Source organism: Cobetia sp. MC34 (assembly GCF_018340035.1).
Classification (GTDB): Bacteria; Pseudomonadota; Gammaproteobacteria; order Pseudomonadales; family Halomonadaceae; genus Cobetia; species Cobetia amphilecti.
Window position 1 is genome coordinate 1 of record NZ_JADPPY010000020.1, and the last position, 57,671, is coordinate 57,671.

General features: G+C 63.5%; 47 protein-coding genes and 1 tRNA gene (1 of these 48 running past the window's edge). 25 read left to right on the plus strand and 23 right to left on the minus strand.

Annotated elements, in window-relative coordinates; genetic code table 11:
- Positions 1–161 precede the first annotated feature (161 nt).
- The 3 genes from IZU87_RS11530 to IZU87_RS11540 all read right to left on the minus strand — a co-directional run bounded on the left by IZU87_RS11530 (position 162) and on the right by IZU87_RS11540 (position 2,435).
- Positions 162–590 (minus strand): organic hydroperoxide resistance protein, encoded by a 429-nt coding sequence (locus tag IZU87_RS11530; RefSeq protein WP_054556341.1) that lies wholly within the window; start codon positions 588–590, stop codon positions 162–164.
- Positions 591–689: 99 nt separating this feature from the next.
- Positions 690–1,547, minus strand: coding sequence for a protein NO VEIN domain-containing protein (locus IZU87_RS11535; protein ID WP_213114596.1), 858 nt, complete (start codon positions 1,545–1,547; stop codon positions 690–692).
- 24 nt (positions 1,548–1,571) lie between these two features.
- Positions 1,572–2,435 carry a YicC/YloC family endoribonuclease gene (locus tag IZU87_RS11540; RefSeq protein WP_107335803.1) on the minus strand — a complete coding sequence of 288 codons (864 nt, stop codon included), beginning with the start codon at positions 2,433–2,435 and terminating at the stop codon, positions 1,572–1,574.
- Between the two features lie 195 nt (positions 2,436–2,630).
- Here IZU87_RS11540 and rph point away from each other — a divergent pair, with 195 nt between their 5' ends.
- Positions 2,631–3,377: a ribonuclease PH gene (rph, locus tag IZU87_RS11545; protein WP_043331764.1), complete on the plus strand. Its 747-nt coding sequence runs from the start codon at positions 2,631–2,633 to the stop codon at positions 3,375–3,377.
- Positions 3,378–3,590: 213 nt separating this feature from the next.
- Here rph and IZU87_RS11550 read toward each other — a convergent pair whose 3' ends face one another.
- Positions 3,591–4,358, minus strand: a complete 768-nt coding sequence (locus tag IZU87_RS11550) for an exodeoxyribonuclease III (protein WP_043331765.1) — start codon at positions 4,356–4,358, stop codon at positions 3,591–3,593.
- A gap of 86 nt (positions 4,359–4,444) precedes the next feature.
- Between IZU87_RS11550 and pyrE the strand changes: the two genes are divergently transcribed.
- From pyrE to rep, 4 genes are all read left to right on the plus strand, one after another.
- Complete coding sequence (gene pyrE / locus IZU87_RS11555; protein ID WP_107335804.1) at positions 4,445–5,119, plus strand: orotate phosphoribosyltransferase; 675 nt, start codon at positions 4,445–4,447, stop codon at positions 5,117–5,119.
- A gap of 55 nt (positions 5,120–5,174) precedes the next feature.
- Positions 5,175–5,735, plus strand: coding sequence for a YfaZ family outer membrane protein (locus tag IZU87_RS11560; RefSeq protein ID WP_213114597.1), 561 nt, complete (start codon positions 5,175–5,177; stop codon positions 5,733–5,735).
- A gap of 144 nt (positions 5,736–5,879) precedes the next feature.
- Entirely contained in the window at positions 5,880–6,353 is a 474-nt protein-coding gene (trmL, locus tag IZU87_RS11565) for a tRNA (uridine(34)/cytosine(34)/5-carboxymethylaminomethyluridine(34)-2'-O)-methyltransferase TrmL (protein ID WP_107335805.1), read from the plus strand.
- Between the two features lie 99 nt (positions 6,354–6,452).
- Positions 6,453–8,534, plus strand: coding sequence for a DNA helicase Rep (rep, locus tag IZU87_RS11570; protein ID WP_043331771.1), 2,082 nt, complete (start codon positions 6,453–6,455; stop codon positions 8,532–8,534).
- 30 nt (positions 8,535–8,564) lie between these two features.
- Here rep and IZU87_RS11575 read toward each other — a convergent pair whose 3' ends face one another.
- On the minus strand, positions 8,565–9,059 hold the full coding sequence (locus IZU87_RS11575; protein ID WP_213114598.1) for a c-type cytochrome: 495 nt from the start codon (positions 9,057–9,059) through the stop codon (positions 8,565–8,567).
- 144 nt (positions 9,060–9,203) lie between these two features.
- Between IZU87_RS11575 and IZU87_RS11580 the strand changes: the two genes are divergently transcribed.
- Positions 9,204–9,280: transfer RNA gene (locus tag IZU87_RS11580), tRNA-Arg, on the plus strand.
- Between the two features lie 364 nt (positions 9,281–9,644).
- Positions 9,645–11,150 carry a coniferyl aldehyde dehydrogenase gene (locus IZU87_RS11585; RefSeq protein ID WP_107335807.1) on the plus strand — a complete coding sequence of 502 codons (1,506 nt, stop codon included), beginning with the start codon at positions 9,645–9,647 and terminating at the stop codon, positions 11,148–11,150.
- Positions 11,151–11,156: 6 nt separating this feature from the next.
- On the opposite strand, the gene rnk is transcribed toward IZU87_RS11585, so the two are convergent.
- The 3 genes from rnk to typA form a co-directional block, all read right to left on the minus strand.
- The gene (gene rnk / locus IZU87_RS11590; protein ID WP_107335808.1) at positions 11,157–11,570 is read right to left on the minus strand and encodes a nucleoside diphosphate kinase regulator; all 414 of its coding nucleotides are present in this window, start codon (positions 11,568–11,570) and stop codon (positions 11,157–11,159) included.
- 187 nt (positions 11,571–11,757) lie between these two features.
- On the minus strand, positions 11,758–12,648 hold the full coding sequence (locus IZU87_RS11595; RefSeq protein WP_131431044.1) for a WYL domain-containing protein: 891 nt from the start codon (positions 12,646–12,648) through the stop codon (positions 11,758–11,760).
- Between the two features lie 649 nt (positions 12,649–13,297).
- A complete protein-coding gene (gene typA, locus IZU87_RS11600) occupies positions 13,298–15,106 on the minus strand; it encodes a translational GTPase TypA (RefSeq protein ID WP_131431043.1) in 1,809 nt (602 codons plus the stop codon).
- Positions 15,107–15,748: 642 nt separating this feature from the next.
- On the opposite strand from typA, the gene glnA reads away from it, so the two are divergent.
- From glnA to IZU87_RS11630, 6 genes are all read left to right on the plus strand, one after another.
- A complete protein-coding gene (glnA, locus tag IZU87_RS11605) occupies positions 15,749–17,155 on the plus strand; it encodes a glutamate--ammonia ligase (RefSeq protein ID WP_131431042.1) in 1,407 nt (468 codons plus the stop codon).
- Between the two features lie 467 nt (positions 17,156–17,622).
- The gene (locus IZU87_RS11610) at positions 17,623–18,315 is read left to right on the plus strand and encodes a DUF4124 domain-containing protein (RefSeq protein ID WP_249330559.1); all 693 of its coding nucleotides are present in this window, start codon (positions 17,623–17,625) and stop codon (positions 18,313–18,315) included.
- A gap of 262 nt (positions 18,316–18,577) precedes the next feature.
- Entirely contained in the window at positions 18,578–19,672 is a 1,095-nt protein-coding gene (gene glnL / locus IZU87_RS11615) for a nitrogen regulation protein NR(II) (RefSeq protein ID WP_283248902.1), read from the plus strand.
- On the plus strand, positions 19,669–21,078 hold the full coding sequence (ntrC, locus tag IZU87_RS11620; RefSeq protein ID WP_043335756.1) for a nitrogen regulation protein NR(I): 1,410 nt from the start codon (positions 19,669–19,671) through the stop codon (positions 21,076–21,078). The genes glnL and ntrC overlap by 4 nt, the downstream gene beginning before the upstream one ends.
- Positions 21,079–21,249: 171 nt before the next feature.
- A complete protein-coding gene (locus IZU87_RS11625; protein ID WP_213114599.1) occupies positions 21,250–22,587 on the plus strand; it encodes a deoxyguanosinetriphosphate triphosphohydrolase in 1,338 nt (445 codons plus the stop codon).
- Positions 22,588–23,015: 428 nt separating this feature from the next.
- Positions 23,016–24,767 (plus strand): BCCT family transporter, encoded by a 1,752-nt coding sequence (locus tag IZU87_RS11630; RefSeq protein WP_054556332.1) that lies wholly within the window; start codon positions 23,016–23,018, stop codon positions 24,765–24,767.
- Positions 24,768–24,886: 119 nt separating this feature from the next.
- Here IZU87_RS11630 and IZU87_RS11635 read toward each other — a convergent pair whose 3' ends face one another.
- The 8 genes from IZU87_RS11635 to tkt form a co-directional block, all read right to left on the minus strand.
- The gene (locus IZU87_RS11635) at positions 24,887–25,723 is read right to left on the minus strand and encodes an ATP-grasp domain-containing protein (RefSeq protein WP_131431041.1); all 837 of its coding nucleotides are present in this window, start codon (positions 25,721–25,723) and stop codon (positions 24,887–24,889) included.
- 149 nt (positions 25,724–25,872) lie between these two features.
- The gene (locus tag IZU87_RS11640) at positions 25,873–26,793 is read right to left on the minus strand and encodes a nuclease-related domain-containing protein (RefSeq protein ID WP_054556330.1); all 921 of its coding nucleotides are present in this window, start codon (positions 26,791–26,793) and stop codon (positions 25,873–25,875) included.
- Between the two features lie 110 nt (positions 26,794–26,903).
- Positions 26,904–27,356, minus strand: coding sequence for a YbaY family lipoprotein (locus IZU87_RS11645; protein ID WP_054556329.1), 453 nt, complete (start codon positions 27,354–27,356; stop codon positions 26,904–26,906).
- Positions 27,357–27,407: 51 nt separating this feature from the next.
- Entirely contained in the window at positions 27,408–27,782 is a 375-nt protein-coding gene (locus IZU87_RS11650) for a translation initiation factor Sui1 (RefSeq protein ID WP_043335744.1), read from the minus strand.
- 189 nt (positions 27,783–27,971) lie between these two features.
- A complete protein-coding gene (gene fba / locus IZU87_RS11655; RefSeq protein WP_043335741.1) occupies positions 27,972–29,036 on the minus strand; it encodes a class II fructose-bisphosphate aldolase in 1,065 nt (354 codons plus the stop codon).
- A 119-nt stretch (positions 29,037–29,155) separates the two neighbouring features.
- Positions 29,156–30,319 carry a phosphoglycerate kinase gene (locus IZU87_RS11660; RefSeq protein ID WP_043335739.1) on the minus strand — a complete coding sequence of 388 codons (1,164 nt, stop codon included), beginning with the start codon at positions 30,317–30,319 and terminating at the stop codon, positions 29,156–29,158.
- Complete coding sequence (locus tag IZU87_RS11665) at positions 30,316–31,425, minus strand: type I glyceraldehyde-3-phosphate dehydrogenase (RefSeq protein ID WP_234368077.1); 1,110 nt, start codon at positions 31,423–31,425, stop codon at positions 30,316–30,318. The genes IZU87_RS11660 and IZU87_RS11665 overlap by 4 nt, the downstream gene beginning before the upstream one ends.
- 462 nt (positions 31,426–31,887) lie before the next feature.
- The gene (gene tkt, locus IZU87_RS11670) at positions 31,888–33,882 is read right to left on the minus strand and encodes a transketolase (RefSeq protein ID WP_213114600.1); all 1,995 of its coding nucleotides are present in this window, start codon (positions 33,880–33,882) and stop codon (positions 31,888–31,890) included.
- Between the two features lie 508 nt (positions 33,883–34,390).
- On the opposite strand from tkt, the gene metK reads away from it, so the two are divergent.
- From metK to IZU87_RS11685, 3 genes are all read left to right on the plus strand, one after another.
- Positions 34,391–35,611 (plus strand): methionine adenosyltransferase, encoded by a 1,221-nt coding sequence (gene metK, locus IZU87_RS11675; RefSeq protein WP_043335733.1) that lies wholly within the window; start codon positions 34,391–34,393, stop codon positions 35,609–35,611.
- Between the two features lie 133 nt (positions 35,612–35,744).
- Entirely contained in the window at positions 35,745–36,248 is a 504-nt protein-coding gene (locus IZU87_RS11680) for a M48 metallopeptidase family protein (protein WP_213114601.1), read from the plus strand.
- Between the two features lie 115 nt (positions 36,249–36,363).
- The gene (locus IZU87_RS11685) at positions 36,364–37,635 is read left to right on the plus strand and encodes a cation:proton antiporter (RefSeq protein ID WP_213114602.1); all 1,272 of its coding nucleotides are present in this window, start codon (positions 36,364–36,366) and stop codon (positions 37,633–37,635) included.
- A 99-nt stretch (positions 37,636–37,734) separates the two neighbouring features.
- On the opposite strand, the gene IZU87_RS11690 is transcribed toward IZU87_RS11685, so the two are convergent.
- Positions 37,735–38,490, minus strand: coding sequence for an aspartate/glutamate racemase family protein (locus IZU87_RS11690; protein ID WP_213114603.1), 756 nt, complete (start codon positions 38,488–38,490; stop codon positions 37,735–37,737).
- Positions 38,491–38,885: 395 nt separating this feature from the next.
- On the opposite strand from IZU87_RS11690, the gene IZU87_RS11695 reads away from it, so the two are divergent.
- From IZU87_RS11695 to IZU87_RS11705, 3 genes are all read left to right on the plus strand, one after another.
- Positions 38,886–40,361, plus strand: a complete 1,476-nt coding sequence (locus IZU87_RS11695) for an NCS1 family nucleobase:cation symporter-1 (RefSeq protein ID WP_213114604.1) — start codon at positions 38,886–38,888, stop codon at positions 40,359–40,361.
- 300 nt (positions 40,362–40,661) lie between these two features.
- Positions 40,662–41,834 (plus strand): GGDEF domain-containing protein, encoded by a 1,173-nt coding sequence (locus IZU87_RS11700; RefSeq protein ID WP_054556325.1) that lies wholly within the window; start codon positions 40,662–40,664, stop codon positions 41,832–41,834.
- 178 nt (positions 41,835–42,012) lie between these two features.
- Positions 42,013–42,888, plus strand: a complete 876-nt coding sequence (locus IZU87_RS11705) for a UDP-2,3-diacylglucosamine diphosphatase (protein ID WP_234368078.1) — start codon at positions 42,013–42,015, stop codon at positions 42,886–42,888.
- Between the two features lie 3 nt (positions 42,889–42,891).
- Here the strand turns inward: IZU87_RS11705 and IZU87_RS11710 are convergent, their stop codons facing one another.
- Positions 42,892–43,821, minus strand: a complete 930-nt coding sequence (locus tag IZU87_RS11710) for an AEC family transporter (protein ID WP_213114605.1) — start codon at positions 43,819–43,821, stop codon at positions 42,892–42,894.
- Positions 43,822–44,218: 397 nt separating this feature from the next.
- Here IZU87_RS11710 and metF point away from each other — a divergent pair, with 397 nt between their 5' ends.
- Positions 44,219–45,070: a methylenetetrahydrofolate reductase [NAD(P)H] gene (metF, locus tag IZU87_RS11715; RefSeq protein WP_153636696.1), complete on the plus strand. Its 852-nt coding sequence runs from the start codon at positions 44,219–44,221 to the stop codon at positions 45,068–45,070.
- A 159-nt stretch (positions 45,071–45,229) separates the two neighbouring features.
- On the plus strand, positions 45,230–45,799 hold the full coding sequence (gene sodC, locus IZU87_RS11720) for a superoxide dismutase family protein (RefSeq protein WP_107335816.1): 570 nt from the start codon (positions 45,230–45,232) through the stop codon (positions 45,797–45,799).
- A 90-nt stretch (positions 45,800–45,889) separates the two neighbouring features.
- Here the strand turns inward: sodC and IZU87_RS11725 are convergent, their stop codons facing one another.
- Positions 45,890–46,141 carry a YheV family putative zinc ribbon protein gene (locus IZU87_RS11725; protein ID WP_213114606.1) on the minus strand — a complete coding sequence of 84 codons (252 nt, stop codon included), beginning with the start codon at positions 46,139–46,141 and terminating at the stop codon, positions 45,890–45,892.
- A 147-nt stretch (positions 46,142–46,288) separates the two neighbouring features.
- Positions 46,289–48,337: an oligopeptidase A gene (gene prlC / locus IZU87_RS11730; RefSeq protein ID WP_213114607.1), complete on the minus strand. Its 2,049-nt coding sequence runs from the start codon at positions 48,335–48,337 to the stop codon at positions 46,289–46,291.
- Between the two features lie 271 nt (positions 48,338–48,608).
- Here prlC and IZU87_RS11735 point away from each other — a divergent pair, with 271 nt between their 5' ends.
- The 3 genes from IZU87_RS11735 to IZU87_RS11745 all read left to right on the plus strand — a co-directional run bounded on the left by IZU87_RS11735 (position 48,609) and on the right by IZU87_RS11745 (position 51,692).
- Positions 48,609–49,952: a sodium-dependent transporter gene (locus IZU87_RS11735; protein ID WP_054556322.1), complete on the plus strand. Its 1,344-nt coding sequence runs from the start codon at positions 48,609–48,611 to the stop codon at positions 49,950–49,952.
- Between the two features lie 197 nt (positions 49,953–50,149).
- Positions 50,150–50,692, plus strand: a complete 543-nt coding sequence (locus IZU87_RS11740) for a gamma carbonic anhydrase family protein (protein WP_213114608.1) — start codon at positions 50,150–50,152, stop codon at positions 50,690–50,692.
- Between the two features lie 292 nt (positions 50,693–50,984).
- Positions 50,985–51,692, plus strand: a complete 708-nt coding sequence (locus IZU87_RS11745) for a metal-dependent hydrolase (protein WP_052384803.1) — start codon at positions 50,985–50,987, stop codon at positions 51,690–51,692.
- 57 nt (positions 51,693–51,749) lie between these two features.
- On the opposite strand, the gene IZU87_RS11755 is transcribed toward IZU87_RS11745, so the two are convergent.
- The 3 genes from IZU87_RS11755 to IZU87_RS11765 form a co-directional block, all read right to left on the minus strand.
- A complete protein-coding gene (locus IZU87_RS11755; RefSeq protein ID WP_249330560.1) occupies positions 51,750–53,285 on the minus strand; it encodes a sigma-54-dependent transcriptional regulator in 1,536 nt (511 codons plus the stop codon).
- Positions 53,282–55,696, minus strand: a complete 2,415-nt coding sequence (locus IZU87_RS11760) for an ATP-binding protein (RefSeq protein ID WP_213114609.1) — start codon at positions 55,694–55,696, stop codon at positions 53,282–53,284. The genes IZU87_RS11755 and IZU87_RS11760 overlap by 4 nt, the downstream gene beginning before the upstream one ends.
- Before the next feature lie 83 nt (positions 55,697–55,779).
- The gene (locus tag IZU87_RS11765; protein ID WP_213114610.1) at positions 55,780–56,550 is read right to left on the minus strand and encodes an FCD domain-containing protein; all 771 of its coding nucleotides are present in this window, start codon (positions 56,548–56,550) and stop codon (positions 55,780–55,782) included.
- Between the two features lie 425 nt (positions 56,551–56,975).
- Here IZU87_RS11765 and IZU87_RS11770 point away from each other — a divergent pair, with 425 nt between their 5' ends.
- A protein-coding gene (locus tag IZU87_RS11770; RefSeq protein WP_107335820.1) for an L-lactate permease crosses the window boundary here: on the plus strand, positions 56,976–57,671 show its 5' portion. 1,011 nt of this gene lie beyond the right edge of the window; the window shows 696 of its 1,707 coding nt (coding positions 1–696); its start codon is at positions 56,976–56,978; its stop codon lies beyond the right edge, outside the window.

A 57,671-nucleotide genomic window follows, 5' to 3' on the forward strand; every position in this document is an offset into this window, starting at 1 on the left:
ACATGGCACCGTCGTTCGTTTTACCGGAACGACGCGAACGGTCTTATCCTCGATCGGTCAGGCGCCGGCCGCAGAAGTATCCGGCCAAGAAAAATGCCAGTCAGTGTTAACTGACTGGCATTACCCCGAGGGGCGGCGTTTTCGTGTCTGGCGATCAGTCATCAGACGCTGACGTTCAGCGTCACATCGATGTTGCCACGCGTCGCGTTGGAGTACGGGCACACCTGGTGCGCCTTCTCGACCAGCGCATCCGCCTCGGCCTTGTCCATGCCCGGCAGGCTGATATCCAGCGCCACCTCGATACCGAAACCGGCCGGAATCTGGCCGATGCCCACCTTGCCGGTGATCTCCAGGCCTTCCGGCAGCGTCACGCCGTCAGTGCTGGCCACGTGCTTCATGGCACCGATGAAGCACGCAGAATAACCCGCCGCGAACAGCTGCTCCGGGTTGGTACCTTCACCGCCACCACCGCCCAACTCCTTCGGCGTGCTCAGAGTGACATCCAGCGCCCCATCGGAAGAACGCGACTTGCCCTCACGACCCCCAGTGGTAGTGGCTTCTGCGCGGTACAGCACTTGTTCGATAGACATGCCTGACTCCTTGAGCGGAAAAGCCCTCAGTCGAGGGATGCAGACAAGATGGCGCTTGTCGGGCAGAGTTTCAATTGCAGAGGGGCGGGCTTCAGACATTCACAGCAGGTGCGCGCGATAGCTCTGCGGGTTGAGCGTCAATTGCGGGTAGAGGTCACCCCTCAAGCAGTACATGTTGGGTTGGGTTAAGAAGCTAAAGATACGGAAAAGATGGTAGTGCTCAGGATTGGCTTGCGAACACTTGAGTTCATTTGGCGTGATGAAAAAAGCGCACTCTTTGGCAAATGCCGTCGTCTTCACCTCGATCCAACGCTCTCGTCCATCCGCATCAAAGGACAGGACGTCATAGCCCAAGCCATCGCCCTGGGTTTCCGCCACATGTTCGACCTTCTCGGCCAGCGATGTGTGGCCTTCTTTTCTGAGGCGCATCTTCTCAAAGGCCACCACAAAGCGTTCGCCGGCACTCCCCAGTGCATGGTTGCGGGCTTCTCGCGCCAAGTAGTCGCGCTTAACCGGCGTGGGCGTCGCGTAACGCTGTTTGGCTTCCTGCACGCTGGACTGAGGCGTCTTGGATTCCGGTGGCGTGACAATGATGGAAGTATCTTTTGGGGCCGGTGCATCAATGACCGGCCGGTCTGCTGCATTGCGTGCTGCCTGATCGAATAGCTCAGTACGCAGTAGGTGGCGCTCAACAACATCGACCAGCATGCCCTGATAGTTACTCATCGGCTTGTAGCCGTTGATATAGGGGCAGTCGGCATCGCGCAGCACGGCACTGATATTTTGGTGCTTAAATTCGATAGAAGCCTTTGAGCGATTATTTAATTTCTCTGCAAGCTCACGATTGTGGTCCGTTTTCACGTAATGCTGGCCGCAAAGTTCTGCAACCAGCATCTTCTTGTAGGTTTCGACAATCGCTGTGACTTCTTCACCACTCCATGGTTCGGGTCTGCTCATCCGGCTAACTCCTTTGGCGGGATATCACTCAATATTCTGAATCTGCTCGCGCATCTGTTCGATCAGCACCTTGAGTTCGACGGCGCAGCGGGTGGTGTCGGCGACGACGGACTTGGAGGAGAGGGTGTTGGCTTCGCGGTTGAGTTCCTGCATCAGGAAGTCGAGGCGGCGGCCGATGGGGCCTTTCTGGGTGAGCTGACGACGGACTTCGCCGACGTGGGTATCGAGGCGGTCGAGTTCTTCGTCGACGTCGGCCTTCTGGGCCATCAGGGTCAGTTCGGCTTCCAGGCGTTGCGGGTCGAGGGTGGCGCGGACTTCTTCGAGGCGGGCGAGCAGATTCTCGCGCTGACGGGCGAGGATGTCGGGCATCAGGCGGCGGACTTCGGCGACGTGGGTGTCGACGCCATCGAGGCGTGCGCTGATCAGCTCGGCGAGGCGTTCGCCTTCGCGGGCGCGGCCTTCGATGTGCTCGTCCAGCGCGCGCTTGAACAGGCTGAGGGCATCGGCCTTGATGCGCTCTTGATCGGCGCCTTCGCGCACCAGCACACCGGGGTAGTCGAGCAGGGCGAGGCGTGAGGGCTGCGGGGCGTCCGGGCAGTGCTGGCCGACTTCGGCGAGCACGCGGCTGAGTTCGCCCAGGCGTCTGGCATCGACGGCGAGGCTGTCGGCACCGGCTTCGGCGTCAAAGCGCAGCGAGAGTTCGACCTTGCCGCGGTTGAGGCGCTTGCGCAGGCCTTCGCGGAAGGCGCTTTCGAGTTCGCGCAGGCTGTCGGGCAGGCGGAAGTGCGGTTCGAGATAGCGCTGGTTCACCGAGCGCAGCTCCAGCGTCAGGGTGCCGTAGTCGGCTTCATGGGTCTGGCGGCTGAAGGCGGTCATGCTGTGGACCATGACGTGCTCCTTGTCGGTTGGCTGTCAGAGGAGGGGCGGCGCATGAGCGACCGCGCTGATAGCCTGAAGTGTACGCGTGCCGCTCTTGAGCGCCCAGTGATCAGGAGCAGGTCTGGCCCGCGCGGCGCGAAGGTCGTCGCCCGTGGCTGCGGCGTGTAGACTCTGGCCTCCCGAATACTGCAACAAGGAATCCCCATGAGCGAAGCCAACGTGACCCGTCCCAGTGGCCGTACCCCGGAGCAGCCGCGCGAGATCCGCCTGACCCGTGAGTTCACTCGTCACGCCGAGGGTTCGGTGCTGGTGGAGTTTGGGGAGACCCGTGTGCTGTGCACCGCCTCTGTCGTGGCGGGCGTGCCGCGCTGGCTGCGCGGTTCCGGCAAGGGCTGGCTGACCGCCGAGTACGGCATGCTGCCGCGTGCGACCCATACCCGTAATGATCGTGAAGCGGCGCGTGGCAAGCAGGGTGGCCGCACGGTGGAGATCCAGCGTCTGATCGGCCGTGCGCTGCGCGCCGCGGTAGATCTCAAGAAGCTGGGCGAATACACCATCACCATCGATTGCGATGTGCTGCAGGCCGATGGCGGCACGCGTACCGCGGCGATCACCGGTGGCTGTGTGGCACTGGTGGATGCGCTGCAGGGCCTGCAGCGTGAGCGCAAGATCAAGACCGACCCGCTGGTGAGTCTGGTCAGCGCCGTGTCGGTCGGCATCTACAAGGGTGTGCCGGTCACCGATCTCGACTACCCGGAAGACAGCAAGGCCGATACCGACATGAATGTCGTGATGGCCGAAGGCAAGGGGCTGATCGAGGTGCAGGGCACGGCCGAAGGCGCGGCCTTCGATCGCGCCGAGCTCAATGCCCTGCTGGATCTCGCCGAGCGTACCGGTGAGCAGCTGTTCGCCGCGCAGCGCGCCGCACTCGGCATGCCGGCCGACGCCTGAGCCCTGCGACACGGCCGCTGTGCCATGAGTGCCATGTCATGAGTGCTGTGTCGTGAGTGTCATGTCATGAGTTCTGCGACATGAGCGCTTGATGCCAGACAGAAAACGCCCCCACCGCTTGCGCGATGGGGGCGTTTTCGTCAGTGCCCGAAGGCACATCATGCGACTGGCAGGGTGGCCCGAGGCCGAACGCTCAAGGGGTGACAGCGTGCATCACAGCTCGAGGTCGTACTCGACGATGACCGGTGCGAACTCGCTGAAGGTGGCATCGGTGTCGATCCAGGCGTCCTTGATATGACGACGCAGGTTCGGGTCGATGACCTGATAGTCGAGGCGCCAGCCTTCCTGACGGGCGCGCGGCTGGTCACTGTCCAGCGCTGGCCACCAGGAGTACTGGTCGGCATCGCGATTGACTTCCCGGAAGGCGTCGATGAAGCCGATCGGGCCGAAGACCTGATCCATCCATGCGCGTTCTTCCGGCTTGAAGCCCGGCGTCATCTGGTTGTCGGACCAGTTGGCGAGGTCGACAGTCTTGTGGGCAACATGCCAGGTGCCGCAGATCATGTAATCACGACGCTTGCGGCGCAGCTTGCTGAGGTATTCCTGATACTGCTCCATGAAGGCACCCTTGGCAGCCGGATCACTTCCGTCAGGCATCAGGAAAGAGCAGATGCTGAAGCGGTCGTAATCGGCCTGCAGGTAGCGGCCTTCGTTATCGCACTGCTCGAAGCCCAGTCCATACATGATGGCCTTGGGAATCTGGCGGCAATAGAGGCCAACCCCTGAGAAGCCGTCTTTTTCGGCGTCCAGGAAGTAGCCTTCATACCCTTCCGGGTAGAGGATGCTGTCGTCGAGCTCGAAGCTCTTGGCCTTGAGGTTCTGGATGCAGACGACGTCGGCGTCCTGACTGGCAAGCCAGTCGAGGAAGCCGCGGCTGACCGCTTCTCGAATACCATTGACGTTAACTGTAGCGATTTTCATACGTGGTCCCTGGTTCGTCGCGCCTGTATGATACCCGAGCTTTAGACGATTTGGTAAATGGCTAACGAATTCAAAGGTGATATCGGATGCAGGACTACCAGCGGGAGTTCATTGAGTTTGCCATCGAGCAGGACGTGCTGCGGTTTGGCGAGTTTACGCTCAAGTCCGGGCGGGTGAGCCCCTACTTCTTCAATGCTGGTCTATTCCGCTCCGGACAGGCCCTGGCACGTCTGGGACGCTTCTATGCGCGTGCCATCGTCGAATCAGGCCTGGAGGCCGATGTGCTGTTCGGCCCGGCGTACAAGGGTATCCCGCTGGGTGCCGTGACGGCCGTGGCGCTGGCTGATCATCATGATCGTGACATGCCGTTCACCTTCAATCGCAAGGAAGCCAAGACCCACGGTGAAGGGGGCTCGTTGGTCGGCGCGCCCCTCGAAGGCCGCGTGATGATCATCGACGATGTCATCACCGCCGGCACCGCCATCGGCGAAGTGATGGAGATCATCCACGCCGAGAGTGCCAAGGCGGCGGGCGTCGTGATCGCACTGGACCGTCAGGAGCGCGCTCCCGATGGTCAGGGAGGCCTGAAGGCGAACAGCGCCATTCAGGAAGTGGAGGCACGTTTCTCCATGCCCGTGGTCAGTATCGTGACGCTCGACCAGGTGCTCGAATATCTGGAACAATACGCACAGCAGGAACTGTCTGGGCATGCGGTCGCGATTCGCGACTACCGTGCGCAATACGGTCTCCAGGGCGCCTGAGAGCGTTCATGACCCGCGCAGCATTACCTTCCCAGTCACGTACAGAGGTGCATACATGACAGCTCACTGTAACATTCTCGGCCTTTCGGCAGCCATCCTCGCTGCCAGTCTGTCCGCCCCGGCCATGGCCGGCAACGCTGACCTCAACCTGAATACTGAAGCCGTTCAGGGCGAAATCAATGGCGAGATCGGCAATGGCGTTCAGCTCGGCGGCGGTATCCTGTCCAGCGATGACCACGACGATGTCACGGCCGGTCACGTCCAGCTGCTGGGCACCGAGCGCACCAGCGAATACGACGTGGGCCTCGGCGCACGCTGGAGCCAGTACGACACCGACCACGGTGACGGCGGCGGTCTGGGCCTCGGCGGCTACGGCTACTACTACCTGCCGGGCGCACCGCGCGTCTCGCTGGGTGGCTACGGCTACGTGACCCCGGACGTGGCGACCAGCAACGACCTCGAGCACAGCTACGAATACGGCCTGCGCGCACGTTATCAGGTCATCGACAACGTCGAAGGCTATGTCGGCTACCGCAAGGTGAAGGCCGACTTCGAGAACCGTGACGAACGCACGCTGGATTCCGGCCCGCTGGTCGGCATGCGTCTGCAGTTCTGAGGGTGGTTCCCGGCAACGCGTGCTCCGCGTGAGTCACGCATTGCGGTAAGATGGCGGGCCCTTCGGGGCCCGCTTTGCGTTGTCATGGCCAGGTGAGCATCGCCGGCCAGCCCCCTGTTTTCGCCTTCTGCCGCGAGTCTGCTCATGCTCGATATCGTGCTCTATCAGCCCGAGATTCCGCCCAATACCGGCAACATCATCCGGCTGTGTGCCAACACCGGTTACCGCCTGCATCTGATCGAGCCGTTGGGGTTCGAGCTGGATGACAAGCGCCTGCGCCGCGCCGGTCTCGATTATCATGAGTGGGCACGTGTGCAGCGCCATGCCAGCCTCGATGACTTCGTGGCGAGCGTGAAACCTTCGCGGGTCTTCGCGCTCTCGACGCGTGGTCGCACCGCGCCGCATGAGGCCAGCTTCCAGGCCGGTGATGCGCTGGTGTTCGGCCCCGAGACCCGCGGCCTGCCACAGGCGATGCTCGACAGCCTGCCCCGCGAGCAGGTGTTGCGCCTGCCGATGCTGGCCGACAGCCGCAGCATGAACCTGTCGAATGCCGTCGCCGTGGTCGTCTATGAAAGCTGGCGTCAGCTCGATTTCGCCGGCGCCGCAATTCACGATTGATCGGCCAGCCCTCGACTGATCGGCCAGCCCTCGATTGACCGACCATCGCCCGCGTGAGATGCATTTCCGCTCCCTTTCTTCGCCCAGCAGGACACCGTGATGACCGAGATCCGTGATCGCCTCGCCAAGCTCAACCCCCGCCAGCAGGAAGCCGTGCGCGCCATCGATGGCCCCTGTCTGGTGCTGGCCGGTGCCGGATCAGGCAAGACCAGCGTGATCACGACCAAGATCGCCTATCTGGTGCAGGAATGCGGCATGAAGGCACGCAACATCGCCGCCGTGACCTTCACCAACAAGGCGGCGCGCGAGATGAAGGAGCGTGTCGGCAAGATGCTCAAGGGTCGCGAGGGCCACGGGCTGATCGTCTCGACCTTCCACACCCTCGGCCTGACCATCATCCGCGGTGAGCTGAAGACACTGGGCTACAAGCCGGGCTTCTCACTCTTCGACACCGATGACGCCAAGGTGTTGATCAAGGAGCTGATGCACAAGGAAGCCGACACCGACGCCGAGCAGATCAACGCGGTGCAGAGTCAGATCTCCACCTGGAAGAATGACCTGATCCTGCCCGGGGCGGCGCTGTCGCATGCCGAGGACGAAGACGCCCAGTACGCCGCGGTGATCTACGAGGCCTACAACCGGCACCTCAAGGCCTACAACGCGGTCGACTTCGATGACCTGATCCTGCTGCCGGTGGTGCTGTTCCGTGATCACCCCGAGGTGCTGGCGCGCTGGCAGCGGCGCATCCACTACATGCTGGTCGATGAGTATCAGGACACCAACATCAGCCAGTACCTGCTGGTGAAGATGCTGATGCAGGAGCGCCAGACCTTCACGGTGGTGGGCGACGATGACCAGTCGATCTACGCCTGGCGCGGCGCGCGCCCGGAGAACCTCGTCACCCTCGGTGAGGACTTCCCGCGCCTGAACCTGATCAAGCTGGAGCAGAACTATCGCTCCACCGGCATCATCCTGCGCGCGGCGAACACCCTGATCGCCAACAATCCCCACGTCTACGACAAGACGCTGTGGTCGCAGATGGGCGATGGCGACCCGATCCGTATCATCATGAATCGCAACGAAGAGGCCGAGGCCGAGCGTGTGGCGGGCGAGATCCTCACGCGGCGCATCAAGGAAGGCGCCGAATGGCGTGACTTCGCGGTGCTCTATCGTGGCAACTTCCAGGCGCGCCTGCTGGAGCTGAAGCTGCAGCACTACCAGATTCCCTACAAGCTCTCCGGCGGCACCTCCTTCTTCGGGCGCAACGAGATCAAGGACGCGATGGCCTACCTGCGTCTGCTGATCAATCCGGCGGACGACAACGCCTTCCTGCGTATCGTCAATGTGCCGCGGCGGGAAGTCGGGCCGGGCACGCTGGAGAAGCTGGCCAACTACGCCACCGGGCGTGGCGTGTCGCTCTACGCCGCCTGCAGCGAGATGGGCCTGCGCGAGCAGCTGAGCGAGCGTGCGCTGGACCGCCTCGGCCGCTTCACCCACACGCTGGACCGTGTGCGCCGCGAGATGGATGCCGGCCAGTCGATCAGCGCGATCCGCGAGCTGTTCCGCGAGGTGGATTACGAAGGCTGGCTGTATCAGAACGCCAGTGCGCCCAAGATCGCCGAGCGGCGCATGGCCAACGTCTGGATTCTGGTCGATCAGCTCGAGAAGTCGATCAGCGGCAATCCACAGGAAGAGGTGGAGGAGCTGGAGGGCAGCGAGGCGATGATCGGCGATACCGAGACCGGCGATGTCGCGGCGGCCATCTCACGTCTGGTACTGCGCGACATTCTCGAGCAGCAGGCCGAGGAAGATGACTCCGACCGCGTGCAGCTGTTGACGCTGCATGCCTCCAAGGGCCTGGAGTTTCCGCATGTCTACGTGCTGGGGCTGGAGGAAGACCTGCTGCCGCACCGCAACTCCATCGAGATGGAGACAGTGGAGGAGGAGCGCCGCCTCGCCTACGTGGGTATCACTCGTGCCCGCCGTACGTTGGTGCTGACGCTGGCGCGCCAGCGCAAGACCTACGGCGAGATGATGGACTGCGTGCCGAGCCGCTTCCTGGATGAGCTGCCGCCTGAAGACCTCGAGTGGGAAGGGCGGGCCGACAAGCCGCAGGATCAGGAGAAAAAAGTGGCCCGCGGGCGGGATGCCATCGCGGGCCTGCGTTCGCTGCTGGGCTGATGTTTATTGTCGGGTACTGTGCGCTGAGACTCAGCGCACGGAATCGAGCAGGTAATCCACCGCGGCCTTCACTTCCTCATCGGAAAGCGCCGGGTTGCCGCCCTTGGCCGGCATGGCATTGAAGCCTTCGATGGCGTGGGTGTAGAGCGTCTCGTCGCCCTTGGAGAGACGGCCTTCCCAGTCGCCGGCCTCGCCCAGGCGCGGGGCACCGGCGGCGCCAGTGGTGTGACAGGCCATGCAGATGCCACCGTAGACCTTCTCGCCGTCTATCGCGCTGGCGGCACTGGCTTGCCCGACAGCGCCGCTGTCCGCCGGCGGCGAGCTCGCTGCCGAGCCATCACCGGCGCAGGCATCGCCCTTCACGCATAGCTCGCCCACCGGCTTGAGTCGCTCGGCAATCGCCTCGCGGGAGTTGTCTGCGGCCTGTGTGGACGCGCTGACAAGCACGCTGAACAGCATCGCGCTCAATGAGAGTGACAGGAAAGAGCGCTTGAGGGGAAAAGCAGCTGGCCGGCGAGCTTGCATGGCGTACACCTTTTGGGGCTGTGTATCGAGCCAGTATAGCGCTCGCCGGAGGCGCAGCAACCGCGTGGCTGGCGGGATATCTCGACATCGTAGAATCAAGACGTTACCATAAGCGCGCCTCGGTTCACTGCAACCTTGGCATGCGCGCCCATAGCTCAGCTGGATAGAGTACTGCCCTCCGAAGGCAGGGGTCGCAGGTTCAAATCCTGCTGGGCGCGCCAACGAATTCCCGTCACCGGCGCCATTGCCGGTCGACACCCGAAAAGCCCTCGTACCTCACGGTGCGGGGGCTTTTTGCATTGCGGCGTGCGGCAGCGGCGCAGGCGACTTTCTTTGACGTCATCAAACGAGTGTTCTAAAACGGGATGAGCCACGCCGGCGCTTCTCCGTGCGCCGGTCGCTGTCGCCTGGTACGCCATACTCGTGGCTGTCTGCCTTCGCTGCCGGCCTCGCCGGCCCTCACTGGATGTTCTCATGACGACTGCCGCCCCTGTTGATCCTGCTTCGCCTGAGTCTGCTACCTCAGCTGAATCTGCTACCTCGTCTAATGAGAGCAGCGAGACTGCCACTCGGGAAATCACGCGCATGCAGGCGCTGCTGGAAGACCAGCGCGCCGCCTACGGCCTGTCGCCGATGCCCAGTGCCGACGAGCGCCAGGCCTGGCTGACCTCGCTGCGTGATGCGCTCAAGTCACACGAGGAGGCCTTGATCGCGGCGATCAGCGCCGATTTCGGCCACCGCAGCGCCCATGAGACGCGTCTGGCCGAACTGGTGCCGAGCTACGAAGGCATTCGTCATGCACGCCGTCACCTGAAGGGCTGGATGAAGCCCTCCAAGCGTCATGTCAGCGCTGCCTTCCAGCCGGCCTCTGCGCGTGTCGTCTATCAGCCGCTGGGCGTGGTCGGCATCATCGTGCCCTGGAACTATCCCCTCTATCTGGCGATCGGCCCCTTGATCAGCGCCCTGAGTGCCGGCAATCGGGTGATGATCAAGATGAGCGAGTTCACCCCCGAGACCGCCGAGGCGCTGCGCGTGATGCTGCTCGATGCCTTCGATGAGGTGCAGGTGGCCGTGGTGATCGGTGAGGCCGATGTGGCGGCGGCCTTCTCGGCCTTGCCCTTCGACCATCTGCTGTTCACCGGCAGCACGGCGGTCGGCAAGCATGTGATGCGCGCCGCGGCGGACAACCTGACCCCCGTGACGCTGGAGCTGGGCGGCAAGTCGCCGGTGATCATGTCGCGTGAGCTGATGGCGGATGAGGCGCAGTGTCGTGAAGCGGCGGGGCGGCTGGCCTTCGGCAAGGGCATGAACGCCGGCCAGACCTGCGTCGCGCCGGACTACGTGCTGTGCAGTGAGGACCAGGTCCCGCTGCTGGTCACGGCGCTGGGCGAGGCCTTCCAGCGCTTCTATCCTCGCTTCTGCGAGACGCAGGACTATTCGCGCATCATCAATCAGCGTCAGTACCAGCGCTTGCGAGAGGTGCTCGAGGATGCCCTGGCGAAGGGCGCGACACTCAGGCCTCTGGTCGATAGCCCCGACTGGAATGACCCCGAGCTGGTCGAGAAGCGTCTGATGCCGCCGCTGGCGTTGCTCGATGTGACGGATGAGATGCGCGTGATGCAGGAAGAAATCTTCGGCCCGCTGCTGCCGATCGTCGGCCTGGCGGACCCGGGGGCAGCGGATGAGGCGGAGGGCGAGACGAGTGTGAAGGGCAAGTTGCTGGAGGCACCGGCGGACACGCTGTCCGTCGCGATGGCCTATGTGAACGCTCGGCCCCGGCCGCTGGCGCTGTATTACTTCGGCCACGACAAGCACCAACAGCAGCGGGTCACCGAAGGCACGCATGCGGGCGGAATGTGTCTGAACGACACCCTGCTGCATGTGGCGCAGGATGACATGCCGTTCGGCGGTATCGGGCCATCCGGGATGGGCCATTACCATGGCAAGGAAGGCTTCCAGACGCTCAGCAAGGCCAAGGGAATCTTCGCCAAGGGGCGCATGAATGGCGCGCGACTGATGTATCCGCCCTATGCCGATGGGCCGACTGCGCGCGCCATCCATGGTCTTATCCGCCGCCTGCTGATGCGCTAGGCGCTGTCAGCGGTGCAGGTCGCCGGCACTTTCCGGCTGGTAATGCAGCGCCTCGATACGCACCTCATGCAGGCTGCCATCCGGCAGCTGCCACTCGATGAGGCTGCCGACCTTGAGGCCGAGCAGGGCAGCCCCCAGTGGCGCCAGCACCGACAGGCCATCCTGCTGGCCGGGCAGCGCATGCGGATAGACCAGCGTGCGCACCAGAGTCTGCTGGCGGGTCAGGTCCGTGAACTCCACGCGGCTGTTCATGCTGACGATATCGGCGGGCACCTCGTGAGGCTCGACGACCTCGCCGCGCTCCAGCTCGTCCTCAAGCTGTTCTGCCACCTGACGGTCGGCGGCGGAAACGTGATCAATCAGGCGCTCGAGGCGTTCGGCGTCCAGACGATTGATGATGATCGAGGGAAGTGTGGCCATGAGACCTCCTGTCAGTCGTGGTGTCAGCCCCTTGCGAGCAAGGCCTTGCTGGACACCAAAAAAACAGCCCTCCGCCGGGAAGGGCGAAGGACTGTGTGCAGAAGTCATCATATAAACTTCGCTCGGCGATGGATAGCCCATTCAGGCAACTGAGGTCAGCGCGAGGGCAGACCCGCTCACTCCCGCGTCAGGCGCTGGAGCTGACGAACAGCCAGTCAGTGATCTCGTCGCGATTGAGCACGACCAGCTGCTGGGCGCGCGGAGACTCTTCCAGATGGTCCGGATTGATGCCTAGCTCGCGCAGGACGTACTGCACCAGAGCGCCGCGTGTCGGCAGGTGCAGCTCGCCATCCACCATGCCGTGGTCCTGTTCTATCAGGCCGCGCTCGGCGGGTTTCAGGCGCGGGTCGGCGCCCAGCTTCAAGGTGACGCGCGTCTCCCAGCCTTCATCACACTCGCGCTGGCTGCCCTCGAGGGCTTCACCGAACAGCTCCGGCACCGCGCGGAATCGAGACAGCACGAAGTCACGAAAAGCCCGGTTCTTCTCGCAGAAGGCGCGCACATGCCAGCGGCCAGCGGCGTAGACCAGCGTATGCGGACACAGGATGCGCTCCTCCCCCTGGGGTGAGTTGAGAGAGGCATAGGTCACCTCGAGGCGTGCGCCCTGACTGGCGGCTTCGATCAAGGCCCTGACCACCGGCGGACTGGCGCTGCGTGACGGCAGGCGCAGGGCCTCGGTGTTTGCCTGGCCTAGCCCCAACCCGGTGAAATGCGGATTCAGATTGTCGTGATTGCCCAGCAATTGCAGGTATTCATCGACCTCACCCCGCGTCAGCATGGGGCAGAAATTCGCCGACGGACGGTAGCCCTTGATGACGGGGTCATATTCGAGATTGTTCTCGGCGACCGTCTCGCGGTAGGTCTTCATGACGCGCGAGGCTTGCTGTCTGGCGATACCGAAGGCGTTGCCCAGATGACGCGAAGTGACTCGCCCCTCCCACAAGGCGATGATCTCGATCAGGCGGTAACGCGCCAGCGTGTCCCATGGCAGGACTTCGAGGCGTTGCTTGATGCTCATTGCTGAATCCTTTCATACGGGTCTTCTGGAGCGTATTCGTGACGCATTGCACACACCGGGCTTGGCAATGGCGACACATGGCGAGTGCTCACGAGGATCGGTAAGAGGACCCTGCTCCGGGTGGCGTGTGGCGAACAAGTCTTCGTTAACTGCAGGATATGCATAAAGAAAGCTCCGGCAGAAGATACCTGCTCCGTTGCGTTGACCCTAGTGACTGCGCATCGACGTCTCGTTCTTGCGTCGTTCAAACGCGACGCATCATTAGAATTCGACGATTTATCCTCGCTCGGTGACGTGTGATTGCGCGCTATCAACAGATCAAGACATTACGTTGCGCAGGGGCGTGGCCGCGTGTGGCATGCTCTGAATGAAGACGCTATATGCGCAACACGAATATGCCTCATATAACCCTCATTTAAGTGTTAGAGATGCCTCAGGCCAAGGTATCGCGCAAAGTTCCCTTATTCTGCGAGCCCTAATAGCGACGCACTTCCTGCAATGACATTCATAAGTACTAGAGAGATGGTCATGCTGTCCTTTGCGGCAACAGCGAAAAGTGCTCAAACGCAAAAGACCCGCCGAGTTGGCGGGTCTTTTGCGTTTGAGCACGATGCCCCCTGCCATCAGGCAGGGGGCAGGCTGGGCCAGCTTACTTGCTGGCGCGCTTGCGCTCGTTCTCTTTAAGGTGCTTCTTGCGGATACGGATGTGCAGCGGAGTGACTTCCACCAGCTCATCGGCATCCAGGAACTCGATCGCCTGTTCCAGGGTGAAACGAATCGGCGGCGTCAGCACGATGTTTTCATCGTTGCCGGTAGAACGCATGTTATCGAGCTTCTTGGCCTTGGTCGGGTTCACGACCAGGTCATTGGCACGGTTGTGGATACCGACCAGCATGCCTTCATAGACTTCGGTACCGTGACCGATGATCAGCTTGCCACGTTCCTGCAGGGTGTACAGGGCGTAGGACAGTGCCTTGCCCGGCACCATGGAGATCATGACGCCGTTGCGACGCTCGACGCCTGCGCCTTCCTTCAGATCACCGTAGTGATCGAAGCGGCTGGTCAGGATGCCGGTACCGGACGTCATGGTCAGGAACTGGCCACGGAAGCCGATCAGACCGCGAGACGGGATGATGAAGTCCAGACGCACACGACCCTTGCCATCCGGGTTCATGTTGGTCAGCTCGCCCTTGCGGTAGCCCAGTTCTTCCATGATGGAGCCCTGGTGCTGCTCTTCACAGTCGATGATGACTTCTTCGTACGGTTCCTGCTTCTGACCGTCGATGACCTTGATGATCACTTCCGGACGGCCCACGGCCAGCTCGAAGCCTTCACGACGCATGGATTCGATCAGAACGGAGAGGTGAAGCTCACCACGACCGGAGACGACGAATTTCTCCGGAGTCTCGCCTGGCTCGACGCGCAACGCGACGTTGTGGATCAGTTCCTGTTCCAGACGCTCACGGATGTTGCGGCTGGTGACGAACTTGCCGTCCTGACCGGCGAACGGAGAGTCATTGACCTGGAAGGTCATGGAGACGGTCGGCTCATCGACGGTCAGCGGCGGCAGCGCCTCGACAGTGGCGGTGTCACAGATGGTGTCGGAGATCGCGAGGTTCTCGATACCGGTGATGCAGACGATGTCGCCGGCAGTCGCCTTGTCGGTCTGCACGCGGTCCAGACCCATGTGAGTCATGACCTGGCCGATCTTGCCCTTACGGACAGCGCCTTCCTTGGTGATGATGGAAACCTGCTGACCCGGGCTGACGGCGCCGCGCTTGATGCGACCCAGACCGATGACGCCGACGTAGCTGTTGTAGTCCAGTGCGGAGATCTGCATCTGGAACGGACCGTCCAGCTCGACCTTCGGCGGCTCGACGATGTCGACGATGGACTGGAACATCGGGTCCATGGTGTCTTTCAGGTCTTCCGGATCCATACCGGCAATGCCGTTGAGGGCAGAGCAGTAGATGATCGGGAAGTCGAGCTGCTCGTCAGTCGCGCCCAGGTTGTCGAACAGATCGAAGATCTGGTCAACGACCCAGTCAGGACGAGAGCCCGGACGGTCGATCTTGTTGACGACGACGATCGGCTTCAGGCCCTGGGCGAATGCCTTCTGGGTAACGAAGCGAGTCTGCGGCATCGGGCCATCGACGGCATCGACCAGCAGCAGCACGGAATCGACCATGGACATCACGCGCTCGACTTCGCCACCGAAGTCAGCGTGCCCAGGGGTATCCACGATGTTGATGTGGTAGTCGTTCCACTGGATCGCGGTGTTCTTCGCGAGAATGGTGATGCCGCGCTCTTTTTCCTGGTCGTTGGAATCCATGATGCGTTCCTGACCCTCGGCCTTGCGGTCCAGGGTGCCAGACTGACTCAGGAGCTTGTCGACCAGGGTAGTTTTACCGTGGTCAACGTGGGCGATGATGGCTATGTTGCGAAGTTTCTCGATCACGACGGGAACCTGTGCGGAAAATGGGCGCTCGCGTACCGGGCGCTTGTGATTTGGGGCGCATTATAGGGGGCATGGCATGCCTCCTGCCAGCATCGTACATTCACGAGGCGAGTCAGCGAGTGCCTTCAATTGGCCTGAAGTGCCCAAATGGTTGTCTCTCAAGTCTTTTCTGCGCCCTTGTCGCGGATGAAAAAAACTTGCGAGTCGAGGCAAACATGAGGATGAAAGAAAGAAATGACCGCAATGTGATGCTGACGTGATCATCGGGTGTGAGCGGAGAAATCCCCGGGATTCAGCGTTTTGCACCAATGTGGAGCAATGGCGTTTTTTGGTGCACTCAAATGATGAATCTGCACTGCGCGGCAAGAATTTTTGCACCTTGTCGGCCCATCTTTGGTCGGGTTTTCGTGCTGCATGCATGAAGATGGTGATGTTTTTTTTCAGCATATTCATGAGCTTACTGAAATGAGCGCTGCGGCGTGCGCCATTCTGGCACGCTCGCTGCATTGTTAAAGCATCCTGTCTGATGGCTGGCATAACGACGCCGACCATGAGAGAAAAGGCTTACAAAATAGAGCAATAACCCCAGACAACGCTGACACCAACTGTAACCAGAGCCGCCGGCTCCATCGGAGAATTACCATGGCTGAGAAGACACTTGCCCTGATTGAAGAACACGAAGTCAAGTGGGTTGATCTGCGCTTCACCGACACCAAGGGCAAGGAGCAGCACGTCTCCATCCCGGCGCGTACAGTGGATGAGGAATTCTTCGAGAACGGCCAGATGTTCGATGGTTCCTCCATCGAAGGTTGGAAGGGCATCAACGAATCCGACATGATCCTGATGCCGGACGACGGCACTGCCTTCCTCGACCCGTTCACCGAAGACACCACCCTGGTGCTGCGCTGTGACGTCATCGAGCCGGCCACCATGCAGGGCTATGAGCGTGACCCGCGTTCCGTCGCCAAGCGCGCCGAGGAATTCCTGAAGTCCACCGGTCTGGGCGACACCGCCTTCTTCGGTCCGGAGCCGGAATTCTTCATCTTCGACGAAGTGCACTGGAAGAACGAGATGAACGGTTCCATGTTCAAGATCTCTTCCGAAGAAGGTGCCTGGGCGACCGATTCCACGCCGGAAGGCGGCAACCTGGGTCACCGTCCGCGTCTGAAGGGCGGCTACTTCCCGGTCCCGCCGATCGACAGCTTCCACGATATCCGTGCTGCCATGTGCAACACCCTGGAAGCCATCGGTCAGGAAGTCGAAGTTCACCACCACGAAGTGGCGAACGCCGGCCAGAACGAGATCGGCGTCAAGTTCAACACCCTGGTCAAGAAGGCCGATGAGGTTCAGGAACTCAAGTACGTGATCCACAACGTGGCTCACGCCTACGGCAAGTCCGCGACCTTCATGCCCAAGCCGCTGGTCGGTGACAACGGTTCCGGCATGCACGTTCACCAGTCCTTCTGGAAGGATGGCGACAACCAGTTCGCCGGTGACGAGTACGCGGGTCTGTCCGAAATGGCCCTCTACTACATTGGCGGCATCATCAAGCACGCTCGTGCCCTGAACGCCTTCACCAATGCGTCCACCAACTCCTACAAGCGTCTGGTGCCGGGCTTCGAAGCGCCGGTCATGCTGGCCTACTCTGCCCGCAACCGTTCCGCTTCCATCCGTATCCCGTACACCGCCAGCCCGAAAGGCAAGCGTGTCGAGGCGCGTTTCCCGGATCCGACGGCCAACCCGTACCTGGCGTTCTCCGCGATGCTGATGGCCGGTATCGACGGTATCAAGAACAAGATCCACCCGGGCGACGCGATGGACAAGAACCTCTACGACCTGCCGGCCGAAGAAGCCAAGTCCATCCCGACCGTGGCCGAGAGCCTCGAACAGGCCCTGACCGCGCTGGACGGCGATCGTGAGTTCCTGACCCAGGGCGGCGTCTTCACCGACGACATGATCGATGCCTACCTCGAGCTGAAGGGCGAAGACATCCAGCGCCTGCGCATGGCGACTCACCCGCTCGAATTCGACATGTACTACAGCGTCTAAGTACTGCAACGCCTAAGTACAGCAGCGTCCAAGCGCTGCAGAGGTTGAGGCAGCCATTCGCTAGCCACGCCATCTGACGGAGTGCCTTCCCGGTGAAGGCAAGCCCCGGACGATGACGACAGCAGGGCCATACCGACAGGTGTGGCCCTGTTTTTCGTTGTGGCCCTGTTTTTCATCATGGCCCTGTTTCGTTCTATCTCTTTGCTCTGATCCTTTGCTCTGCCCCTGATCCTTTTCCCTGAGAACGGCCATGCTGCTGACAGATATGCAGGGCGCGGTGGTAGCCTTGCGTGACAGTCAATGCACACAGGCGTCTTGTCGAAGGCCCCAAATGCTGGCATCAACGCGGTAAGCTTTGTAACTTGTTAGCCTTGTCATCAGGCAGCAGGATCGCCTGTCGATAGACCCAACCCGCTGGAGCTGCCTGCGGCTTCTGGCCTCCCATGACTCTCTTCAGGAATCTTCGGATGTGGCCCTTCGTATCCTCCCTGCGCGTCGCGAACCCCGCGACTGACTCGCGTGCACTGCCTGCAGCGCGCCCCGAGCCACTGCAGTGCCTGCTGCTGGCAGCGACGCTGATGCTGTCGAGCCTGTCGTTCGATCTTCAGGCGGCCCAGGTCTATCGTCACGTCGATGCCAACGGCAACGTGGTCTTCAGTGATCAGCCTGCGGGCGGCAGCAAGGTGCAGCTGACGCCGCTCAGCGTGGTGCCGTCGACGGAATCCCTGCCGCCGCGGCGCAGCACGCCGTCGCACGTGAGTTCTTCCTCATCCAGCGAGAGCACCCGCACCCGGGCGCCTGCGGTGGATGTGGCCTTCCGTGGCTATACCACCTTCACCATCCAGAGCCCGTCCAACGAGGAGACGCTGCAGACCGGGCAGGCGGGCAATCTGGCGGTGCGCCTGGGGATCGAGCCCAAGCTGCGCCCGGAAGACAAGGTGCGCGTGACCGTGGACGGTGCGCCGTCTCAATCCGCCATGCACAGCACCGTCTTCATGGTGCCGGCGCTGGAGCGTGGCAAGCATGTCATCCAGGCGGAGTTGCTGGATTCCACCGGCCGCGTGCGCCAGACCAGCGAGCCGAAGGTGGTCTATGTGCAGCGCGCCAGCGTCAATCTGCCTCGCAACCCCAACAACCCTGCCAATGCTGGCGGTGGCTAGCAGCGTCTGGGCGGCCTTTTTCTTCGCGCGTTTCTCCTTCGCTGACAGGCCGCCTTCGGGCGGCTTTTTCGTGTCTGGGACAGTCGATGTCGGGCCGCCTGGCGGTGAAGCGAGGCAACGCGAGTTCGAGCGCGATTTTTCGTCTGCACCATTTTGGTGCCAATATGAGGGGCCAGAAATGGTTGCACAGCATCGGACGCCGTGTTCTCGGTGCCTGCACCAGACTGGCGCGGTTATTGCAGAACAGGGAGACGTACTGCAGATGGCGAACAAACCCATGCATCAACGACTGCTCGAACACCTGAACACTGCCGTGGTGGTGCTGGACTCACAGCTGCAGATGGTCTGGATGAATCCCGCCGCGGAGACGCTGCTGGCGGTGAGTCTGGTGCGCGTGAAGGGCAGTACGCCCGACAACATGACCGGGCTGGATGACACCCTGATCAATGTGCTGCGCAAGGCGCTGGAGGAACAGCACCCCTACACCCAGCGTGAGGCCGAGATCATCAACGCGGCCAATGAAGCGCTGACGGTGGATTTCACCGCGACGCCCATCAGCGCCAATGAACTGCTGGTCGAGATAGAACCGCGTGACCGCCTGATGCAGATCTCGCGCGAAGAAGCGCTGATCGCCCGCCAGGAGGCGGTCAAGGTGCTGACGCGTGGTCTCGCGCATGAGGTCAAGAATCCGCTCGGCGGTATTCGTGGCGCCGCCCAGCTGCTCGAACGTGACCTGCCCGAACCGCAGATGGTGGAGTTCACGCGCATCATCATCGAGGAGGTGGACCGCCTGCGTGATCTGGTCGATCGCATGCTCGGGCCGAACCGGCCGCCGCTGCAGGCGCCGGTCAATGTGCATGCGGTGACCGAGCGGGTGCGAGCCTTGCTGCAGGCGGAAGGCAGCGCCATCACCTTGAGCGCCGACTACGACCCGAGCCTGCCGGAGGTGATCGGCGATGAAGGCCAGCTGATCCAGGCGGTGCTCAACATCGCGCGCAATGCCACCCAGGCCCTCAATGAGCAGCCACAGCCCGATTCACTGCAGCCTGACGCCGCCCCTTATGAGATCACGTTGCGGACCCGCGCTCGCCGGCAGTTCACGCTGGGCCATGAGCGCCACCGGCTGGTCTGCGAGCTGGCGATCATCGACAACGGCCCCGGCATTCCGGAGAGCCTGCGCGAGACGCTGTTCTACCCGATGGTCTCGGGGCGCGCCGAAGGCTCAGGGCTCGGGCTGTCGATCGCCCAGGGCATCCTGCACCAGCATCAGGGGCTGATCGAGTGTGACTCGCGCCCCGGCCATACCGAATTCCGTTTACTCATTCCGCTAGCCGGCACTTCTGGAGATCACACATGAGCGAGACTGCCCGCGTCTGTATCGTCGATGACGACCGTGCCATTCGCTGGGTGCTGGAGCGCGCTCTGGCACAACCCGACCTCGAGGTGGAAACCTTCGAGCGTGCCGATCAGGCCGAAGCCAGCATCATGCGTCAGTGCCCGGATGTCCTGATCACCGATATCCGCATGCCCGGAACCGATGGTCTCGACCTGATGGCGCGCGTGCGCGAGAAATACCCGGACCTGCCCGTCATCGTGATGACGGCGCATTCCGACCTCGACAGCGCCGTGGCCTCCTATCAGGGCGGCGCCTTCGAATACCTGCCCAAGCCGTTCGATGTCGATGAAGCGCTGGCGCTGGTACGGCGCGCCGTGGCGCATGCCCGTGAGTCCAAGGCGCCCGCCGCCGTGCCGGAAGGGCTGACCAAGGAAATCATCGGCGAAGCGCCGGCGATGCAGGAAGTCTTTCGCGCCATCGGCCGCCTGTCACAGTCGCATATCACCGTCTTGATCAACGGCGAGTCCGGCACCGGCAAGGAGCGCGTGGCCCAGGCGCTGCATCAGCACTCGCCGCGCGCCGCCAAGCCGTTCATCGCGCTCAACATGGCGGCGATTCCCAAGGACCTGATGGAATCGGAGCTGTTCGGCCACGAGAAGGGCGCCTTCACCGGCGCCACGGCGCTGCGCCGCGGGCGCTTCGAGCAGGCCGATGGTGGCACGCTGTTCCTCGATGAGATCGGTGACATGCCCGCCGAGACCCAGACCCGCCTGCTGCGCGTGCTGGCCGATGGCGAGTTCTATCGTGTCGGTGGCATCACGCCGGTCAAGGTCGACGTGCGCATCATCGCCGCGACGCACCAGCATCTGGAAAAGCTGGTCGAGGATGGGCGCTTCCGTGAGGATCTCTTCCACCGCCTCAACGTGATTCGCGTGCATCTGCCGCGCCTGTCGGAGCGTCGCGAAGACATTCCGCGCCTGATGAGCCACTTCCTGGGCGAGGCCGCGCGTGAGCTGTCGACCGAGCCCAAGGTACTGACGGAGGCCGCGGAAAAGCACCTGACGCGCTTCGACTGGCCGGGCAACGTGCGCCAGCTCGAGAACACCTGTCGCTGGCTGACGGTGATGGCCTCGGGGCGTGAAGTGATGATCGAGGACCTGCCGCCGGAGCTGCGCGATGCCAGCGGCACCGAGGCAGCCTCCGGCGATTGGCGTGGTGCCTTCCGCGAGTGGGCGGACCGCGCACTCGCCGCCGGCCACACCCATCTGCTGGAAGAGGCGGTGCCCGACTTCGAGCGCATCCTGATCGAGACGGCTCTCAAGCATACCGGTGGCCGCAAGGGCGAAGCCGCCGAGCTGCTGGGCTGGGGCCGCAACACCCTGACCCGCAAGCTCAAGGTGCTGCTGCCGGCGCTGGCCGAGGACTGAGGACAGCCTGAGCGGGTTTGGGGATAGCCTTGGCGAGCTGAGGATGGCCTGAGCGGGCTGGAGACAAGGAGAACAGGGTGCCACAATCCCTGTTCTCTTTTTTTATGCGCGTCATTCACCTGTTATCTGCTCGCCGGCGCCAGTACTCGGCGCCTGCCAAGGAGTTGCCTGATGTCATCGATGAGCTGGGAGCGACTGCTGGAACCGAGTCGCCTGCATGACGCACCGGGCACCGTATCGCGTGAGATGGGGCGGACTCCCTTCCACAAGGACCACGACCGCATCGTGTTCGCGGGCTCCTTCCGTCGCCTGGGGCGCAAGACCCAGGTCCACCCGCTGACCGACAACGACCACATCCACACGCGTCTGACCCACTCGCTGGAAGTCGGCTGTGTCGGTCGCTCGCTGGGCATGATGGTCGGCGAGAAGCTCAAGGAGCAGTTGCCCGACTGGATCACGCCGTCGGATCTCGGCGTCATCGTCCAGACCGGCTGCCTGGGGCATGACATCGGCAACCCGCCCTTCGGCCACGCCGGGGAGTACGCCATCCGCGACTGGTTCGCCGCCGAGGCCGCCAGTGATCACGGTCGGCTGGCCGGGCTGAGCGATGCCGAGCGCGAGGACCTGCTCACCTACGAAGGCAATGCCCAGGGCTTTCGCATCGTTACCCAGATCGAATACAACCAGTTCCATGGCGGCATGCGCCTGACGGCAGCGACGCTGGGCACGCTGCTCAAGTACCCGTGGACGGTGGAGCACGCCACGGCGGGCGGCAAGTTCGGCTGCTATCAGAGCGAGCGCGTGCTGCTGGATCAGGTCGCCGAGCGTTGCGGGTTGCTGGCGCGGGCCGATGGCCGCTGGTGCCGTCACCCGCTGGCGTGGCTGGTCGAGGCCGCCGATGACATCTGCTATGCGCTGCTGGACCTGGAAGATGGCCTCGAGATGGGCATCCTGCAGTTCGAGGAAGTGTTCGAGATTCTCACCGGCATCAGCGGTGGCGAGCCGCGCGAATATCAGGAGGTGGTCGCCCGCGGCACCTCCCAGCGGCGCAAGGTGGCGGCGTTGAGAGGCGCGGCGATGGAGCGTGCCGTCAATGATGTCGCCGAGGCTTTCGTGCAGCGCGAGACGGAACTGCTGGCCGGCACGCTCAGTGAAGACCTGCTCGACCTTTGCCACCCCGACCTCGGCTGGGGCGTGCGGGAAGCCAAGAATCTGGCGCGCCAGAAGATCTTCCGCAACGAGCGCAAGGCCAAGCTGGAGATCGGCGCCTACACCACGCTGGGTATCCTGCTCGAGGCCTTCATCGGCGCTGCGCATGAGCTGCATACCAAGGGGCGCTCCAGCTTCAAGCATCAACGTGTGCTGGCATTGATCGGCGAGAACACGCCGACCAAGGACTGGGATCTCTACCGCAGCTATCGGCGCATGCTCGACTTCATCGGCGGCATGACGGACCACTTCGCGGTGGATCTCGCCCAGGAGATGGGCGGGCGCCTGCGCGGCGACTGAGCCCGAGGCGCCATCAGCCCGATCATCTCCAGTCTGATTACTCCCACCAGGGAACGGCAGCCGTGCCGTTCCCTGGTGGATGCCTGCTTTCCGGCCTGACATCTGCCGCTTTTCCTGCGTCTGACCCCTATGGGCCTTCTCTCCTGCTGCTATCCACCTCTGCGCTGCCTGTTCTGGGTCGTGCTGACTGTGCCTTTCCCGCTGATTTGCCTGTCGCTGCCAGCCCTGTCGTCGTGCTTCCTGCTCTTCTCTTGGCCTGAACGCCACGGCCTGCCAAGCGCTAATAAATGACTTGCTTGCGTTAAATTAACTTTACGTAGGCGCTTGGATCGTTGTACTAGGATTGTACGCAGTGGGGATGCGTGTATCGCAATCACTCATGATAAGCTGTTATCATGCATAGTAATAACGATAAGTGAGGCTTATATATGAGCAAGGAAACCCGAAAGGTATCCGCCAGGGCGGCGGGGGATCGGCCGGAAAAGCCCTTCGACATGATCGACAAGCCGACCTTCTTCGGCTCGATCTTCCTGCTGTTGGCAGTGACGCTGCCCCTGGTCATCTTCCCCGAGCAGGGCGCGATGTGGGTATCGGCGGCCAAGAACTTCGTCACCAGCAAGCTCGGCGTGCTCTATCTGCTGCTCGGCGTGGGGGCCGGCGGCTTCATGATCTACATCATCTTCAGCGATATCGGTCAGATAAAGCTCGGTGATGCCGAGGAGAAGCCCGAATTCTCCATCGTCTCATGGGCGGCGATGCTGTTCTGTGCCGGTATCGGGGCCTCCATCCTGTACTGGTCGATGATCGAGTGGGTCTACTACTATCAGTCGCCCCCGTTCCATGTGGAAGGCCAGACACCGGAGGCAGCGGAATGGGCCGCGGCCTACGGCATCTTCCACTGGGGCCCGCTGGCATGGGCGATCTACCTTATTCCCGCCGTGCCGATCGCCTACTTCTACTACGTGCGTCACCACAGCGTGCTGAAGATTTCCGAGGCGCTGATGCCGGTGCTGGGTGAAAAGCTGGCGCATGGCTGGCTGGGCAAGCTGATCGATATCAGCTTCATCTTCGGCATGCTGGGCGGCGGTGCGACCACCCTGGGTCTGGCGGCACCGATGATCAACGAGGGGGTGCACGAGCTGTTCGGGGTGCCCAAGTCGCTGACCACGCAGATCGTGGTGCTGCTGGTGTGTACCGCCCTGTTCGGCTACAGCGCCTACGTGGGCCTCAAGAAGGGCATCAAGCTGCTGTCAGACATCAACTTCTGGCTGGCGGTCGGCCTGTTGCTGTTCATCTTCATCGCGGGGCCGACCCTGTTCATGGCCAATACCGGCTTGGATGCGCTGGGCCGCGTGATGAGCAATCTGATCCACATGGCCACCTGGCTTGAACCGTTCGCCGAGTTCAAGGGCTTCGAGGACACGCACTTCCCGCAGGACTGGACCATCTTCTACTGGGCCTGGTGGCTGGTGTTCGCGCCCAGCGTGGGGCTGTTCATCGCGCGTATCTCGCGGGGCCGCACCATCCGCGCCATGGTCGCCGGTTCGATGTTCTTCGGCACCATGGGCTGCTTCCTGTTCTTCATGGTGATGGGTAACTACGGCCTCTACCTGCAGCTGTCCGGTGAGCTGGACGTGGTCACCATCCTCAATGACCAGAGCCCGACCGCAGCCATCTTCGCGATGCTGCACACGCTGCCGCTGGACTACGTGGTGATCTTCGCCTTCACGCTGCTGGCGCTGATCTTCACCGCGACCACCTTCGACTCCATCTCCTACATTCTGGCCGCTGTGGTCCAGAAGGAAGTCGATGAAGAACCGATGCGCTGGAACCGCCTGTTCTGGGCCTTCGCCCTGTCGTTCATGCCCATCGTGCTGATGTTCATCGGCGGGCTGGAGACCCTGCAGACGGCCTCCATCATCGGGGGTGTGCCGCTATTGGCAGTGGCCTTGATGCTGTGCATCTCCATCGTGCGTGCCGCGCACTATGACCTGCGCTACCAGCCGGATTACACGGTCAAGGAAATCAACATCGAGGAATTCCCGGCAGATGACCCCTGGACGGAAGAGGGCTCATGGGATCTGCCGGAAGATGACATTCCCGCCGCCGGCAAGCCGGTGCAGGACCCGCCCAAGGATCATATCGAAGGCGACCCGCACAGCCGTCCCTCACGCCTGTGAGGAGATGAGCCGCCTGGCCGGTTGAACGGCCAGTACCAGACGACAAGACGCCGCCCATTGGGCGGCGTCTTGTCGTTCAGGGCAGGCAAGGGCGCAGCGCGTGGCACGCCCGCAAGATGTCAGCCGGTTTCCTCGAGTGTCGCGCGGCGCACCCGGCGCGGCGTCAGTAGCGGTGGTGTCGGGTCGTTGTCGCTGCTGTCGAGCGCCAGATGGCGGAGGATGGCGGCACCGATGCGCCGCGAGCTGTCCGGGATGCCCTGATTGCCGAACAGGCGGTTGAACTCGAACACGAGCGGATGGCCATCGACCATCGCGATATCGAAGCCGGCATGATCGACACTCAATGCCTCGGCCAGGTGCAGGGCCAGGGCGATGGCGGGCGCCGGAATATTGTCGTAGGCCGTCTCGCCGCCCTGACTGACATTGGAGCGATAGCCGCCCAGCGGCGTGACGCGCCAGTAGGCGGTGATGACTTCGCCACCCACCACCACGATGCGCAGGTCGCGGTCGATCTCCAGGCGCGGCTGGGCATACAGCACCGGATGCTCCGCCGCATGTGCTTCCAGTTCGCTACGCGACTGGATCAGCTTCACGCCGACGCCCATCGAGCTTTTGACTTCCTTGACGATCAGCGGGTAGCCGAAGCGCGCTTCGATATCGTCGATTGCCTGACGGCTGGCGCCGCGAATCTCGGTCGGTGGCACATTGTCCGGGCAGATGGCCTGAAAGACGCGTGTCTGCTCGACCTTGTCGTGGCCGATCGCGTAGCTGGGCAGGCTGGGGAAGATGCGTTTGCCGAGGCCGTAGACCAGGGTGGTGATCTGCCAGTATTCGGGAAACAGCAGGATATCGGCGGCGCGGATCTCGTCGAGGTGATCCAGCATGCGCTCCGGCTTGATATAACGAACACCGGGAATGCCGAGGGTACGAAAAGCGTCGAAGGTGATGAGTTTCATGCGGGATATGTCGCCAAGAGCGCCATCATTGCGATAGCGCGATAAGGTTGCCAAGGCTGGACCGGCGCGTATTTAACGCCGGGCGGGGCGCCTTGGCAAGCCTTTGTCTGGCGCGGCCATGCTCCGAGGGGCCGGAGCATGGCGGAGGATCAGTTGGTGGCGAGGCGCTCGGCCTGAACGCGGTCGAGAATCGCCTCGTTGATGCGCTGCTTGAGGGCGTCATCCAGGCTCGGGCACCCCTCTTCGGGGGCCATGCAATGGGTGCTCAGCCACTCGGCCAGGCCCTCGCCATTGACGACCTCGGGGTCATTCTCGCGCTGGGTTCCCTCGCGCACGATCTGCCAGCCCGGCAGTGCCAGCAGCCCCTGCACCGGCACGTCGACACCGCATTCACGTTTCAGCCAGGCGGCCGTCCAGTCGCGTGCGGTACGTGTCTCGCGCAGTGGTTTGCGCTCGCGATAGCCCGGGAAGTACAGGCGACCATCCTTGAGCTTGACCTCATCCTTGAGTGCGCCCAGCGCATCCAGCGGCCGCGAGCGCGCCTTGGTGCGAATGGCGTAGGCGCCGGCGGGGGTGACCACCAGATGATCGATATGGAAGCCATCGGCCGGCACGTCGTGATAGACCATGCTGGTCAGCTGTTCCGGGCGGATCAGCTGGTCGAGTTCCTGACCGATGGACAGCTCGCAGGCCAGCCCCAGCTTGAGCTTGCGGATGCGCTGGAAGTGACGCGTCAGGCGCAGCGCGAACACCAGCACCAGCAGCGCACAGGCCAGACCGTAGGCGGCCCACTCAAGCCAGTTCTGCTCTTCGCCGAACACCATGCGCCCCATGCCGTAGACCAGCGGACTCAAGGTGATGAGCGGCCCGAGCGCCCCGTCGAGAAACAGCGCCTGGAAGGCCTCGTCGAGACGATCGCGCAGGCTCTGGCCCGGTTCACGCAGCTGGCGGCGGGTCAGCGGCGACTGGATGCGCCGCTCATGCAGGCCGCGCATGCCCAGCACCACCAGTGCGATGGCACCCAGAGGGGTAAGGAAGAAGACAGGTAACAGGTATTCCAGCCAATCCATTGGGGTGTCCTATCGGTGAGAGACGGGCCTACAGGTCAAGTCGAGCGTACTGGTCAAGTCGAACGTACTGGTCAAGTCGAACGTACTGATCGGGCCGGGCGCACGCGCCATCAGTGGCCCAGCGCACGCGGCAGCGGCGTGAGCGGGATCTCGACCTCGCCCTGTGAGGTGCTGGTGTCACCCAGCACCGGCACCGCGCTGTCATTGATCCAATACAGGCGACCCTCGCTGCGCACATCGGCTTGCAGCGCATAGCGATGGCCCTCCTCGATGGCATTGCGGTCGTACTGCAGGCTGACCGGGAAAGGCCCTTCACGCAGGCCGCCATAGCGGGTACTGGCAATCAGCCCGGCCTCGGCGTCGGCGCGGGAGACATCCACCAGGCGCACTTCCAGCATCGCATCCGGTGGTGCGGTGAAGGTCTGCTGTGGCACCACGCGTGCCTCCAGCTGCGTGAAGTCCGGGCCGGTCATGCAGCCACCCAGCCCGAGCGTGGCCAGCAGCAGGCCAGAGAGCGAGAGCGTGCGAGCCGAAGGCCGGCGTGGCGTGATGAAGTTCAGCATGGAAATCCCTTGTGCAGCGAGATGGAAGGCAAAGGTGCGCGCAGCAGGCGTTCAGCCACCGGCCAGCTTGACGGTATAGCCCATCCGCGTGAGTTCAGCCTTGAGCGTCTCGCGGTGATCGCCCTGGATCTCCACGATGCCATCCTTGAGGCTGCCGCCAGTGCCGCACCGCTGCTTGAGAGTCTTGGCCAGGGCCTTGAGTTCCTTCTCGGCGAGCGGAATCCCGCTCACGGTGGTCACGCCCTTGCCCTTGCGACCGCTGGTCTCGCGACGGATACGCACCACGCCATCGAGGCTTGCCAGGCGCTCACGCTCGGCGAGGTCGGCACATTCGCACTCGGCTTCGGCACGCCGACACTCAGGGCAGGTTGCGCCATGTTCGGTGGAATAGACAAGCCCGGACAGTTGATCCTTGAGCGAGGCCATGATGTCTCCTGCGATACGGTGATGAATGATCAATGCCAAACGGAATCTCGAAAGGATACCTGCGTGCGCGAGAGGCTGGCACCCTGAGGCGTATAAAAAAGGCGACCCCGAAGGGTCGCCTTTCTCTTCTTTCCCAGCCTGCTTGCGTGCGGGCAGGCTGGCAGGGAGGCCTTGGCGGGTGCCGCCCGATCAGTTGATCTTCGGGTCCAGCTCGCCACGGTTGTAACGCTCGAACATCGCTTCGAGGTTGATCGGGTCGATCTTGCTGCCATGACCGGCGGCACCGAAGGCTTCGTAGCGGGCGATGCAGATGTCGCGCATCGCCTTCACGGATTCCTTCAGGTACTTGCGCGGGTCGAATTCAGACGGGTTCTGCGCCATGAAGCGACGGATGGAACCGGTAGAGGCCAGACGCAGATCGGTGTCGACGTTGATCTTGCGCACGCCGTGCTTGATGCCTTCGACGATCTCGTCGACCGGCACGCCGTAGGTTTCCGGAATCTTGCCGCCGTATTCGTTGATGATTTCCAGCCAGTCCTGCGGCACGGAGGAAGAGCCGTGCATCACCAGGTGAGTCTCGGGGATGCGGGCGTGGATTTCCTTGATGCGCTGGATGGACAGGGTGTCACCCGTCGGCGGCTTGGTGAACTTGTAGGCGCCGTGGGAGGTACCGATGGCGATGGCCAGGGCATCGACGTGGGTCTTCTTGACGAAGTCGGCGGCTTCTTCCGGGTCGGTCAGCATCTGGTCGTGGTCCAGCTTGCCTTCGGCACCGATGCCGTCTTCTTCACCGGCCATGCCGGTTTCCAACGAGCCGAGGCAACCCAGTTCGCCTTCGACGGACACGCCACAGGCGTGGGCCATCTCGACGGTGCGACGGGTCACATCGACATTGTATTCGTAGCTGGTCGGGGTCTTGCCGTCTTCGCCCAGCGAGCCGTCCATCATCACCGAGCTGAAGCCCAGCTGGATGGAGCGCTGGCAGACTGCCGGCGAGGTGCCGTGATCCTGGTGCATGACCACCGGGATATGCGGGAATTCTTCCACCGCAGCCAGGATGAGGTGGCGAAGGAACGGCGCGCCCGCGTATTTGCGTGCGCCGGCGGAGGCCTGGACGATCACCGGAGAATCGGTGTGATCGGCGGCTTCCATGATGGCGCGCATCTGCTCGAGGTTGTTGACGTTGAACGCCGGGATGCCGTATCCGTACTCGGCTGCGTGGTCCAACATCTGGCGCATGCTGATCAATGCCATGACATCACCTGTCTTTTTGAGGAATCGAGTGGAGAAGCGTCGGGTGCCCCCCGTCAGCTGACGGGGAGCGACCTTGTGGCCGTGACTCTAAGCCTGCGCCAATGAGGACACAGGCGGGTTCAGCTTGCTGCGGCTTCCAATGCCGCAACGGCCGGCAGTACCTTGCCTTCCACGTATTCGAGGAAGGCGCCGCCACCGGTAGAAATGTAGGAGACGCGCGACTCGACGTCGTACTTGTCGATGGCCGCCAGGGTGTCGCCACCGCCGGCGATGGAGAAGGCGTCGCTCTCGGCGATGGCCATCGCCAGCTGTTCGGTGCCGTTGGCGAACTGTTCGATCTCGAACACGCCGACCGGGCCGTTCCACAGAATGGTGCCGGCGTCCTTGAGCAGTGCACCGAAGCGCGAGGCGGTCTCCGGACCGATATCCAGGATCATCTCGTCGTCCTGGACGTCGGCGACGGCGCGCACGACGGCTTCGGCCTTGTCGGAGAACTCGGTGGCGACGACGACGTCGGTCGGCAGCGGGATCTCGACCTTGTCCATCAGTGCGCGAGCGGTATCGAGCAGGTCAGCCTCGTAGAGGGACTTGCCGACGTTGTAACCGGCCGCCGCGATGAAGGTGTTGGCGATGCCGCCACCGACGATCAGCTGATGGCACTTGTCGGACAGCGCCTTGAGCACGTCCAGCTTGGTGGAGACCTTGGAGCCACCGACGATGGCGACCATCGGCGCACGCGGTGCGGCGAGTGCCTTCTCGAGGGCTTCCAGCTCGGCGGCCAGCAGCGGGCCGGCGCAGGCGTCCGGGGCGAAGCGTGCCACGCCATGGGTCGAGGCCTGGGCACGGTGCGCGGTGCCGAAGGCATCCATCACGTAGACATCGCACAGCGCGGCGTAGGCGCGGGACAGGGATTCCTCGTCCTTCTTCTCGCCCTTGTTGAAGCGCACGTTCTCCAGCAGCACGACCTCGCCTTCGGCGACATCCGGTGCCGTGTCGAGGTAGTCGTTGATCAGGCGCACCGGGCTGCCCAGCAGCTCGCCCAGATGTGCCGCGACCGGTGCCAGCGAGAACTGGTCTTCCGGCTCACCCTCGGTGGGGCGGCCCAGATGACTCATCAGCATCACGCGTGCGCCGGCGTCGCGTGCCGCCTTGATGGTCGGCAGGCTGGCACGGATGCGCGCGTCGCTGGTCACCTGACCGTCGCGGATCGGCACGTTGAGATCTTCGCGGATCAGCACACGCTTTCCGGACAGGTCGAGGGCGGTCATCGTTTGCACGTTCATGACGGGTTCCTTGGTCGTGAATCGGTGGAGAGAGCTTCCCTCGCCAGAGGCGTTGTCATCTCGCAGGCGTGCCAATGGGTGGCGACGTCCAGCATGCGATTGGCAAAGCCCCATTCGTTGTCGAACCAGCACAGCATCTTGATCAGCCGGCCGCCGGCAACACGGGTCTGGGTCGCATCCACGATACCCGAGCGCGGATCGTGGTTGAAGTCGATGGAGGCCGTCGGCTCCTCGCTCAATCCCATCAGGCCCTGCAGTCGTTGGGCGCAGGCCTCGCGCAGCAGGTCATTGACCTCAGCGGCGCTCACGTCACGCTTCACCTCGATGGACATGTCCATGCAGGACACGTTGATGGTCGGCACGCGCAGGTGCAGACATTCGAAGCGTCCTTCCAGGTGCGGCATCAGGCGGTTGATGCCCTTGGCCAGGCCGGTGTCCACCGGCACGATCGAACTCATCGCCGAGCGCGTCAGGCGCAGGTCCGTCTGGTGGTAGGCGTCGATCACCGGCTGGTCGTTCATCGCCGAGTGCACCGTGGTGGTGACGCCGCGCTCCAGTCCGAAGGCCTCTTCCAGCACCGTCAGAATCGGAATCAGGCAATTGGTGGTGCACGACGCCGCCGAGACGATGCGCATGCCGCTGCCTGCCTGTCCCGCCTCGGCGGGGGCCAGCGCCGACTGGTTGATGCCGCACACGATGGTGGCATCGACATCGGCGTCGGTATCGCCGGGCTGGGAGAACAGCAGCCGTCCGGCGCCTGCCGCTAGATGACGCTCGGCGGTGGCGCGGTCCTTGAAGCTGCCGGAGCACTCCAGCACCAGGTCAATCCCCAATGCCCGCCAGGGCAGGCAATCTGGATTGGCCTCGGACAGGATGCTGATCGCATGGCCGTTGACGACCAGCTGGCCGTCGCGCTGTTCCACCGTGCCGGGGAAGCGGCCGTGGGTGGTGTCGTAGCGGGTCAGATAGGTGATGGTGTCCAGGTCTGACAGCTCGTTGATCGCGACCACTTCCAGCGGCAGTGCCTCACCGCGTGCTTCACGTTCTACCAGCGCTCTCAGCACACACTGACCGATGCGTCCGTAGCCATTGATGGCCACTCGCAAGGGAGCGTTTCCCTGGCGTCGGGACGCCTTGTCTCCCTGGGGAGCATCGGCGGTGGGCAGAGGCGGCTGGTGGTTCAAGGATGTCGTGTTCCGAGTGTTTTTCAGGGGGTCCATGGTAGCGCATCGCTTTGCTGGGCGGAGGGAGCGAAAGGCGCGCAAGCGCCTGATTTCTGGTTTTTTTCGTCTAAGGACACGTAGTCACACTACCCAACTGGAGGGGTTGTGTAGTCGCCGTCTGCGCTGTCTGTCGCGGGCATGATCGCCGGAGAATGACCGCTCATGCAGGATGAATCGTGTCATCAAGACGCGACTCGTGTGAGCCACGTCGACTACAGGCGACAGCCGGTGACGCTTGAGGGCTCCTCGAGTGTCGCACAGACGAAAACGCCGCCGCTCCCAGCGGGAGGCGGCGGCGTCGATCTGCATCCCACTCCGTCATCGACAGGGTGGGTCAGGCGGTGATCAGCCCAGCAGCTTGTTGGCGCGTTCGACCACGTTCTCGACCGTGAAACCGAAGTGCTTGAACAGGTCGCCAGCCGGCGCGGATTCCCCGAAGGTCTCCATGCCGATGATGTCGCCGTTCAGGCCGACATACTTGAACCAGTAGTCACGATGACCGGCTTCGATCGCCACGCGCGCGGTGACGGAAGACGGCAGCACGGATTCGCGGTATTCCGCGTCCTGCGCATCGAACAGGTCGGTGGCCGGCATGGACACGACACGCACGGCGCGACCGGCGGCTTCCAGCTCGGCAGCGGCATCCATCGCCAGGCCGACTTCGGAGCCGGTGGCGATCAGGATCACTTCCGGCTGGCCGTTGGCGGCGTCCTTCAGCACGTAACCGCCACGGCTGATGTTGGCCAGCTGGGCCTTGTCGCGGTTCTGGTGCGGCAGGTTCTGACGCGACAGGATCAGCGCGGTCGGGCCGGAGTGACGCTTGATGGCCGCATCCCACGCTGCCGCTGTCTCCACGGCATCCGCCGGACGCCAGGTGGACAGGTTCGGCGTGGTGCGCAGGCTGGTCAGCTGTTCGATCGGCTGGTGCGTCGGGCCATCTTCGCCCAGACCGATGGAGTCGTGGGTGAAGACGTAGACGGCCTGCTGACCCATCAGGGCGGCCATGCGAACGGCGTTGCGCATGTATTCCATGAAGATCAGGAAGGTCGCGCCGTACGGGATGAAGCCGCCGTGCAGACCGGCGCCGTTCATGATCGCGCCCATGCCGAACTCACGCACACCGTAGTGCAGGTAGTTGCCGCTGAAGTCTTCGCGGGTGATCGCCTGGGCGCCCTTCCAGAAGGTCAGGTTGGACGGGGCCAGGTCGGCACTGCCGCCGAGCAGTTCCGGCAGCTGCGGGCCGAGCTGGTTCAGGCACTCGAAGGAGGCCTTGCGCGAGGCCGGGCTGTCGCCGGCGGCCTGGGCATCCTCGATCATCTTCTCGCTGGTCAGGGCGTGCGGCAGCTTGCCTTCCAGGCGACGGGTGAACTCGGCGGCCAGTTCCGGGTGTGCTTCGGCGTAACGGGCGAAGCGTGCATCCCAGTCGCTCTCGAGCTTGGCGCCGCGCTCGCTGGCGTCCCAACCCTGATAGATGTCTTCCGGAACGTGGAAGGGCGCGTGGGTCCAGCCCAGCTTCTCGCGGGTGGCAGTGACTTCGTCACCACCCAGCGGCGCGCCGTGGCAGGACTCGGTGCCTTCCTTGTTCGGGGAGCCGAAGCCGATCACGGTCTTGCAGATGATCAGGCTCGGCTTGTCGTCGTGGCTCTTGGCCAGCGCGATGGCGGCGTTGATCTCTTCCGGCTTGTGGCCGTCGACGTTGGAGACGACGTGCCAGCCGTAGGACTCGAAACGCTTGGCGGTGTCATCGGTGAACCAGCCTTCGACTTCGCCATCGATGGAGATGCCGTTGTCGTCATACAGGGCGATCAGCTTGCCCAGACCCAGGGTGCCGGCCAGCGAGCCGACCTCGTGGGAGATGCCTTCCATCATGCAACCGTCACCCAGGAAGCACCAGGTGGTGTGGTCGACGACGGTGTGACCCGGACGGTTGAACTGCGCCGCCAGTGTCTTCTCGGCGATCGCCATGCCGACGGCATTGGCCAGACCCTGACCCAGCGGACCGGTGGTGGTCTCGATGCCCGGCGCGTAGCCGTATTCCGGGTGACCGGCGGTCTTGGCGTGCAGCTGGCGGAAGTTCTGCAGGTCTTCAAGGCTCAGCTGATAACCCGAGAGGTGCAACAGGGAGTAGAGCAGCATGGAGCCATGGCCGTTGGACAGCACGAAGCGGTCACGATCGGCCCAGTTCGGGTTGGCCGGGTTGTGCTTGAGGTGGTCGTTCCAGAGCACTTCAGCGATGTCGGCCATGCCCATGGGGGCGCCGGGGTGGCCAGACTTGGCCTTCTGAACGGCGTCCATGGAAAGTGCACGGATGGCGTTGGCCAGGTCAAAACGGGAAGGCATGCAGTAGCTCCTCGCCTGCGGGCGTCAAGAGTGGGGCAATGAATCACGGCGTGCTGCGCCGGACGCTCAGTGCATCCCGAGAGCCAGGGCATGCTGCTGCCTGGATCTCCTTCAGGACTGTGCGCCTGAAACAGTGCGCCGGAAAGGACAGTGCGTCGCGTGAACCTTGTACGCGCGGACTCGCGTCCGAGCGTGATCTCCGGGCGGGTATTGTCACCGAGATGACAGGGCGCGGCAAATCGCATCCGGGATGTGCGCTCGTCCAAAGGTGGCAACGGCTTATTACCCTGTGTGCAGCGCTTGTCGCAAAAAGGTCTCGATTGGACGGCCCCACGGGCCCCATTGCGCTAGGAACTCACATAAGTGGCGTGTAAACTCGCCCCCCCGAGGCTCAACCGCCCGTGTTGAGCTTCATCGTGCGCCGCAAGCGTGTTTCTACTCGGTCGTCAACGCAGTCTGCCGTCAGTGGCCGAATCATCCCCGCATCCGAAAAGAGGGTCGAGGACCAATGAGCGAATACTCACTCTTCACATCCGAGTCCGTGTCCGAAGGGCATCCGGACAAGATTGCCGACCAGATTTCCGACGCCGTGCTCGATGCCATCATCGCGCGCGACAAGCAGGCACGCGTGGCGTGCGAAACGCTCGTCAAGACAGGCGTTGCCATCGTGGCCGGTGAGATCTCCACCAGCGCGTGGGTGGATCTCGAGGAGCTGGTACGTCGTGTCATCACCGATATCGGCTATACCTCTTCCGACGTCGGCTTCGACGGCGAGACCTGTGGTGTCCTCAACCTGATCGGCAAGCAGAGCATCGATATCGCCCAGGGCGTCGATCGCACCAAGCCGGAAGATCAGGGCGCGGGCGACCAGGGCCTGATGTTCGGCTACGCCACCAACGAGACCGACTCCTTCATGCCGGCGCCGATCCACTACGCCCACCGTCTGGTGGAGCGTCAGGCGGAACTGCGCAAGAACGGCATGCTGCCGTGGCTGCGCCCGGATGCGAAGAGCCAGGTCACCTTCCGCTACGACGAAGCCGGCAAGCCGGTCGCCGTCGAAGCCGTCGTGCTGTCGACCCAGCATGACCCGGAAGTGTCCCAGGAAGACCTGCGCGCGATGGTCAAGCGCGAGATCATCGAGCAGGTGCTGCCGGCCGAGTGGCTGTCCGAGACCACCGAATACCACATCAACCCGACTGGCAACTTCGTCATCGGTGGCCCGGTGGGTGACTGTGGTCTGACGGGTCGCAAGATCATCGTCGACACCTACGGCGGCATGGCCCGTCACGGTGGTGGCGCCTTCTCCGGCAAGGACCCGTCCAAGGTCGACCGCAGCGCCGCCTATGCCGGTCGCTACGTGGCCAAGAACGTCGTCGCCAGCGGCCTGGCCGACAAGTGCGAGATCCAGGTCTCCTACGCCATCGGTGTCGCCGAGCCGACCTCCGTCTCGATCAACACCTTCGGCACCGGCAAGATCAGCGATGCCAAGATCGTCGAGCTGGTGCGCGAGCACTTCGACCTGCGTCCGTACGCCATCACCACCATGCTGGACCTGGCGCATCCGATGTATCAGCTGACCGCTGCCTACGGCCACTTCGGTCGTGAGCCGTTCGAGCACAGCTACAGCTGGACCGACGTGAGCGGCGAGCAGAAGACCGAAACCTTCACCGCCTTCCCGTGGGAAAAGACCGATCGTGCCGCTGGCCTCAAGGCTGCCGCTGGCCTGTAAATCCGCTAGCTCGACAGGCCTGGCAGGTGGCGGACGTCTCGCCCCTCGCTTTCGGCGCCATGACAAGAAAACCCGCCTCGGCGGGTTTTCTTGTCTCTGGCCCTCCTTCGGACAGCAACAGGAGAGATGCCCAGTGGCTGATCTACGCTATCTCAAGGGTTACGCCCCCGAGATCCAACAGCAGGCGAGTGAACTGCTGGCGTCGGGCAAGACGGCAGCCTTCTTTCTCGGCAGGTATCCCGAGCCTCATCAGCTGCAGGGTGCGCGGGCGCTGCATGACTACACCATGGCGCTGAAGAATCAGTATCTGCGCAGCTCGGCGCCGATCAGCAAGGTGATCTACGACGACCGGATTCACGTCATCGACAACGCCCTGGGGCTGCACACCTTCGTGTCGCGGGTGCAGGGCAACAAGCTCAAGGCCAAGAACGAGATCCGTATCTCGTCGCTGTTCCGGCGGCTGCCGGAGCCGCTGATCAACATGATCGTGGTGCATGAGCTGGCGCATCTGCGCGAGAAGGCCCACGACAAGGCGTTCTACCGGCTCTGCTGTCACATGCAGCCGGAGTATCATCAACGTGAGTTCGAGCTGCGTCTCTATCTCTGCCACCGTGAACGCCACGGCGATCTCTGGTAGCCATGAGCCACTCTGGGCAGCCACGCGGCCGCTCACGCGACAGAAGAACTGGAAAGAATGACAAGGACGTCATGCCATCAGGGGTATCGGCGCCACTGCAAAGGACCATTTTCGGATGCTCAATCTCGCTGCACTGTTCATCACCATCACTGCCGTGTGCATGTGGTTCAATCATCGCGTCCTGCGGCTGCCGCCTACCATCGGCGTGATGGCCATCGGCCTGGTGCTGTCGCTGGGCGTGATCGGGCTCGATCACTTCGCGGTGACCACCGTCGTGGCCGATACCGCGGAAGACTGGCTGGCACGTATCAATTTCAACAGCCTGCTGATGGACGGCATGCTGTCCTTCCTGCTGTTTGCCGGCGCGCTGCACGTGGACCTCTCGCGCCTCAAGGCCTACCGGCGCTCCATCGGCCTGCTGGCCACGCTGGGCGTGCTGATCTCGACGCTGGTGATCGGCTCCGCCGCCTGGTGGCTGTTCCAGTGGGCCGGTATCGAGGTGCCCTACCTGTATTGTCTGGTGTTCGGTGCGCTGATCTCGCCCACCGACCCGATCGCCGTGCTCGGCATCATGCGCAGTGCCGGCGCGCCTGCCGACATGGAGATCCGCATCGTCGGCGAATCGCTGTTCAATGATGGCGTGGCGGTGGTGCTGTTCACCGCGCTGCTGAGTGCGGCGTCGGCCGGCAGCGGTGAGGTCGAGCTCGGCCACATGGGGCTCTTGTTCCTCGAGGAAGCCGGCGGCGGCATCCTGCTCGGGCTGGCGCTGGGCGCGCTGGTCTACCAGCTGATGCGCAGCATCGACCAGTATCAGGTCGAGGTGATGCTGAGTCTGGCGCTGGTGCTGGGCGGCTATGCGCTGGCCTCGGCGCTGCATGTCTCCGGCCCCATCGCGATGGTGGTGGCGGGGCTGATCATCGGCAACATGGCGCGTGATGGCGCCATGTCCGACAACACCCGCCGCTATCTGGACGGCTTCTGGGAGCTGGTCGACGAGATTCTCAACGCGGTGCTGTTCGTGCTGATCGGCCTCGAATTGGTACTGATGCCGATCACGCTGACCTCGATCGGCATCGCGCTGGTGCTGGTGGCGGTGATCCTGCTCTCGCGCCTGGCGCTGATCGGCCTTCCGCTGAGCCTCTTGCGCCGCTGGTACACCTTCCGCCCCGGCACCACGCGCGTGCTCACCTGGGGTGGCCTGCGCGGCGGCATCTCGGTGGCGCTGGCACTGGCGATTCCTGAAGGCGACTTCCGCGAGCCGCTGGTGGTCACCACCTACATCATCGTGCTGTTCTCGATCCTCGTGCAGGGGTTGAGCATCGGCAAGCTGGTGACGGCGGTGGTCGGCGATCGCAGCCTCTCGGGAGAGTCGAACGACAAGCACTGAGTCAGAGTTGGCCAAAGCAAACGCCCCTTCACTGGCAGCAGTGAGGGGGCGTTTGCGTTTCGGTCGCGAGGCGCCAGCCAAGGGCAGTTTGCTGGCGGGTCAAAGGGCCACCAGGCCTTGGGCAAAGACACCGCTGAGAGGTTTCACCTCACCCGCTTGCATCGTGCGAGCGACAGCGGGCTGGCGCATCAGGGTCAGCAGCAGGTCGCGCCCCGCCAGCAGCGGGTCGACCACCGGCAGGCCGATCTCTGACGCGATGGCATCACGCAGCGGCCCCATCGCAGCGCAGCCCAGCACGATGCTGCCGGCACCGCTGGCTCTGGCGTGTTCACAGCTCTCCAGCAATGCCGCGGGGGGAGTGCGCGCCTCGGACAGCGCGAGTACCGGTACGTCACAGGCCAGCAGCGCCTTGCACAGAGGGCGCATCGCATAGCGCTCCAGCAGCTGCTCGGACATCGGCAGCGTGCTGGTCATGCTGGTGACGATGGCAAAGGAGGGAGCCGCCAGCGTGGCCATGTGCATGGCGGCCTGGGCGATGCCGATCACCGGCACGGGGCTCAGTTCACGGGCGGCCTCGAGGCCGGGGTCACCGAAGCAGGCCAGCAGATAGCCATCGGCGGGCGGGGTCTCCAGCAGGCCCTCACGATCACGGGCGATCAGCGCCAGCAGCGCGACCACCGCCATGGCTTCCTCCACGGCGGTCTCGATGCTGGGGGCGCCATGCTCGGCAGTCAGCACCTCGAGGTGGACGTCCCGGGCGAGCTGCCGTTGCAGCGAGTGCGCCATCTGCTGACTCATCGCCTGGCTGGTGTTGGGATTGATGACCTTGAGATGCAACATGGCGGGCTCTCTCATGATGGGGGCTCGTGATGGACTTTCGCGTGTCGGGCTTTTTCGTGATGGCGCGCGTCGGATGCAGGGCCGTACGAGCGGAGCACACAAAACACGAGCAGCATCCGTGCCAGTCGCGGCGACACCTGCTGGCGCAACGTTCGTTTCATTGGCGGTGCGCTGCTGTGGTGCATATGGCTAATACAGCGGAAGTTGATGGTGCCTGATGTCTAAGGGGTTGCCGCGCGCATGGCATTACTGGCAGGGGTGTTGCGCAGAGCGGGCCCTGGGGAAAACGCTTGGAGATTGAAAATCCGCAACAAGTGTTTCACTGGCACGCTTGTTGATAAGGGGAGGGTATGGCGAGGCATGACGCCTCGTGACTGGCCCATGGCCCACAAGCCCCTCTGGAGACAACAATGACACCCCAGACTCCCCCTGATCTGAGCAACGCGAGCAAGCGGCTCATCAATGAGGACCTCGCCCCCTGCGAGCAGAACTGGAACTGGTACAACATCTTCTCGTTCTGGATGTCCGATGTGCACAGCGTCGGTGGCTACGTCTTTGCCGCCAGTCTGTTCACCCTGGGGCTGGCCAGCTGGCAAATTCTGGTCTCGATGCTGGTCGGCATTCTGGTGGTGCAGGTGTTCGCCAATCTGATCTCGCGGCCCAGCCAGCAGACGGGGGTGCCCTTCCCGGTGGTCTGCCGTCAGTCCTTCGGCATATATGGTGCCAACATTCCGGCGATCATCCGCGGGCTGATCGCGGTGGTGTGGTACGGCATCCAGACATATCTGGCGGCGCATGCCTTGATGCTGGTGCTGCTGCGCTATGTGCCGTCGCTGGAGGGACTGACCGAGACCCAGCTGTTCGGGCTCTCGCAGCTGGGCTGGTACTGCTTCCTGTTCATGTGGGTGCTGCAGGCGCTGGTGTTCTGGTGGGGCATGAATGCGGTGCGCCGCTTCATCGACTTCGCCGGGCCAGCCGTCTATGTGGTGATGTTCGCGCTGGCGGGCTGGATCGTCTGGCAGGCCGGCTGGGACAACATCAGCTTCACGCTGGGCAGCAAGACGCTCTCTGGCAGCGACGCCCTGTGGCAGATGGTGATCGCCGCGGCACTGGTGGCGGGCTACTTCGCGGGGCCGACGCTCAACTTCGGGGACTTCTCGCGCTACTGCGCTACCCCCGGGGATGTGAAGCGCGGCAATTTCTGGGGCCTGCCGGTCAACTTCCTGCTGTTTGCCGTCATCACCGTGGTGGTGGTGTCCGGTACGCAGCCCATCTTCGGCGAGATGCTGCATGACCCGATGGAGACCGTCGCCCGCATCGACAATGGCGTCGCGGCAGCGCTGGGCATCCTGACCCTGGTGCTGGCGACCATCGGCATCAACATCGTGGCCAACTTCGTGTCCCCGGCGTTCGACTTCTCCAATGTGGCACCGTCCCGCATCAGCTGGCGCATGGGCGGCATGCTCGCCGCCGTCGGCTCCATCTTCATCACGCCGTGGAATCTGTTCAACAACCCGGAGATCATCCAGTACACCGTGGGCATCCTCGCCGCGGCCATCGGCCCGGTGTATGGCGTGATCCTGTTTGACCACTATCTGGTCAACAAGGGCGGCATCAACACCAAGGCGCTGTTCACCGACAGCGCGGAAGGCGAGTACTTCTTCGAGAAGGGCGTCAACGTCGCGGCGGTCAAGGCGCTGCTGGTCTCCTCGGCGGTGACGCTGATCATCAGCTTCCTGCCGCTGGGCGACATCACCCACTTCACGCTGTTCATCGGCGGGCTGATGGCGGCAGGGCTGTATGGCATCTTCTCGGGGTACTGGCTGGGAGATGCCGCCTCTGCACGCATCTATGTGCCGGCCGGGGTGCGCCAGAAGGTGTCATGACGCTCAGGCCGTGAGCTGGCCGTGACCTGGTATTGCCTTGGCCTTGGCTTTACCTTCAGCGCCCTGCTGTCGCCATCGAGGTGGATGACGACAGCAGGGCGCTTTCGTTCGTGTTGCCGGCGCGTTTGTGTTGCCGACGCCTCTTTGCCCTTGCTTCGCCTGGCCGGCCTGATGACACAGCACATTGTTCTATCAGGCAGACGGTAATCTTGCGTTTACTGATCAACTCTTTATTCCAGTGAGGTGTGCTCTGCGCGCGGTGTAACATTGGCTGATGCTACCGAGTGTCGAGGATGGAACATGCCGCTTCATGAACATCTGATATTGCCGGGCAGGGACGGTTCGGATATCGAAGCGCAGCACTATCGCACGCGAATCAACAATACCTTCATCATGTTCGCCATGGCGTGCTTCGCCTGCTTCCTGCTGTTTGACTATTTCCAGGTGCCGTCTGCCTGGCAGGCATTGTGGGTGGGGCGGCTGATCATCTTCCTCTGCTGCCTGCTGTGCATCCTCCAGCTGCGCCGCGGCGATGCGTACGCGGACAGAATCCTGCTGGCCGGTGCGATACCCGCCAACCTGTTCTTCTGCTTCGGTGCCGCGCTGATTCCGGATGCGCTGACGCTGACGTTGTGGAACCTGAGTTTCTCGACCTGCATGCTGATCGCCATGCCCGCCTGGCTGGTGTGGGGCTGGCGCTACCAGCTGGCCAGCAGCCTGCCGCTGATACTGTGTTATGTGCCCATCTATGTGTGGCTGAGTCCCTTGTCGTTGACGACATTGGCCGGTGCGGGTGGTGCCTATATCCTGGGGACCCTCTTCATTGCGCCGGCACTGGCGCATGCCCGAGCCTCGACCTTCCATCGCACCATCCGGCTGCAGCGCACGCTGGAGGCGCGCAATCTCGAATTGCACGACATGAATCAGCGGTTGCTCACCCAGCAGAACGAGCTGGAATACCGCGCCAATCATGATCTGCTGACGGGGCTGCCCAATCGCCGTTTCGGCTTTGATTTTCTCGAGCGGATGCTGGCCGAGAGCACGAGCACCCGGCAATGCATGTCGATCCTGTTCGTGGATGTCGATCGCCTGAAGCACGTCAACGACAGCTTCGGGCACGCCGAGGGCGATCGCCTGATCCAGCTGGTGGCCCGGAGTGTCGCCCAGGCGGCCGGTGAAGACGGGCTGGCATGCCGCCTGGGCGGCGATGAATTCCTGGTCGTGATGCCCGGAGCCTGTGATATGGCCAGCCAGCAGGCGACGACCCAGCTGATGCGCCATCTTCAGGAGCAACGCCTGGAGCAGCAAATTCCCTTCCCGGTCGAGGTCAGCATCGGGCGCGTCACCCACGACCCGGTATTGCAGGGCGATGTGGATGTCGATGATCTGATCCATATCGCGGATGACCGCATGTATCGTCAGAAGCGCGCTCGGCGGCGGGCCATGGCGGGCGCCAACGACCCTCAGGCGTAAAAAAGCCCGCGATCTTCCCTTCATTCATGCTGCAAGTGATTGATGGCAATGGCTGTCATCGCTTTTTCATGTCGCTGTTACGGGTATGTCATCGCCTCCCCTCAGTCTTGCTGGGCAACGACAGGGGCCATCTGGGCCTCGCCTGTCGATTCCGCCTGGCAACCCAGAGGTGACTGACATGACCGCTCCGCAATCGGCTCCCCGTGCTGAAATGCCGCCTGCTCCCGACGCTCTCGGTCAGGTTCGCACGCTGTTCATCTCCGATGTGCACCTGGGGACCCCGGACTGCCAGGCGGCGCTGCTTGCGAAGCTGCTGCGTCGCGTGCGCCCCGAACGCCTGTATCTGGTCGGCGATATCGTCGACCTGCTGGCGATGCGCAAGCGTGCGGTGCTCGACAAGGACCAGCAGGCGCTGGTGGCACGGGTGCTGCGTCTGGCGCGCAGTGGCTGTGAGGTCATCTACATTCCCGGCAATCATGATGCCGCCTTCCGTCGCCTGTGCGGCCTGAAGCTGCACAACGTGAGCATCGAGCGGCGCGCGATCCATACCACCGGCAGCGGTCGCCGCCTGCTGGTCTCCCACGGCGACGAATTCGACACCCATGTGCGCATCGCGCCGTGGCTGCTCAAGCTGGGCGATGGCATGCACGGCTTCATCCTGTCGCTCAATCGCTGGTGCAACCGCGCGCGTGGCATGTTCGGGCTGCCGTACTGGTCGCTGGCCAGCGCGCTCAAGCGTCGTAGTGGCACCGCCCAGCGCTATGTGGCCCAGTTCGAGGAAGCCGCCATGCGCCAGGCGCGTCTCGAAGGGCTGGATGGCTATGTCGGGGGGCATATCCACCAGGCGGGCTTCCGGGTCGAGGAAGGCGTGCTCTACTGCAACGACGGCGACTGGGTCGAGCACTGCACCGCGCTGGCGGAAGATGCCGAAGGCGCGCTGCACCTGATCGACTGGCAGGGTCAGATCCTCGAGACGGCGCCGCGCCATCTGATGCCGCGTCCGGCGCCGGCCGCGACGCCCGACGCCGTCACGCCTGAGATGGCCGGCGCCTGAGCCTCACCCCAGGCCGCTGATCGCCAGCATCCATGACAGATACAGCGGGATGATCAGCGGCGCCGCCAGGGTGGTCAGCATCACCGCGATCGCGCCCTTGGCCGGCTGGATATTCAGCTCGATGGCCAGCACGACCACATTGGCGGCCATCGGCACCACGCCCAGCAGCAGCAACACCTGCGCCAGCACCGGGTCGAGAGCGAACAGGCTGCCCAGCAGCATCACGCTGCCCAGACTCAGCAGCGGCCACATCACGAAGCGCAGGCCGGTTGCCGCCAGAATGAAGCGCGGGTCGATCTCGCGCAGGCTGACACCGCCCAGCGTCATGCCGATGATCATCATGCCCAGCACCGTGTAGCTGTACTTGAAGTAGTCGAGTCCCTCCATCACCGCCCCCGGTACCTCGAGCCCCAGCGTCCCCACCAGCAGGGCGGCCAGAAAGGCGTAGATCAGCGGCAGACGCACGATCTTGACCAGACTCTGGCGCATCGAGAACTGCCCGCGCGCACTGACATAGAAGCCCAGCGTGAACTCATACAGCGTGATGCCGAGCAGGCAGAACAGGTACTGGGCCACGCCTTCCGGCGGCAGCAACAGCATCGCGACCGGCAGGCCGAAGTAGCCGGTATTGCCGGTGCCCGAGGAGAAGGCGAGCAGGGCGGCTTCCTGCGGCGGGAAGAACTTCGCGGCCAGTGGGCGCACCAGCAGGCAGATGCTGCTGGCCAGCGAGAACAGTCCCAGCGTCAGGCCCAGATCACTCAGCGATGGCTCGCCGAGCACCAGCCCGCGGAAGAAGGTCAGCGGCGCGATCACATAGATCAGCAAGGTGGCGATGGGGCGCGGGTCGATCGCGAGGCGGCGTGCGCAGAGGGCGCCGAGAGCGACGAAGGTGATCAGCATCCAGAGCGGTTGCTGCAGATCGATGTGGTCCATCACGGTTCCTTGTGAAGCGTCATTGTCCTTTTGGCTCATCATGCCGTGTGGCCCCTGTCAGCGTCATCCCATGAATGACGCGCATTGCGTCTTTCCTTGATCCGGCTGCGCATCGCGTGGTTGCGCGGCTGGTGAGGGGCAGGACTGAGGGACAGGACTAAGGGGCAGGACGCCACTGTCAGCAATGGTTATAAACACGCACTTTCTTATATGAATGGTATTGAAGTTGAGGCGAAAACCTTTCATTGGCCGGGGTCGGCGGCGGCGGTCAGAATGCTCGATATGCAGTACAGGGGCGGTGGCGTGACGTGCCGGACGTGTATTGCTGCACGCACACCGCGAAGTGTGCGGCGATAACGACATCAATGCCGGACACGACGACCACGAGGGCCGCCCCATGAGTGCAAGCGAACATCCGTCAGGGATCAGCTTCGAATTCTTCCCGCCGAATACCGAGGCCGGGCGTGAAAAGCTCAAGGGGGTTCGTGATCAGCTGGCGGCGCTGGAGCCGGAGTTCTTCTCCGTCACCTATGGCGCGGGCGGCTCCACGCGCGAGCGCACCTTCAACACCGTGCAGTCGGTCAGCGCCAGCGGCATCTGTACCGCGCCGCACCTGTCGTGTGTCGGCAGTGACCGCGGCGAGCTGCGTGAGATCCTGGCGCAATATCGCGAGCAGGGCGTCAAGCGCCTGGTGGCGTTGCGCGGGGACCTGCCCTCCGGGATGGGCTCGCGCAGCGAGCTGCGTTATGCCAACGAGCTGGTCGAGTTCGTGCGCGAGGAGACCGGCGATCACTTCGAGATCGCGGTGGCGGCCTATCCGGAGTGCCATCCGCAGGCCGACAACTACCACAGCGATCTCGAGAACTTCGCGCGCAAGATGCAGGCCGGCGCCGATATCGCCATCACCCAGTACTTCTTCAATGCCGATGCCTACTTCCACTTCGTGGAGCGCGCGCGTGCCGCCGGTATTCAGCAGCCGATCATCCCGGGGATCATGCCGATCACCAACTACACCCGGCTGGCGCGTTTCTCCGATTCCTGCGGGGCGGACATCCCGCGCTGGCTCCGCCGGCAGCTCGAGAGCTATGGCGATGACAGCGAGAGCCTTCAGGCCTTCGGCACCGAGGTGATCTCGCGCATGAGTCAGCGTCTGCTGGATGGCGGCGCGCCGGGCCTGCACTTCTATACCCTCAATCAGGCCGAACCGTGTCTCAAGGTGCTGGAAAATCTGGGGATCTCTTCTCGTTGAGTCACGCGCGCCGGGCGTGCACGGCAAGTAATTGGAAGAGCGCCATTGAATGTGACGTCGCTCGCCCTGAGGTCTGACGGGTAGCCGCTAGTGACAGCGGCCCGCAAGCCACTCAAGGCGTCAGCAGTGACGCCGGCCTCAGTGATGGAGAGATTGCTCATGAATCACGAGACACAGCACACGGCATCCTTTACGACCTCTTCCAGAAAGCCCCTCAAGACCGCCGCGACGGTGGCGCTCGGCGCCTGGTTGTTCGGCGGCGTCGCCCAGGCCGCCACCGAGGTGGAAATGCATCGCGTCAGTAGTGATGGCGTCGGTGAGTCCGTCGGCAGTGTCATGGCCGAGGATACCGATGATGGTCTGCTGCTGACGCCGAAGATCGAGGGGCTCGAGAGCGGCATCCACGGCTTCCACCTGCATGCCAATGCCAGCTGCGAACCGGCCGAGAAGGATGGCGAGACCGTCGCCGCCGCCGCGGCAGGTAGCCACTTCGATCCAGAAGAGACCGGTACCCACCAGGGCCCCTACGGTGATGGCCACCTCGGTGACCTTCCGGCGCTGAGCGTCGATGCCGATGGCAAGATCTCGCTGCCGGTGCTGGCACCGCGCCTCAAGGAAAGCGATCTCAGCGGTCATGCGCTGATGATCCACTCCGGCGGTGACAACTACACCGATACGCCCAAGCTGGGCGGTGGCGGCTCGCGCGTCGCCTGCGGTGTGGTCGACTGATCTGTGATCAATTGATCATCCTGCCGAGATGACATGAAAAAGCCCCGCCAATTGGCGGGGCTTTTTCATGTCGCAGCGCTACAGCAGATGTCAGTGCAGCTTGCCGGGATCCAGAATGCGCACCGGCTGAACCTCATCGCTCGCCGGCGTCCCGCGAGGGTCGCTCACGCGCGTGGAGATCTCGGCGAGGGTCGGCGGTTCCTCGATGGCTTGCTGTTCGAAGAAGTCGCAGGACACGCAGTCACGGTAGCGGGTCTCGTCCTGCTCCCAGGTGCGCAGGCGGTCCATTGCTCCGCAGCGCGGGCAGACGGCACCGGCGATGAAGCGCTTGATGGTAGACATGGTGCCTCCAGTCAGGGTCAGGGTAGGTCTGGCAATCCCGCCTCGGGCGGATGATGCGCCATATGATACGCCCCCGACCGGTAAAGGTCAGGGGCGCATGGTCAGCGGCTCGTGGTCAGGCTTGCGCCATCACGAGACGGGGCGAGATCAGGCCGCCTGGGCACTAATGCCGGAGTGACGCAGCAGGGCATCGACCTGCGGGTCACGGCCACGAAAGGCGCGGAACAGCTCGGCGGCGTCACGCGAGCCACCGCGTGCCAGTACCTCGTCACGGAAGCGCTGGCCGGTGGCGGTATCGAAGACTGCGCTTTCCTCGAAGGCACTGAAGGCGTCTGCCGACAGCACCTCGGCCCACTTGTAGCTGTAGTAACCCGCGGCGTAACCGCCGGCGAAGATATGGCTGAAGCCATTCTGGAAGCGATTGAACTCGACCGCCGGCACCACGGCGACCTTGCTGCGCACCTCGTCGAGCAGTGCCTGGACATCGCTGGCCGACGGCTTGTCGAGCTCATGATGCAGGCGGAAGTCGAACAGCGAGAACTCCAGCTGGCGGACCATGGTCATCGCCGCCTGGAAATTGCGGGCTGCCTGCAGGCGCTCGAGCATGTCATCCGGCAGACGCTCGCCGGTGTCGACGTGACGTGCGATCAGATCCAGCCCTTCACGCTCGTAGCAGAAGTTCTCCATGAACTGGCTGGGCAGCTCGACGGCGTCCCAGGCCACGCCATTGATGCCGGAGACTTCGGCGACTTCCTGACGGGTCAGCATGTGATGCAGGCCGTGACCGAACTCGTGGAACAGCGTGACCACTTCATCGTGGGTCAGCAGTGCCGGGCGATCGCCCACCGGACGGGTGAAGTTGCAGGTCAGGTAGGCGACCGGCAACTGCAGGCTGCCATCCTCGCGGCGACGACGCACGCGGCACTCATCCATCCAGGCACCGCCCCGCTTGCCTTCACGCGCGTAGAGGTCGAGATAGAAGCCGGCGATAGGGGTGTCATTCTCGATCACCTCGTAGTAGCTGACGTCCTCGTGCCAGACCGGCACTTCGCGCTGTTTGAAGGTGATGCCGTAGAGGCGGTTGACGACCTCGAACAGCCCGTCGATGGCTTGCGGCGCCGGGAAGTAGGGACGCAGCTGCTCCTGATTGATCGCGTAGCGCGACTCGCGCAGCTTCTCGCTGGCGTAGCCGACATCCCACGGCTGCAGGTCGTCGATGCCGAGGCTCTCGGTGGCGTAGGCCGCCAGCTCGTTGAACTCTTCACGCGCCTGCGGCACGGCGCGGGTGGCGAGGTCATCCAGGAAGGCGATGACCTGCGCCGGCGAGTCGGCCATCTTGGTCGCCAGCGACAGCGAGGCGAAGTCGTCGAAGCCGATCAGCGCGGCCAGCTCCTGACGCAGGGCCAGAATCTCCTCGATCACCGGACCGTTGTCGAACTCACCGGCGTTGGGGCCCTTCTCCGAGGCGCGCGTGACGAAGGCGGTGTAGACCTCCTCGCGCAGCTCGCGGTTGTCGGCATAGCTGAGCACCGGGAAGAAGCTCGGGAAGTCCAGGGTGATGCGATAGCCTTCCAGACCCTTGGCTTCGGCATTGGCCTTGAGCGCTTCAAGGCCGCTTTCCGGTACGCCCGCCAGCGCCTCTTCCTCGACATCCTTGTGCCAGGCCTGGGTGGCATCCAGTACATGGTTGGAGAAGGTGTTGGAGAGCTCGGACAGGCGCGCCTGGATCTCGCCGTAACGCTGCTTCTTGTCTTGCGGCAGGTCGACACCGGCGAGGCGGAAGTCGCGCAGACTGTTGGTGATTGCCTTCTGCTGGGCTTCATCGAGGCTTGCGAACTCATCGCTGTCCGCGAGGCGCTGGTAGGCCGCGGCCAGGTCGCTGTTCTGACCCACCCAGGTGGAGTAGGCCGACAGCTTGGCGAGACAGGCCTGGTAGGCCTCACGCAGCTTGGGCGAGTTCATGGTCGAGTTGAGGTGCGAGACCGGCGACCAGGCTTGGCTCAGGCGATCACCCAGCGCTTCCAGCGGCGCGGCGAAGTTGTCCCAGCGCGTGTCATCGCGGGTGGCCTCGATCAGGCGCTCGATCTCCTGCTGGTTGTGCTCCAGCAGTTCGCTGATCGCGTCCTCGACGTGCTCGGCCTTGAGGGTGTCGAAGGGGGGCAGGGTGTTGCGTTCCAGCAGGGGATTGATCGACATCATGTACCTCGCGTCATTCGGGTGGGCGGCAGCGGTGAGCGGTAAAGGAGAACTTGCGCATTAATAGCGCCGTGAAAACGGCGTCACCGCTGCCGCGGGGATACCTAGAATGTGAGGCCTCGGCGCGTGTTATTCAATCTATCGCCTCGATAGGCGGGCGTTGCCACGCGCATGTCGCATTGGCCGAGGCCGGTACGGCTGCTATCTTGCTGGCCTTGGCCCCTGAGTGGGGCCCGTATCCTTCCCCCGTACCGAGACCACGAGAGCAGACATGAGCGAAACCACCGAACGCTGGGGCAGTCGCCGAGCCTTCATTCTGGCCGTGACCGGCGCCGCCGTAGGGCTGGGCAATATCTGGCGCTTCCCCTACATGACCGGCGAGAACGGCGGTTCCGCGTTTCTGCTGCTGTATATCGGTTTCGTGCTGTTGCTGGGCCTGCCGGTGATGATGGCCGAGATCATGATCGGGCGTGCCGGACGTCGCGGGCCGATGCAGGCGCTGGCCCATCTGGCCGTCAGCGGTGGCCGCACCCCGCACTGGCGCTGGCTGGGGCTGTTCGGCGCCATCACCATGTTCTTCATCCTGTCGTTCTATTCGGTGGTGTCGGGCTGGTCGATCGAGTATCTGGTCGATTCGCTGAAGGGTGACTTCAGTGGCATGAGCCCGCCGGAGATCGGCGCTTCCTTCGGTGCCTTCCTGGAAGACCCGGTCACGATGACCTTCAACCACACCGTCTTCATGCTGATGACGATGAGCGTAGTGGCCGCCGGTATCTCTTCCGGGCTCGAGCGCCTCAACAACCTGATGATGCCGCTGCTCTATGTGCTGTTGCTGGCGCTGGCGGGTTACAGCATCAGCACGCCCGGCTTCGGCCCCGCGCTGAGCTGGCTGTTCATGCCCAATCCGAGTGCCATCACGCTGGACGTGATGCTCAATGCCATGGGGCATGCCTTCTTCACTCTGGCGGTCGGTGCCTGTGCTCTGATGGCCTACGGCGCCTACATGCCGGAGCGCCAGAGCCTGCCGACGGCCGCGATCGCCGTGGCGGCACTGGATATCGGTGTGGCGCTGCTGGCGGGTATCGCCATCTTCGCGGCGGTCTTCAGCCAGGGCATGGACCCGGCCTCCGGCCCTGGCCTGATGTTCGTCAGCCTGCCGATCGCCTTCGCCAATCTGCCGGGCGGCAGCGTGCTGCTGGCGCTGTTCTTCCTGCTGTTGCTGCTGGCGACCTGGACCAGTTCGATCAACATCGCCGAGCCCATCGTCGAGGTGCTGGAGGGTTGGGGTCTCAAGCGTCGCCACGCGGCACTGGTGGTCGGTGTCTCGGTGTGGGCGATGGGGCTGTTGTCGGTGCTGTCCTTCTCGAGCCTCAAGGACGTGCACGTGCTGGGCGAGATGAATGTCTTCGATGCGGTGACGACGATTCCGCCGGACTTCTTCCTGCCGATCGGCGGGCTGCTGATCGCCATCTTCGCGGCCTGGGTGATGCCGCAGAATCGTGCGCTGGCAGGCCTCGGCACCTCGCGTGGCTTCTTCCGCACCTGGCGTTGGGTGCTGCGCTGGATCTCGATTCCGCTGGTCGTCGTCGTGCTGGGCTGGAGCTTCTTCAAGTAAGCGCGCTTGTGCAATCGGTGCGTGAATCTGGCGTTTAGTCAGCGCGCGGCGTGGCGTGATGCGCGGGGCATGACGAGCCTGAAAGCGGGGCGTCGGGACGGGGTGTCGAAAACATCGCAACGCGAGTCAGGCCGTTGCGCTATTGGCATCCCGGTGTTTGGCGCAGTAGGCTGGTTGCCTAATTCAGGAGGTAAGGCATGAGCATTAGATCCTTCAAGGGCCTGACGCCGCGACTGGGCGAGCGGGTTTTCGTCGATCCGGCCAGTGTGGTGCTGGGTGATGTCGCCCTCGGGGATGACAGCTCGGTATGGCCGCTGGCGGTGATTCGTGGCGACATGCACCGTATCCGCATCGGTGCGCGTACCAGCGTGCAGGATGGCGCGGTACTGCATATCACCCACGCCAGTGATTTCAATCCGGGCGGCTATCCGCTGGAAATCGGCGATGATGTCACCATCGGCCACAAGGCCGTGCTGCATGGCTGCACCATTCACGACCGCGTGCTGGTCGGCATGGGCGCCATCGTGATGGACGGCGTGGTGGTGGAAGATGAAGTCATCATCGCGGCGGGTGCGCTGGTGCCGCCGGGCAAGCGTCTCGAGGGCGGGCATGTGTATGCCGGCAACCCGGCCAAGGCACTGCGCCCCATCAAGGACAGTGAGCGTGAGTTCTTCACCTATTCGGCGGTGAACTACGTCAAGCTGAAGGATCAGCATCTGACCGAAGACTACGTCGACTGAATTTTCCTCGCGCAGAGCGGCAGACGCGGCAATGATCACTCCCCCGTTGGCTCAGGCCGGCGGGGGAGTGCTCGTTTCAGGGCCGGATTCTCCACAAGCCAGGGGCGGATTTGCCGCAAGCCAGGGTCGGTTTTCCACGAGCTTAAGAAGGCAGATGTGGCAGTGGCGCGCACAAACCAGGACAAGCCATTGTTTTTCATGAAATGCTTGCGTCATAATCTGGACGTATATCCAGTGCCAGCGTGTGGCGTCTGGTCCAGTGACATCGTCGAGGGCTCGCGACCCGTATTTCATGGCCAATTTTCGTACCCATATCACCGTAGCGGCCTTTGCCGGCGGCATCGTCGCGGCGGCGGGCTGGCAGGGCGGCCTGTGGTCGCTGGCGGAGGGGGTTCCGCTGGCGAGCCTGACCACCTTCGGCGGTATCCTGCCGGATATCGACTCCGACAACTCGCGTGCCATCCGTATCCTGTTCACGCTGTTTGCGGTACTGGCGACCATGGCCTGCGTGCTGTTGCTGCAGGACCGCCTGCTGGCGGGGCCGCTGATGATGGCAGGCGGCGCCACCTATCTGGGCGTGCGCTATGTGGCCAGCGCCATCTTCAAGCGCTTCACCGTCCATCGCGGTATCTGGCACTCGCTGCTGGCGTCACTGCTGTGCTCGCTGGGCGTGACGGCCGCCAGCCTGCATGTGCTGGGCCAGAGTGAAGAGCAGGCCTGGTGGCAGGGCGCGGCCCTGTTGTTCGGCGCCATGATCCACCTGCTGCTCGATGAGATGTACAGCGTCGACATGGTCGGCGCACGCCTGAAGCGCAGCTTCGGCACCGCCTTCAAGCTGTTCGATTATCGTGAGCCGGGCAACTCGCTGGCGATGGTGGCGGTGATCGCCGCCATGACGCCCTGGCTGCCGCCATTGTCGGTACTGGTGGACATCATGCACCTGCAGGGGCCGCTGTCCGTGTTCGGTGCAGGCCTGTCACGGCTGATGGCCGGCGTCTGATGCCGTCTGGCTGAAGGCCGGCGCGAATCTCCGTTGCGATGCCTTGGTTGTGATGCATCAGGCACGATAGGGCTCGGCACTCAGGCCGTGCTTCTTGAGCTTGTCGTAGAGTGTCTTGCGCGGCAGCCCCAGCCGTTCGCAGGCCATCACCACCTGACCTTTGCTGGCCGCCAGGGCTTCGCGAATCAGCGCGGCCTCGAACGCCTCCATGCGCTGTGGCAGCGATTGCGCCTGCGTGGCTGCCTTCACGTTGTGCTCCAGTTCCCCCAGCTCGCCTGATTCCCTCGGTGCGCCTGATGCATCCCGCTCGCCCGTGCCGGCGGTGATGCCTTCTCTGTCCGCCTCTCCTGCGACTTCCGTGCTGTTCACGGCCGGGCCACTCGTGCCCGCGGTGAGCGGTCGCCCTTCCGCCATGCTGTCGCCGATGTTGCCCTCCAGTCCGCCCAGCAGCACATGGCGTTCCGCACAGTTTCTCAGTTCACGCACGTTGCCCGGCCAGTCATGCGCCAGCAGTGCCTGCAGGGTGGTGGCGTCCAGCGGCGGGACTTCCAGGCTGGTGCGTTCGCTGGCCAGAATCGCGAAGTGCCGAAACAGCTGCAGGATGTCCTCGGCATGCTCGCGCAGTGGCGGCAGATACAGCGTGACCACGTTCAGGCGGTAGTAGAGGTCTTCGCGAAACTCGCCGGCGCTGGCCGCTTCACGCAGATCCCGCTTGGTGGCGGCGATGACGCGTATGTCGATGGGGCGTGGTGTATTGCTGCCGAGTCGCTCGATGCTGCGCTCCTGCAGCACCCGCAACAGCTTGATCTGCAACGACATCGGCATCGATTCGATCTCATCGAGAAACAGGGTGCCGCCGTCGGCGTGTTCCAGCTTGCCGATGCGGCGCTCGCTGGCACCGGTGAAGGCACCTTTCTCATGGCCGAACAGTTCCGACTCGATCAATGTCTCCGGCATGCCGCCACAGTTGAGCGCCACGAAGGGCTTGCTGGCGCGGGCGCTGCGTTCGTGCAGACAGCGGGCGACACGGTCCTTGCCGGCGCCGGTCTCGCCATACAGCAGGGTGTCGGCATCGACCGCCGCCAGGCGTGACACCTGAGCATCCAGGCGCTGCATGATGTCACTGCTGCCGACCAGCCTGGGGCCGGCGCTGTTGCGCTGGGTATCCAGCTGTTCGCGCAGCGAGCGGTTCTCCAGCGCCAGCCGGCGGGCGGCCACCGCACGCCGCACGCCATCGAGCATGCGCTCGCGATCGAAGGGCTTCTCGATGAAATCCCAGGCGCCGGCCTGCATGGCCGCGACGGCGGTATCGATGTCGCCATGACCGGTCATCACGATCACCGGCAGCTCGTCATCCACGGCATGCGCCGCGTGCAGCAGGCTCAGGCCATCCATGCCCGGCATGCGAATGTCCGTGATCACCACACCTTCGAAGGGCGCTTCGGCGCGCAGGATCGTCAGTGCCTGCTCGGCACTGGCCAGCGGGCGAGTGCGGTAATCGGCCAGCATCAGACTCTGGCTCAGGCTGTCGCGCAGGTGCGGTTCGTCATCCACCACCAGCACCTGCATGTCGGTATTCGTGACGTCGCTCATGACGGCTCCTGTGAATGGTTGGCGGTGGGTGGCATTGGGGGTTGTGAGGGCGACGGCTGATGTGAGGGCGTCGCAAGTGAGTGTATCGAGAGTGAGGGCATCGAGAGTGCCGGCAGCGTCAGCCGGAACAGTGCGCCACCCAGCGGCGAGGGGTACGCCTCGAGGGTGCCGCCGAGGTCGGCGACGATACGCGCGCTGATCGATAACCCCAGCCCGAGTCCCTGGCCGTCGGCGCGCTGGGTATAGAAGGGTTCGAACACGCGCACCAGTTGCGATGGCTCAAGACCGGGACCGTTGTCGTGGACTTCCAGCACGACCTGATTGCCGGCGCTGCCCGCTTGCTCATGCAGGTTGAGCTGGATGCTGGGGGGCTCCGTGCGCTCGGGGGGCATGTCGGCAAGCGCATCCAGTGCATTGCCGATCAGGTTGACCAACACCTGCTCCAGACGTACCGGCTCGGCGCGCACCCGGGCCAGCTTTGGACTCGCTTCGCGAATGAGGGTCACGCCGAGCGTCTCGCAGCGTGCATGCAGCAGGCGCAGGGCATAGTCGAGGCTGGTGGTGAGATCGATGGCCTCCAGGCGGTCACCGCTCTTGCGTGAGAACTGACGCAGCTGTGCGCTGATCTCGCCCATGCGCTGGGTCAGCTCGGTGATCTGGCGCAGGTTGCTCTCGACCTGGGTGGTCTGGGCGCGGGCGAGGAAGGCGGTCGCGTTCTCGGCATAGGCGCGGATGGCGGCCAATGGCTGATTGAGTTCGTGATTGATGCCGGCGGCCAGTTCCCCCAGTACCGCCAGCTTGGCGGTCTGGATCAATTCATCGCGCGTCTCGCGCAGCTCGCGTTCGGCGCGGATGCGCTCCTCGACTTCGGCACTCAGGCGCGTGTTGCTGGCGGCGAGGTCGCGGGTGCGCTCGACCACCCGTTGCTCGAAGGCATCGCGTGCCTGAGCGAGCTGTTCGGCCTGGGCACGGCGTTCGCTGACATCGAAGACCGTGACCAGCCAGCGCGGACCGTTGGGGCTGGGCAGCGGCGAGCAGGAAAGCTCCAGTGGCACCGCGACACCCTCGCGCAGGCCATGCACTTCCAGCGGCCCGACGGAGCGGGCCTGGGTCAGGCGGTCCAGCAGGTGGCGCTCGGCTGGCAGGAAAAGCTCGCGCAGATCACGCCCTTCGCAGGCGCTGGGTTGGCGGAGTGAGTCGTCCGGTGAGGCATCGGCACTCAAGGGCGAGCCGAACAGCGCGATGGCCGTCGGATTGAGGTACACCAGCCGCACCCGCTCATCGAGGATGCACAGGCCAGCCTGAGTGCGGTCGATGATGCCGCGCACCCGTTGCTGGCTGCTGGCGAGATTCTGGCGCTCGCGCTCGGCGAACAGGCGCCGCTCACGCAGGATGCGCAGTCGCTGCCAGCCCAGCCCCGCCAGCAGACACAGCAAGGCATAGCCACCGGCCGCGAGTCCGGCCGCTTGCCAGATACCGCTGCGCAGCGGTGCCAGTGGCTTGAGCACATGCAGGCGCCAGCCGATATCCGGCAGTGGCTGGGACAGGCTCAACCAGGCGTGCTGCCAGAGATCCCCCGGTGTCAGCTGCAATAGTTCGATGGAGGTCGTGTCGCGGCGCGACTCAAAGGGCGGGCCCAGCAGCTCCGGTAGCGCCTCGCGGTGATGCAGGCGTAGCGGGCGCAGGCGCTGATTGGCGTAGCGCTGGGTGTCGAGCAGCCGGTTGCGTGTCTCCTCGCTGAGTGGCTCCAGCGTGCGCAGTACCCGCTGCGCCTGGCTGGCGATGAAGATCACGCCATGCGGATCAGTGACCATGATGTCGGCATTCTGGTCGAGCCACGCCGCCTCCAGCGCCTCTATCTGCACCTTGACCACGGCCACGCCACGTCGTCCCTGCGGGCTGGTGACGGCAGCGCTGAAGAAATAACCGCGCTCCCCGGAGCTGGTGCCCAGCCCGTAGAAGCGCCCCTCGCCGCCATTGATGGCGTCTTGCCAGTAGGGGCGGAAGCGATAGTTCTGGCCGATGAAGGTATTGGCGGAACGCCAGTTGCTGGCGGCGATGGTCGTGCCGGTGTCATCGACCAGATAGAGGTCCGAGATGCCGGCCAGTTCACGCATGCGGTCCAGGCGCTGATTGAGTGCCACTTCCGCGCTGGGGTCTTCTGGGTGATCGAGAAAGTCGCGCAGCTGGTCATTCTCTGCCACCAGTCTGGGCAGATAGGCGTGGCGATTCAGCTGGCCGCGCAGGCTGGCGGCGGTCAGACGCAGTTCGTTGTCTGCCTCATGCCCCAGGCGCTCCAGACCCTGGCTGCGCGCCATCGAGACCGCCTGCCACACGCACAGCATCAGCCCCAGCGGTAGCACGACCGCCAGTACGAGACGCCACAGCTGGGGCAGGCGCGTGTCCTTCATCGGCAAGCCTTCATGTTCAGGCCCTCATCTCAAGCACTGCATATCCGGAACTCCATATTCAGCCAGAGCGTCATGACTGAGCGTCATGAGCCATCCGGCGCCGCCTGGGCACGGCGCAAGGCGCGCTGGGCACGAGTCTCGGCGCGTTCCAGTTCCAGCAGTGAATCCTCGACGAATACCAGATGCTCATGGGCGGCGTTGCGCGCATCTTCGGCGCGGCCTTCCATGATCGCCTCGAACAGGCTGCGGTGCTGCTGAATCAGGCGCGGGCGTGATTCCGGCTTCTCGAACAGGTGGCGCAGGTTGGCCACGATGCTCTTCTCCAGCAACTGGAACAGGCTGCGCATCGAGTGCAGCAGCACCACGTTGTGCGCGGCCTCGGCGATGGCGAGGTGGAAGGCGGCATCGGCACCGGCCTCGCGCTCCGGGTCACGTCCTTCGAAGCTCTTCTCCAGGTCCTCGAAGCGCTGGCGCAGCATTGCCTTGTCGGCAGGTGTGGAGCGCATGGCGGCGTAGTAGGCGCTGATGCCCTCCAGCGCATCGCGAAATTCCAGCAGATCGAGGTTGAACTCGCCGTGGCGACCCAGCAGCGCGCTGAGCGGGTCCGACCAGGCGCGCGTCAGCTCTTCAGAGACATAGGTGCCGCCGCCCTGGCGTGAGGTCAGCAGTCCGCGCGCGGCCAGCTTCTGGATGGCCTCCCGTACGGAGGGGCGCGAGACCTCGAACTGCTCGGCCAGGGTGCGCTCCGGTGGCAGGCGCTCGCCGGGTTTCAGGCTGCCCTCGATGATCATGCTTTCGAGGCGCTCGGTAAGTACATCGGCGATACGGGGTTGGCGGACAGGGGCGTAACGCATGGAAGTGTCCTTGCGGCAAAGGTGAAAGGCGGCGCCGAACGCTGGAATGCCGGTGCGCGGCATGCAAGAGAGGGGCGCTTGCGGCGCTGCCGATGATCAGTGTGGCCCGTGGGCATTCCACGCCACAGCCGACATTGGTCTTACCAATATGCGTGATAACCACGCCTCGCGTGGGAGGTTGGCGTTCTCAGTAATTGGTAAGACCAATTTTACGCAATGAGGCTGCTTTGACCAATGTCTAGATGCCTTGCACCACATGATGTTTGACCCCTTTCAAGGCGACGCCTAGATTATGCCGAAGCACAGCAGGGTAAATTGGTATGACCAATTTATCGGAAGGCCTGACCCAAGGGTGCGCCAACCCCCGAGTCCTTCACTGCCGTGCCAGACAACAATCACAACAATTCGCCTGCGGAGTTTCCGTCATGTCCGAGCCACTGCTGGCCTTGCTGGCCTTCACCCCTATCCTGCTGGCGGGCATCCTGCTCGTCGGTCTGCAATGGCCCGCGCGTCGCGCCATGCCATTGGTCTTTCTCGTCACCGCTGCCATCGGCTATTTCGTGTGGCAGATGTCGCTGACGCGCATTCTGGCCTCCACGCTGCAGGGGCTGATGGTGACCGTCTCGGTGCTGTGGATCATCTTCGGCGCCATCTTCCTGCTCAATACGCTCAAGCATTCCGGGGCGATCGCGGTGATCCGCGGCGCCTTCACCACCGTCAGTCCCGACCGTCGCGTACAGGCCATCATCATCGCCTGGCTGTTCGGCAGCTTCATCGAGGGGGCTTCCGGCTTCGGGACGCCTGCGGCCATCGCGGCGCCGTTGCTGGTCGCCATCGGCTTCCCGGCGCTGGGGGCGGTGATGGTGGGCATGATGATCCAGTCGACGCCGGTATCATTCGGGGCGGTGGGCACGCCGATCGTGATCGGCGTGAATGCGGGCCTCGACAAGGCCAATCTCGGTGAGCAGCTGCTGGCGAACCACTCCAGCTGGGAGGCCTTCATGCAGCTGATCACCTCGGAGGTCGCCATCGTGCATGGCATCGTCGGCCTGCTGATGCCGCTGTTCATGACCGTGATGATGACGCGCTTCTTCGGCGCGAAGAAAAGCTGGAGCGAGGGG

What these genes read in the sequence shown, in the direction of transcription:
- IZU87_RS11700 (WP_054556325.1), top strand. Translation starts at nt 40,662, where the DNA reads ATGCCGCTTCATGAACATCTGATATTGCCGGGCAGGGACGGTTCGGAT.
- IZU87_RS11725 (WP_213114606.1), bottom strand. Translation starts at nt 46,141, where the DNA reads ATGTCTACCATCAAGCGCTTCATCGCCGGTGCCGTCTGCCCGCGCTGC.
- IZU87_RS11760 (WP_213114609.1), bottom strand. Translation starts at nt 55,696, where the DNA reads ATGAAGGACACGCGCCTGCCCCAGCTGTGGCGTCTCGTACTGGCGGTC.
- metF (WP_153636696.1), top strand. Translation starts at nt 44,219, where the DNA reads ATGAGTGCAAGCGAACATCCGTCAGGGATCAGCTTCGAATTCTTCCCG.
- ntrC (WP_043335756.1), top strand. Translation starts at nt 19,669, where the DNA reads ATGAGCGAGACTGCCCGCGTCTGTATCGTCGATGACGACCGTGCCATT.
- fba (WP_043335741.1), bottom strand. Translation starts at nt 29,036, where the DNA reads ATGGCATTGATCAGCATGCGCCAGATGTTGGACCACGCAGCCGAGTAC.
- IZU87_RS11550 (WP_043331765.1), bottom strand. Translation starts at nt 4,358, where the DNA reads ATGAAAATCGCTACAGTTAACGTCAATGGTATTCGAGAAGCGGTCAGC.
- IZU87_RS11560 (WP_213114597.1), top strand. Translation starts at nt 5,175, where the DNA reads ATGACAGCTCACTGTAACATTCTCGGCCTTTCGGCAGCCATCCTCGCT.
- IZU87_RS11710 (WP_213114605.1), bottom strand. Translation starts at nt 43,821, where the DNA reads ATGGACCACATCGATCTGCAGCAACCGCTCTGGATGCTGATCACCTTC.
- IZU87_RS11535 (WP_213114596.1), bottom strand. Translation starts at nt 1,547, where the DNA reads ATGAGCAGACCCGAACCATGGAGTGGTGAAGAAGTCACAGCGATTGTC.
- IZU87_RS11575 (WP_213114598.1), bottom strand. Translation starts at nt 9,059, where the DNA reads ATGCAAGCTCGCCGGCCAGCTGCTTTTCCCCTCAAGCGCTCTTTCCTG.
- prlC (WP_213114607.1), bottom strand. Translation starts at nt 48,337, where the DNA reads ATGTCGATCAATCCCCTGCTGGAACGCAACACCCTGCCCCCCTTCGAC.
- IZU87_RS11660 (WP_043335739.1), bottom strand. Translation starts at nt 30,319, where the DNA reads ATGAACGTGCAAACGATGACCGCCCTCGACCTGTCCGGAAAGCGTGTG.
- IZU87_RS11645 (WP_054556329.1), bottom strand. Translation starts at nt 27,356, where the DNA reads ATGCTGAACTTCATCACGCCACGCCGGCCTTCGGCTCGCACGCTCTCG.
- IZU87_RS11625 (WP_213114599.1), top strand. Translation starts at nt 21,250, where the DNA reads ATGTCATCGATGAGCTGGGAGCGACTGCTGGAACCGAGTCGCCTGCAT.
- rnk (WP_107335808.1), bottom strand. Translation starts at nt 11,570, where the DNA reads ATGGCCACACTTCCCTCGATCATCATCAATCGTCTGGACGCCGAACGC.
- IZU87_RS11765 (WP_213114610.1), bottom strand. Translation starts at nt 56,550, where the DNA reads ATGCGTTACGCCCCTGTCCGCCAACCCCGTATCGCCGATGTACTTACC.
- IZU87_RS11595 (WP_131431044.1), bottom strand. Translation starts at nt 12,648, where the DNA reads ATGAGCATCAAGCAACGCCTCGAAGTCCTGCCATGGGACACGCTGGCG.
- IZU87_RS11685 (WP_213114602.1), top strand. Translation starts at nt 36,364, where the DNA reads ATGCTCAATCTCGCTGCACTGTTCATCACCATCACTGCCGTGTGCATG.
- IZU87_RS11635 (WP_131431041.1), bottom strand. Translation starts at nt 25,723, where the DNA reads ATGAAACTCATCACCTTCGACGCTTTTCGTACCCTCGGCATTCCCGGT.
- IZU87_RS11585 (WP_107335807.1), top strand. Translation starts at nt 9,645, where the DNA reads ATGCAGGCGCTGCTGGAAGACCAGCGCGCCGCCTACGGCCTGTCGCCG.
- IZU87_RS11735 (WP_054556322.1), top strand. Translation starts at nt 48,609, where the DNA reads ATGAGCGAAACCACCGAACGCTGGGGCAGTCGCCGAGCCTTCATTCTG.
- IZU87_RS11530 (WP_054556341.1), bottom strand. Translation starts at nt 590, where the DNA reads ATGTCTATCGAACAAGTGCTGTACCGCGCAGAAGCCACTACCACTGGG.
- glnL (WP_283248902.1), top strand. Translation starts at nt 18,578, where the DNA reads ATGGCGAACAAACCCATGCATCAACGACTGCTCGAACACCTGAACACT.
- rph (WP_043331764.1), top strand. Translation starts at nt 2,631, where the DNA reads ATGAGCGAAGCCAACGTGACCCGTCCCAGTGGCCGTACCCCGGAGCAG.
- metK (WP_043335733.1), top strand. Translation starts at nt 34,391, where the DNA reads ATGAGCGAATACTCACTCTTCACATCCGAGTCCGTGTCCGAAGGGCAT.
- glnA (WP_131431042.1), top strand. Translation starts at nt 15,749, where the DNA reads ATGGCTGAGAAGACACTTGCCCTGATTGAAGAACACGAAGTCAAGTGG.
- pyrE (WP_107335804.1), top strand. Translation starts at nt 4,445, where the DNA reads ATGCAGGACTACCAGCGGGAGTTCATTGAGTTTGCCATCGAGCAGGAC.
- tkt (WP_213114600.1), bottom strand. Translation starts at nt 33,882, where the DNA reads ATGCCTTCCCGTTTTGACCTGGCCAACGCCATCCGTGCACTTTCCATG.
- IZU87_RS11705 (WP_234368078.1), top strand. Translation starts at nt 42,013, where the DNA reads ATGACCGCTCCGCAATCGGCTCCCCGTGCTGAAATGCCGCCTGCTCCC.
- IZU87_RS11630 (WP_054556332.1), top strand. Translation starts at nt 23,016, where the DNA reads ATGAGCAAGGAAACCCGAAAGGTATCCGCCAGGGCGGCGGGGGATCGG.
- IZU87_RS11745 (WP_052384803.1), top strand. Translation starts at nt 50,985, where the DNA reads ATGGCCAATTTTCGTACCCATATCACCGTAGCGGCCTTTGCCGGCGGC.
- IZU87_RS11640 (WP_054556330.1), bottom strand. Translation starts at nt 26,793, where the DNA reads ATGGATTGGCTGGAATACCTGTTACCTGTCTTCTTCCTTACCCCTCTG.
- IZU87_RS11740 (WP_213114608.1), top strand. Translation starts at nt 50,150, where the DNA reads ATGAGCATTAGATCCTTCAAGGGCCTGACGCCGCGACTGGGCGAGCGG.
- IZU87_RS11695 (WP_213114604.1), top strand. Translation starts at nt 38,886, where the DNA reads ATGACACCCCAGACTCCCCCTGATCTGAGCAACGCGAGCAAGCGGCTC.
- IZU87_RS11690 (WP_213114603.1), bottom strand. Translation starts at nt 38,490, where the DNA reads ATGAGAGAGCCCGCCATGTTGCATCTCAAGGTCATCAATCCCAACACC.
- IZU87_RS11755 (WP_249330560.1), bottom strand. Translation starts at nt 53,285, where the DNA reads ATGAGCGACGTCACGAATACCGACATGCAGGTGCTGGTGGTGGATGAC.
- sodC (WP_107335816.1), top strand. Translation starts at nt 45,230, where the DNA reads ATGAATCACGAGACACAGCACACGGCATCCTTTACGACCTCTTCCAGA.
- IZU87_RS11540 (WP_107335803.1), bottom strand. Translation starts at nt 2,435, where the DNA reads ATGGTCCACAGCATGACCGCCTTCAGCCGCCAGACCCATGAAGCCGAC.
- IZU87_RS11610 (WP_249330559.1), top strand. Translation starts at nt 17,623, where the DNA reads ATGTGGCCCTTCGTATCCTCCCTGCGCGTCGCGAACCCCGCGACTGAC.
- rep (WP_043331771.1), top strand. Translation starts at nt 6,453, where the DNA reads ATGACCGAGATCCGTGATCGCCTCGCCAAGCTCAACCCCCGCCAGCAG.
- trmL (WP_107335805.1), top strand. Translation starts at nt 5,880, where the DNA reads ATGCTCGATATCGTGCTCTATCAGCCCGAGATTCCGCCCAATACCGGC.
- IZU87_RS11650 (WP_043335744.1), bottom strand. Translation starts at nt 27,782, where the DNA reads ATGGCCTCGCTCAAGGATCAACTGTCCGGGCTTGTCTATTCCACCGAA.